Source organism: Psychrobacter frigidicola, assembly GCF_007997305.1.
Lineage (GTDB): Bacteria > Pseudomonadota > Gammaproteobacteria > Pseudomonadales > Moraxellaceae > Psychrobacter > Psychrobacter frigidicola.
This window is the reverse complement of record NZ_VORZ01000001.1, coordinates 1095757-1153427: the sequence shown is the minus strand read 5'-3', so window position 1 is coordinate 1153427 and position 57671 is coordinate 1095757. Positions and strand designations below refer to the sequence as shown.

Genomic DNA, 57671 nt, shown 5'->3' with positions numbered 1-57671 from the left:
AATGGCACGCCCAAACTTATCAAAGCTGATGACGATATTCAGCCTATTAATAATATTAAAGCAGCGCTTGATGACACTACGGTGCAATCGGTTGTTGATTTTACAGCGGCCTTACCACGCTTGCGCCAAATCGCCGTTGATGCTGCAAAAGCGGTCGGTTACTATGATATTACGTTACGCCTACGCCAAACTAGCAGCGATACTATTGATGTGATTATCGAAAAGCTCGGCGAGCCGGTACGCGTTGAGAGCCATATTGTCGATATTCGCGGTCAAGGCATTGAACAGGCTGAATTTAAAGCCCTTGAGAAAGAGTTACCGCCTAAAGAAGGCGATATTTTCAACCACCGTGTTTATAAGGATAGTAAGGCAGCACTTGAAGCTTTAAGTAGTACCTACGGTTACTTTGATCAATACTGGCTTAATAAATCAGTCGATATTATCTTACCGGATAACACGGCTGATGTATCGCTGGTGTATAACACTGGCGATCGCTATCAGTTCGATGAGGTGGTGTTTTTTACCTACGATAAAGAGTCAGGTACTTTGACTCAAGACCCCGATAAGCTGCCGGTTGAGCTGTCATTATTACGCCAGTTATATGAGTTCAAAGCGGGCGACCCTTTTTTCCGTCCTGATATCACTAAATTCAGTAATGACTTATCCGCGACCCGCTATTTTAATACCGTTAACGTTGAGACCATCGTACCACCTGACGAGCTCAGTGAAACCAGTACCTTAGCATTCGACAATGCGCCAACTACTGATGATAACAGCGGCATAGATAGCGACGTAAGTAGTGATGGTACGATTACTACGCCAAGCAGTAGTAGCAATACGGGTAATGAGAACGCTCGCGGTGGCAGTAATAGCCGTTCTGAGAATGACGGTAATGCCAATACGGATGCTGACAAAAATGACGATGGTCAAATTAATGCCAGCAGTGGGACTAGCGTTGATGAAGCAGATATTGCGCCTATTGAGTTTGAAGTGGATGAGGAAACTCACGAGAAGTTTTTGGCCATTAAACAAAAAGCAGAGCGTTTAAGTCGCCTGCCAACTGATCGCGTACTGGACGAAAAAACGCGTGAAACAGACAGCATATTGGGTAAAATCAGTGATTCTATCAGCAAGGTCGCTAAAAAAGTATTCCCAGATGAGGAAATGTTAATTGCCGATGAGACTTTTGTGCCACCAACCCTTGAAGGTCGTAAAACCCCAGAGCAAGTGCAAGCCAGAAAAAAAGTGCCACTCTATGTGTTTGTTTCTGCGGATAAGCCGCGTGATGCACAAGTGGGTATCGGTTATGGTACCGATACAGGTGTGCGGGCGACAGGGAAGGTTGACTATAATTTAATCAATCGCAAAGGCTATCAGGCAGGTGCGGAAGTTGCCGTATCGAGAATTAATAAAAATGCCACTATTTATGGTAGCAGGCCATGGAAACACCCACTTAACGATAAGTTAGAGGCGCGTCTAACTTATGAAGAAGAAACGATTGACCAAGGTAAAGGTAACTTTGATTTATCAACCAAAACCTTAAAAGCGGCACTGGCGCGTAATATCCATCGCGACAATGGCTGGGACCGCAGCTACTTTGTGCGTTATCGTTTAGATCAGCTGGAAACGGGTGTTGATGACGCTGAATTAGAGGATTTACCGGTACGCTTTGTTTCATCCAGCCCTAAGCAGCAAGCATTACTGTTAGGTTATGGGATAAGTAAAACCACCGTTGATAATGCGGCCAATCCGACGCGCGGATATCGTCAGTATTATGGCATTGAAGCCGGAGCAGATAAGGCGTTTAGTGACACTGATTTGGCAATTGTACGCGCTGGAGTGAGCGGTATTTATAGCTTTGGTGATAATAAGAAACATCAAGTACTTGGTAGTTTGAACACGGGTTATATTTGGGCGGATGATTTCTATGATGTGCCCTATAAATTGCGTTTCTTTGCTGGTGGTGACCAGAGCATTCGTGGTTACGACTACAACAGCTTATCGCCGATAGATAAAGGCTATCTGACAGGTGGGCAAATCCTTGCTGTTGGTAGTGCTGAATACAACTATGAATTTAAACCGGGTTTCCGCGGGGCAGTATTTAGCGATGTGGGCAATGCGTATGACAAAGACTTTAACGCTGATACTAAGGTTGGCGTCGGCGTCGGTATTCGCTGGGCGTCTCCGGTGGGCGTCGTGCGTGTTGATGTTGCGGCTGGCGTGACAGAAGAGGATATTCCAGTTAGACTGCACTTCTTTATTGGCTCGCCTTTATAAGTAACTTAATATAAGCAACTTAACTTTATAAGTAAATTAGTAAATGCTAAGCTCACAAAACTGTGAGCTTATTTGCTTATATATTGCATATTGCGCTGGTCGTAGTATTTTACTATTACTAGTATAGTAGTAAGATTAGTATTACCGTCTTAATCGTAAGGTACTATCGAACTTTTTTAACCCAATTGAGTGTCCTATTGAACAATCATACCCCGCCTTCTAATGAACCACCGGTCGAAGATCCGGCACAAAGAGATGCGCGTGCGGTACGGCGTTGGTATCCGCTGTCTTTTGTACTCAAATTATTAGTGTTAATTCTCATCGTACTAGCACTTATGTTTGCTGTGTTTTTTTATATGGCTGGTACGGATTCGGGTACTAAGTTCATATTAGATAAAATCGATGGCGAGACAGGGATTAAGCTTACCTATGGCTCAGGTAATCTGCGTGAAGGGCTGTGGGTCACTGATATAGATATCGAGGCTACTGACGATATAGAAGTCTTAGTCGATAAAGCCTATGTAAAAATAGGCTGGCGCGCTGTTTTTGCGAAAGAAGTTCATCTGCGTGATGCTGATATTCAACGTATCGAGATTATCAATAAAAAAGCGCCAACGGGTGAGCCTTATGATTATAAAACCCTTAAGCTTCCAGTCAATCTACGCTTCGACCAAGCAAAAATAAAGACCATCGTTTATAAACAAGTGACCAAAGCTCCGATTGTTATTCATGATATTACAGCGCGTGATTTAACGTGGGTAGACAGCAAAGTTACTATTGGTCGTGGTAATTTGCATTATGCCGATGTTGTCAAAGTTAGTGCCTTACAAGGTAATATTGATTTGCAAGGCGATTACCCTCTCGACCTAACTGCGATTGCTGAGGTGAGCGCCTTAGAAAAAGCCTATGTAGCGCCACTTGATATCGTTGCAACAGGCAGTCTAAAACGTACAGTGGGTAAAGTTCGTAGCCGTTACAACGAAGGTGACGTGCGCGGTGATATTGTCATACAAGGGTTGGATAAAGGCGCACCATTCCAAGCAAAATTGCAATGGGATGATATCCTCATTCCGTATGCCGACGCTCAAAATATCCACCTTAACAGCGGCACACTGACTGCCGATGGCGTCCTGTCAGAAATTCGTCTGCGTATTAATACTGAGCTTAGCGCGAAAGACATTCCTTCAGGGCATTATCAAGGTCGTGCAGTCATTGCGGACAAACAGTTACGTATTGATCAAATTAACGCCAATGTTCCCTCTGGACGCTTATTGCTGCAAGGGGTTTTAGACTGGAAATACAGCTTTGATGCGAAAGTAGTAGCAACGGGCACTAGCTTTGATATTCGCCGTGCGATTCCCAAAGAATATGCGGATTATAAAGTCTACGCGCCGCAAAACCTCAATGGTAAGTTGTCCGTACATTATCAACAAAAAAATACTACCGGTAACCTACAGCTCAATGCCGACTTACGCCAGCGTGACGGCGAACATGTGAATGCCAAAATTATACAAGGTAGAAAGCCAGTAAAATCCAAGCAAAAAGCGCCTTGGTATGTCGATGCGACTTGGCAGAACCTAGTACGTAAACAACTGCCCAATATCGGTAATGTTAATAGTCCGAGCGGAAAGGCCAGTGTTATTGTGCGTGGTTCAAACTTGTCGGTCGATGCTAACGCCTTGATTAATGAGCTCAATGTCGCACCCAAAGGCAACTATGACGTAAAAGTCCGCAAAGCAGGCAACGTCATTGATATCAATCGTCTGAATTACAAAGGGGTGGTAGGCGATTTAACGGGTAACGGACAGATTCAGCTGGCCACTAACAAGAGTCCGCTAACATGGCAGATTGATGCCCGTACCAACGGCTTGTTACCTAAACAGTATAATAGTGACTTGCCGATTGAAAGCATTAAAGGACGTATCAATGCGCGTGGTCGTATGCTGACTATCAGCAAAAACCGCATGAAAGGTCAGCGTCATATTATCACCTTTAATAATACTGATCTGCAAGCTAAGCTCGATGCTTCGCAAGACGGTCGTACTATTGGTATTACTGGTGGCGGTGATGCGAGCGTGGATATTCTCGGCGGCAAGCTGTCAGTATTCGATGCGCGCTTTGATGGCAATATTGACACCAAAGATGTACCGAAAGGTCGCCTCTCGATTGATGTGGCTGGCACACCTGAGCGTCTCAGTTTTCGCACATTAAATTATACGGGCGAGGCGGGCGCAGTTAAAGCCAAAGGCGTGCTCAACTTAGGCAACAATATCGGCTGGGATATTACTGGACGCTTTGATACCTTTAATGTGGGTTACTTTTTACCTAATAATCCAGCCATTCTCACCGGCGACTTGAGCACCAGCGGTACATGGCAACCTGCCGCCAAGAATAATCCCAACGCTAAAGGCAAGTTACAACAATTTGCAGTTGATTTTAGCGGAGTGTTAGACGCTGAGCAGCTTCCTGCCGGAAGGCTCAACATCAATGCCAGCGGTGACAATGACTTGATCCGTATCAAACGTTTTAGTCATGTAGGCGCGGCTGGGAGTATCGATGCCAAAGGTACCATCGATATGCGTCAAGGGATTGCGTGGGATATCAGCGGTGCGATGGATAAATTTAATGTGGGTTACTTCTTGCCTGACAGTCCAGCGATTATCAGTGGTGATTTGACCACCAATGGACAATGGCAATTTGCGCCAAAAAATCGTCCCTTTATAGAAGGCAGATTACAGCGTTTTGCCATTGATTTTGAGGGTGAATTGGATGGTAGTTTAAAGGGTACAGAGCTGCCTTCTGGTAAATTAACCGTCAATGCCAGTGGCGACAATAAGCTCATTCGTATTAAACGCTTTCGTCATGTGGGTACAGCAGGCAGTATTGATGCTAAAGGGACGGTGGACATACACCAAGGGATCGCATGGGATATTAGCGCGCAGATGGATAAGTTTAATCTGGGCTATTTCCTCAAAGACACCCCAAGTCTCATCACTGGTACCTTAAACAGTGATGGACGCTGGACAAAATCGCAGCAAATTATTAACTTAAACCAGCTCAATTTAACGGGTACTTTAAGAGGTCAGCCGTTAAGTGCTAAAGGCAGCTTAGCGGCTAAACTGCATTTACCTGAAGACTTGGCCAGCTACTTTAAACGTTTGCAGGCGCAAGACGCTGAAGCTCAGTATAAGCAAGTGAATGCTTTGATTGACAGTTTAAATGCTGATAATTTGGTACTGCGTTTGGGCGATAACTATATTACTGCTAATGGTAATGCTCAGCAGTTAGAGACAAAAATAAATATCACTAATCTCGATCAATTATCAGATAAGCTCAGTGGTAAAGTGACCGGCGGTGCTACCTTGTCGCAACCAGCAGGGCAAGCACTACCAACTATTTATATTGATTTAATCGGTGAGCGCATAGCGTTACCTGGATTTATTTTGCGCCAAGGTCGTATTAGCGGCAAGCTGGTCAATCTTGCCAATAGCCCAAGCCAGCTGATTGTCAGTGCTGAAGGCTTAGATGCCGCCGGACAAACCTTTAAAAATGTTAACGCTTCCTTTGATGGCACTGAACAAGACCATATCGTCAATATCGAGGTGGCCAACGAGCAACTTGATATTTTTGCAAAGCTTAAAGGCGGCTTTAACCGTCAAAAACTGAGCTGGTCAGGAGTCATCGGTAATGGTCAGGTGCAATCTCAATATGCCACCCTAAACCAATTACAACCGGCACAATTAATTGTCAATTTGCCAGATAACGGTAAGAGCGACTTAAAAGTACAGCTGGCCGCCCATTGTTGGCAAGCTGAAGACCAAACTGGCAAACTGTGTCTGCGTGAGAATCTCATCGCTTCGGCCGCTGGTGGACAAGTCAATCTTGCGTTACAAAAGCTGGATAGCTCCCTATTTGCGTCCTTCTTACCAAAAGACATCGATTGGCATGGCAAAATTAATGGGAGAGCGATTGTTGGATGGCAAAAAGGCAAGCCGCCAACTATTAATACCACCTTATACTCTGACGACGGTAAAGTTGGTCTGATTCAAGATGGTGATGCTGAACCCGTCACCTTACCGTACAAGCGGGTGTCGCTCATTGCGCTGTCCGTTCCTGAAGGCTTAAAACTGCGTACTGATATTAATACGGGCGGCGGGGCACGTGGTTATGCTGAAGTGATTGTTGACCCTTATAAAACTCCGAAACCGATTTCAGGAGCACTGGTACTTAATGAACTGAACTTAGCAATTTTTAAACCTTTCTTCCCAGGAATGCGAGTGCTTGAAGGGAATATAACGATGGCGGGCGGCTTGGGCGGCACGCTCGATAAACCGCAGTTCTATGGCGATGTTAAGCTAGCCGATGGGCGCATTGCGATGCTGGATCTACCAGTTAATTTGACTAATGTCAATGTAGCCGCCAAGATTCGGGGTACGGATGCGACCATTGACGGCAAGTTTAATAGTGGCACAGGTACAGGCGCGTTGACAGGCACAGTAGACTGGCAACAAAAGCTACAGGCTAAGCTCAGTATTATCGGTGAGCACCTCGTATTGACCCAGCCACCATTGTTATTGGCAGAAGTTAACCCTGATATCGACATTATCGTGCGCCCAGGTGACCGTTATGTGAATATTGAAGGCGCGATAAGTGTGCCATCAGCGACCATTCGTCCGCCAGAAGCCAGTGAAGATATCATTACTCAAACTGGAGATGCGGTGGTACTCGACAGACGTCTGATTGGTAATATTGATGAGGTACTGGCGATATCTAAGCCATGGTCAATTAATGCTGATATTGGTATTGATTTGGGTGATGATATTAATTTCCGTGGCTTCGGTGCGGTCATTCCATTGGCGGGCGCGTTAAATATCAATCAGAATGGCCAAGGTGTGATGCGTGCTAAAGGCGTTGTTCAAGTATCACGACGTACCAATGTCAACGTCTTTGGGCAAAGCTTAGAGCTCAATTATGGCCAAGTGCGCTTTAATGGCGATGTGATGAAGCCCAATCTAAGTATTGAAGCAGTCAAAACCATTAGTGGTAAAACAGTGGGTCTGCGAGTCAAAGGCAATACGGAGAATCCTAACATTGTGGTCTTTAACAATGCAGGACTTACGCAGCAGCAAGCGATGAATGCTTTGGTCACTGGCCGTATTAATAATACAGGCGCAACCCAAATCAGTGAGCAAGGCTTTAAGTCCGAGGTCACCAATAACTTAGCGGCAGCTGGTTTGAGCTTTGGTTTGAGTGGCACGCGAACCCTAACCAATCAAATTGGGCAAGCGCTTGGTTTGCAAAGCTTAACCGTTGATGCGTCGGGTAATAGTGAAGACACCAATGTCAACGTTACAGGTTATGTGACCCCTGATTTATATATTCGCTATGGTGTGGGCGTGTTTAATGCGCAAAACAGCTTATCTATTCGGTATCAGCTGACCCGCCGTATTTATGTCGAAGCCACCTCAGCTGCAGAAAATGCCGTTGATGTCGTTTACAGTTGGCAGTTCTAACAATAGTAGGCGTCTAAAAGGTGGTAAGAATTTTAGATAATAAAAAACGCCTTATTAAAGGCGTTTTTTATTATCATGCAAGACCTTAAACTATTTGGTCAAAATCAAGCGATTGTTGCGCGTGAGACGCAAGCGATATTCTTCGCCTTCATGCTCAATACGCACCTCTTTAGTCAGTGCAAATAAATGCTGTGATTGCAGAGTAGGAAGACGGTTTTCACGGCAGTTCAAGTAACGAGAGATAACAACGCTCATAATAAATTCCCTTAAATGGTTGGCTGGGTGTTGAATAATGATTTATCTAATCAGCGCCGGGCTAAACCGAACATGCACTGAATAAGTCAACTTAACGATAATGATTATCGTTTATAAATAATATAAATACAAGTAATTAATAAAATAAAACCCAATTATGATGTGAATTTATGTAAGTTGTTATCCACTGCAATTTTCCTATTTATTATTTTTTAAGTTAATCACTGCTTCATCTCTCATTTTAAAATCTCAGTGCACAGGACGCTTTCATGCCCATTCATTCAGCACAACTCCCTAGTTCTATCGTTAATGTCGCAGTAGCCGTTATTCATTATCAAGAGCAGTATTTACTAGGGTTCCGTAATACAGCGCAACATCAAGGCAATCGTTATGAGTTTGTAGGTGGCAAAATAGACCCTGATGAGGCAGCAATAGACGCGCTGATACGAGAGGTGGGGGAAGAAATAGGTATTAATATCAGTAATAATGTGGCGGTTAAACTTGGGCGACTCCATCATGACTATGGCGATAAGCAAGTGTGCCTACAGGTGTATAAAGTGGCTTTAACAGGCCTCCAGTTTGAACAGCATGGGCATCGCCAATATGGTCTTGAAGGGCAAGCATTATCATGGGTGTCTAAAAGCCAACTCCTAGCAGGTGATTATCCGTTACCTGCCGCTAATCAAACTATTTTGGCATGGTTGCAACTTCCAGAGCAGCTTATTATTACTTATCCGCTGGCACATTTTATTGAAAACCCAAATGCTAGCGAGGCATGGCTGACTTATCATCAGCAACACTTGCCTCAAGGCGCGTGGGTTTATGTGCGTACTAAAGCGAATGCGATAAAGGCAATAAGTCAGCAATTAGAAGTGCAGCTTGCAAAGCAACTGATGGATTTCCGTCCTGATATTGATTGTGTATTACCTAATAATATTGGGCAGACTCTAATAGCAAGTAAGCAAGATAAGCATCTCAGTTGTTATCAAGCTAACCAGCAACTAAAAGCCTGTCATTTAACCCATACCGAGTTAATGGACTGGTTCACTGGTGCTACAAATGGGCTCGAATGCAGTCAGAAAAATCCTGAATGTCTAAGCGCAGACCAACCACTACTCATAAGCTGTCATGATGCGGACAGCATCCATGCTGCTAACCAACTTGCAGCAGCTCGCCTACAGCAGCAGCAACCACCCGTCATTGGGATTTTTCTATCACCTGTGTTGGCAACACAAACGCATCCTAATGACGTACCATTGGGGTGGGATAAATGGTCATCACTAGCACAAATAGCTGATATGCCTGTCATTGCCTTAGGTGGGCTTTCACCAATGATGGTGCAACAGGCGACCCAGTATGGCGCAACAAGTATTGCAGGCATTCGTCAGTTTATGCAAAGCTAAAATTAAGCTAATAGCCTTATGATTTTATTGTACTCGAAGCTAATGTTGAGACACAATGTTTCTGTATAAATAGTTGTTTTCTATACACTTTACACAAGCGTTACACTGTATTAGATATAGCGAAGAAGAAGAGTATTACTTACAAACCGTTGCGTTTCCCTACATTGCTACACTGTATTAGCAGGGTCCATGCCTCTAATATAAAATATAAATTTTTAAAGCGTAAAATATCTTAGTAAGCATATAAAAGTTACTGTTAATAATGCCTCTTATGCATATAGTCTTTATTAACTAGATTCTATAAGTTAAAAAAGCAATGAGATGACGTTTTTCTTCAATAGTGCAAACCAGTCATTATTCAAAATAAGACAAATTACTAAGAATTTAAAACATACTGTAAGTTATCTATTTCAGAATTTTATATTTTATTATTCTAAACATTCAACCAACTACATAACAATTAATGGTATTACTATGAAAACCACTAAGTTACCTCAGTCAGCATGGAATGACGAACAGGCAGCCGGTTCTCAGTCGCAGTCGGCTAACCAGTCACATATTTATTATCTAACTCGCGATAAGAAAGAACAAATCGGCCGCGCCAGTAACGATGATATTTATAAAGACAAAAGTTACGATTATGAAGTCTCGAAACTCTCAGTAAATGATAAAGTCATGAGCAATAACAAGGCTTTTAGTAATTACGGTGAGGATATAGAAGCTAAATGTTCCGTAGACAGTGGTTATAAAAAGGCAGATAGTGGTTATAAAAAGGCGTCCCAAAAGTTTGAGAAATCATCAGCTATTATGCATCAAGGCGTTAAAAACCCATCGCAAGTGACTAGTAATGTTAAAGAAACGCACAGTAAAGACAACAATTTTGAGAAAGACAAAATTTTATTAGGTGTACCCTCTACCCCTGAAATTCCGGAACGCGTATTTATGAATGGTCTTATTAAGCATACCGCCATTGCTTTAGCAATAATCATCCCTTTAGCTGCTTTTTCCGCTTATGCAGCACCACAAAACCTGCCTATGAATACAGCGCCTACCAAAGACAATAATATGGCAACGATAGATATTGAGCCGTCATCAATTATACATAAGTCAGCAAGTACGCCAACTACCGTAGATACTGTCGACCTTGAGCAATATGCGGGGACTTGGTATGAAATAGGTCGTTTACCGATGTATTTTCAGCGTAAGTGCACTCGTGACGTAACGGCCACTTATACTGGCAAAGCTGATGGCTCAGGAATCACGGTACTGAATGAATGTGTTAAAGAAGACGGTACCGGAATTACTGCTGAAGGGCTTGCCAAACCTGCGGACGACTCAGGCAGCAAGCTCAAAGTAACTTTCTTGCCTTCATGGATTCGCTGGTTACCGGTAGGACGGGCTGATTATTGGGTATTAGCGCGCGATGCTGATTATAAAACAGCGTTAGTAGGCACGCCTAACCGCAAATATCTCTGGTTGCTTGCGCGTACGCCAAATATTAGCCAGCAAACTTATGCAAAATACCGTCAAATTGCGCAGCAACAAGGCTACGAGCTAAAAGAATTTAAATTGACGCCACAAACCAATCAGCACGTTAATCTTGTACCTTAACAGTGTATTTACATGAATCATTATTAGTTGATAAAGAGACAGCGCAATAAGCTGTCTTTTTTTATCTATGAATAGAGACTTTAAAAAATAAAAAGTTTAGACGTAATCTACATAATTGCGAGTAATAACGGTTATCACTGGCAAAATGCCCCATTTTAAGCTAAAATCTAAACGATTTAATCGCAAACAGGGCAACAAATATTTAAAATTACTGCCTTACTGTGGTACTCATATTCCAGTTTTTTCTAGAACTATCATTGTTATACATTATTTTTATCTCTTTATCCTACTTTATCTATTAAACTTACTCTTTACTAATTATAAGGATGTTTCTTGTGAGCAACGCTGATACCTTACGCCAACTACATCAAGACCATTTAAGCAAATATAATAATCAAGAACAACAAGCCATTGAATTGATTGGTTTATTAAATAAATTATACAACGAGCAAGATGTACAAGTTACTTTGTTTGGGGAAACACTCGATACCACGTCAGTGGGTCAAGTGCTGGCATTACATCAAAAAACGGCCATACGTGAGCAAGGTGGCAAGCCGGTCACTATCGCTGATACCTTAGCCATGGTTAAAGCTTTGGCTGCTAGCAGTGATATTCAAGCGACGCGTGTCGATGTCGGACAGTTAATTGCCAATGACAGCGATATACAAGAAGCGTTGCAAGCTATTAGCAAAGATAACAGCGCTATTAATGGTGCAACGGATGTAGTGTTATACGGATTCGGTCGTATCGGTCGTATCTTGACGCGTCTGTTATTATCACAAGCATCAAGCGCGAAGGGTATGCAATTAAAAGCGATTGTTGTGCGTCCTGCCGCTGCCGGTGACTTAGCCAAACGTATCTCTTTACTTGAGCGTGACTCAATTCATGGTCGGTTCTTAGGCGGCGTTAGTATTGACGATGACAATAATGGCATGATTATTAATGGCCGTTTCGTACAAGTTATTTATGCTAATGATCCAAGCGAGATTGACTATACTGCTTATGGTATCGACAACGCTTTGGTGATTGATAATACCGGTATATGGAAAGACGAAGCCGGCCTTGGCAAGCACCTACAAGCTAAGGGTGTAAAAAAAGTGTTACTAACAGCCCCTGCTGGTGGGGACATTAAGAACGTCGTTTATGGTGTTAATAATAACACGGTCGGCGATGACACTATCGTTAGTGCTGCTAGCTGTACGACCAACGCTATTACGCCCATGCTAAAAGTATTAAACGACGAGTATGGTATCAAAAACGGTCACGTTGAGACTATCCACTCTTTTACCAATGACCAAAACTTGATTGATAATTATCATAAAGCGGATCGTCGCGGTCGCAGTGCCGTACTGAACATGGTCATTACCAGCACAGGCGCGGCAAAAGCTGTCGGCAAAGCACTACCAGAGCTTAGTGGTAAATTAACGGGTAACGCGATTCGTGTACCGACGCCAAATGTCAGCTTAGCGATTTTAAACTTAAACCTAAAAACGGCACCGACTAGCGCTGATGCTTTAAATGAATTTATGCGCAATGTCTCTAATAGCAACCAGTGGCAATCGCAAATTGCTTATACCGATTCAACAGAGGCCGTATCCACTGACTTCGTTGGCGATACTCACGTTGGCGTTGTAGATGCTCAAGCAACTATCCTTACAGATAATCATGCCATTGTTTATATCTGGTATGATAATGAAGTGGGTTATAGCACGCAAGTACTACGTTTAGCGACACAAATGGCAGGCATTAGCTACGCTCAAATCCCAGCATAGTCGTTCAAGTATAAAAGATGGCTATGTTAAACCCTGCTATCTAAGTAGGGTTTGAACATAGTGCTTAAATGTTATACTGGCTATTATTGATATTAAATACAACACCCGATAGTCAGATTGGTTATCGGGTGTTGTTGCCATAATAATTGCTAATATTAGCTTGTAGAAAGGTTTCAGCCACCGTATAACTGCACCAGTGTGTGGAACGTGCTAATATAAAAACGAATATAAACACAGTTATTGACTGTAAACCAGATTGACAATTAAGGAACGTAACATGCGATTTATTGATGAAGCCATCGTAACCGTAAAAGCAGGTGATGGTGGTAACGGTATCGCCAGTTTTCGCCGAGAAAAATACGTCCCTCGTGGTGGCCCTGATGGTGGTGATGGGGGTACTGGTGGTGATGTTTATGTCATCGCTGTTGACAATACCAACACCCTAGTCGACTACCGTTACACCCGCCGCTATGATGCGATGCGTGGTGAAAATGGTCACAGTAGGAATTGTTCAGGCAAAGGTTCTGACGATATTTTCTTGTCCGTTCCAATTGGTACGACAATTATTGATACCGAAACTGATGAGGTTATCGGTGATTTAACCGAACTTGAGCAGACGCTATTGATCGCTAAAGGCGGTGATGGTGGTTTAGGTAATACCCATTTTAAGAGCTCCACGAACCAAGCACCGCGTAAAGCAACCTCGGGTTTTGAAGGGGAGCTAAAGGTACTTAAGTTTGAACTCAAAGTTGTGGCGGACGTAGGACTGATTGGCCTACCGAATGCGGGGAAATCAACCTTTATTCGTCAGGTTTCTGCTGCTACCCCAAAAGTTGCTGATTATCCGTTTACTACTTTAGTGCCAAACTTGGGCGTGGTCGATATCGGTCGCCATCGCTCCTTTGTTATGGCAGATATTCCAGGATTGATTGAAGGCGCATCAGAAGGTGCGGGCCTTGGTATCCGCTTCTTAAAGCATGTGGCACGGACGCGTCGTCTGCTACATATCGTTGATGTTCAGCCTATTGATGGCTCTGATCCAGTAGACAATGCCCGTATTATTTTCAATGAGCTTAAGCGTTTCTCTCCTGAGCTGGCTAATTTGCCACAGATTTTAATCTTAAATAAGATTGATCAAGTTATTGATGAAGACGAGTTGAATGAGCTTTGTACGCACATTGTTGCTGAGCTTAATTGGACAGGTGTCGTCTTTCGTACCTCAACTTTAATGGGTGAGGGTACTGATGCCGTAAAATATCATTTGATGAATGAGATTGAGCTTGAGCGCGAACGTGAAGAGGAAGATTCAGACTTTGCCGACGCCCAAAAAGCACGTTTTGAGCGTTTAGAAGTAGAAGTGCGCCTTAACACTGAGGCCCAACGCGAAGCGTACCGTGCTGCTCGTAGAGCGCAGCGTGAAGGTACTGATTTGCCTGATGACGATAGCTTTGATGATGAAGGCTTTGACGACGATGATGATGTCGAAGTGGTCTACGCCCCTTAATTTATACTTTGTAAAAGAAGATACTTATTAGTTTGCAGGGTCTTCCTTTATAAAATAATTATTTATTCTTAGTTTTTTAATTAATACCCGCAATATACAGGAGTTTTTATGGCAGGTGACATGGAACAAACGACCGAAGAAGCAAGGTTTATCAAGCAAACCCGCAACTTTGATATTCAGCGCGTTATTGTCAAGATTGGCTCATCGTTGTTAACCAATAATGGTCGAGGGCTGGATCGAACTGCCATTTACGAGTGGGCAAAGCAGATTGCAAAATTACATAATCAGGGCGTAGAAGTTTTGTTAGTATCCTCCGGTGCAGTTGCTGAAGGGGTGGTACGTATGAATCTTGATGAGCGGCCCAAAAAGCTTGCGGCATTACAAGCCTGTGCCTCTATTGGTCAGATGGGCTTGATTGAAACGTGGTGGTCGGCGCTGATTCAACATGGTATACAAAGCTCGCAGCTACTGTTGACTCATGATGATTTGTCTAACCGCAGCCGTTATTTGAATACCAGCAGCGCGCTCACGCAGTTATTAGAATGGCGTGTACTGCCAGTAATTAATGAAAATGATACGATTACTATTGATGAGATTAAATTTGGTGATAATGATACGCTAGGTGCGATGGCAGCGGCGATGGTCAATGCTGATCTATACATTATTTTGACCGATCAAGAAGGCGTCTTTACTGATAATCCGCGTAATAATCCAAATGCTAAAATGATTCGCCAAGAACGAGCAATGGCTGATTATTTATTTGATATTGCCGGCGATGGCGGTAAACTTGGGCGTGGCGGCATGTTAACTAAAATTCGCGCGGGTCGCTTAGCGGCGATGGGCGGCTGCCCGACCGTGATTGTCAGTGGTGCCATTGATAATGTTATTACTCGTGTCGTGTCAGGTGAGGCAGTAGGAACACTACTAACGACCAATGAACATGATAAAATCATCGCTCGCAAGCAGTGGATAGCAGCCCATTTACGGATGTCAGGTTCTTTAATTGTAGATGCTGGGGCGGCCAGAGCAGTGATTGAGCAAAATAGAAGCTTGTTGCCTGTTGGTGTGGTAGAAGTACGCGGCGACTTTGATGAAGGTGACGTGGTAGAAATTATTCATCAAGACAATGGTGCCCGCTTAGCGGTTGGACAAGTCAACTTTTCATCTACCGATGCGCGCCGTGTCGCCCGCGAACGTACTGGGCAGTTCGATAGAATCCTTGGCAATAATGAAGAGCGTGTGGTTATGGTACACCGTGATAATTTAGCGCTTTCTATGTAAGTCGATGCTCGGAATGAGTAAGCGGTTTATCTACAACAGATACATAGGTGGACTATGAAACTTGCTTATTGTTGGTTAAGCTCGATTGGTTAATTTTTGAATAAGTGAACAAGCTCAACCTAAAGCTAAGACCATAATATGAATTACGTTTTTGCGTAGAAATTTATTTCTTAATGGTTAGCAACGTGTGTATGTTTTAAAAAATTTGCTTTACCTCTTCTTTTTTATTTAACCTTGTATTTAACTTTGACAATAATAAATATTGTTCTATTTTGGAGATTGGTGCATGAGTCTTTCAGACAACAATAATTCAACTACTCAAAAATTTCCTACTTTGAAAAATGACAGATTACTGCGCGCGTTGCGTTTTGAGCCAGTAGATACCACACCGGTGTGGATGATGCGTCAAGCAGGGCGATATTTACCAGAATATAAAGCGACCCGTGCTGAAGCGGGCGATTTTATGAGTTTGTGTAAAGATACCGCTCGCGCCACCGAGGTTACACTACAGCCGTTACGCCGTTTTGATTTGGATGCGTCCATTTTGTTTAGTGATATTTTGACCATTCCTGATGCGATGGGACTTGGTTTATATTTTGAGACGGGTGAAGGTCCTAAGTTTAAATACCCTATCCGTCAACAGTCAGATCTTGACCGAATACCCACCCTTGATGTCAATGATTCATTAGATTACGTCATGCGCGCGGTAACCAGCATTCGTAAAGCGCTAAACGGACAAGTGCCTCTATTTGGCTTTTCAGGCAGTCCTTGGACACTGGCTACTTACATGATAGAAGGTGGTGGTTCAAAAGACTATCGTTATACCAAAGGGTTTTTGTATAGCAAACCGGAATTCTTACATCAATTGCTTGATAAGCTTGCGGTTGCAGTCATTGATTATCTCGATGCGCAAGTTATTGCTGGTGCGCAAGCAATACAGATATTTGACAGCTGGGGCGGGGCGCTTGGTCATCGTCAATTTGTTGAATTTTCGCATGCCTATAACAAGCGAATTGTTGCTGAGTTAAAAGTACGTCATCCTGATATTCCAGTCATTTTATTCACCAAAGGCGGTGGTCTCTGGTTGGACATTCAAGCCGATAGCGAAGCGGATGCTTTGGGATTAGATTGGACAATGCCGTTAGACCGCGCGCGCCAAGTTCTAATTGAGAGCCAACGCCAGTTAACGAAACAGAATAAGAAGGTACAGCGTAACAAAGCCATTCAAGGTAACTTAGATCCTGCGACGTTGTATGGCTCTCCTGAAACGATCCGCTCAGAAGTGAAATTAATGCTCGACAGTGCTTATGCTGGTGGAGAAAAAACTGGCTATGTGGCAAATTTGGGCCATGGTATTACACAGTGGGCCGATCCTGAGCGCGCCAAGGTGTTTATTGATGCAGTGCACGATTATCAAATATAATGACCAGAATTGTCTTTAATAAATGTTCATTCTGTAAAAAGGAGGTCTTATGATTTCAGCAGCTATCGTTGGTGGAACAGGCTATACCGGTATCGAGCTTATTCGTCTGCTATCGGCGCATACTGAAGTGTCCATCGACTTACTAACTTCACGTAGTGAAGCGGGTACGCGAGCTGATGAGATATTTCCAAGCTTACGCGGTGTCTCTGACCTTGTCTTTAGTGATTTAGATGATAAGACCTTATCAACGTTACAACAATGTGATGTAGTGTTTTTTGCCACGCCGCACGGAGTAGCTATGCGCCAAGCTGAAGCTTTAACCCAAGCTGGGGTTAAAGTTATTGATTTGGCCGCTGACTTTCGTTTGCAGTCTTTGTCAGATTTTGAGCATTGGTATCAGCAGCCACATACCTGTCCTGATCTACTAAAAACAGCCGTTTATGGCCTACCGGAGTTGAACCGTGATAAGCTCGCAAACGCCTCCGTTGTAGGTAATCCCGGTTGCTATCCGACTACTGCTATTTTGGGATTAAAGCCTATTATAGAATTGCAAAATCAGCAAGCAATACGTCTAATTGAACCACGTATTGTTATCGATGCTAAATCTGGCGTATCAGGAGCTGGTCGGCAAGCAAGCCTAGCGCTTAACTATGCTGAGACTACTGATAATTTCAAAGCTTATGGCGTAACAGGACATCGTCACCTACCAGAGATTGAGCAGGGTATTGCACAATTATTAAATAGTCAATTTACCCATCGCGTTCGTTTTTTACCGCATTTAATTCCTATGATTCGTGGCATGTTCAGCTCTATTCATATGGAGCTTACTGAAGCCGGCAAGGATATCGACTGGCAAAAAGAATTTGAGGCCAGTTATTTATCAGAGGCTTTTGTTGACGTAATGCCAAGCGGTATTTATCCTGATACCCGTAGTGTCCGTGCCAGCAATCGCTTGCGTATTGCTGTGCATCAAGACAACGAACGGGCCGAGTTGACAGCACTGGTTGTACAAGATAACTTAGTTAAAGGGGCAGCGGGACAGGCAGTTCAGAATATGAACATTATGTTTGGACTTAATGAGACCTTAGGGTTAAACTTTGCGCCTATTGTCCCTTAAATGCTCACTATCACCTATCGTCACTCAGTTACTGCCGTAGATAATCCCAAAAAGGCACTTTAACATGAGAGACGATTAATAATTAATGTTTAATTAATAACGTTTAAACGAGTATTTAATATAGAGTTCAATGTCCTTTTATCACAGAATTTTTACTGTGAAGTCAGCACGCTTACAGCGCTATGCTAGGTATTGACTCTGAATTCCGTTATAATATCTCGCTTTCCTGTTAAGAGATACTGTCTACATGCGTGTTAAGACTGCCCCCCGCTTGCGCTTGCAGCCAGCACGATTGTCGTGTCACGCGCCTGCTTCTATACTTAATGAGTCATCTCAACCCCTAACGTTGAGTGCCAACCAGTTGCGTCCTTTGGTAACTCCTCAAGGCATAATTAGCAGACAGCAGGGAGCAAGCACATTGGTGCTGGCATTGTTTGTAGTAGCTGTGCTGGTAACTGCTATAGTTGCGGTAGTATTTGGTCATAAGCTTGGCTACCAACGCGGCTACTATTCGCTGCAAAATGAAACCAAGCAATCGGCTGTCACTAGTGAACAAGCCGGTAAAGAACTCAAAGAGTTACGCATCAAAAACAAAATCTTAACCAATCAAATATCAACAGCTAAGCAAGAGTTGCTGATCAGTTTGACAAATTTAGATGAGTTACGCCAAACCCAGCAAGCTTTAAAGGTAGAAAGTAAACAAGTCTCTCAGCTTAGTGATTTATATGCAAAAGTGATTACTAAACAGGGCGGTATGCCTCTACAGATTCTTGGTGTTAAGATTGACCCTCTTCCTGAAAATGCTTTTGAGTTCGGTTTTGATGTAGGTATGCTTAGTGAAGATGGCCAAGCAAAGAATTTGGCGGTAACTCTGACTTTGCAGGATAAAGACAACTTTATAGAAGTACCTTTAGAACCAGCGAATTATGCGATTGAAGGTATTGTACGTATACGGGGTCGCTTTGTGATGCCAGCAGGATTTAAGCCGTTACAAGTTAAACTTAATTTAGAAGCCGGTGACCAGAAAGTAGAACAGTTTTACGACTGGAATCTTGGTGATATGGTAGACAATATGCCGCTATCACTTTTAGATTTGCCGGAAGTTGATAAAAGTCCTATTTCTAATGAGACTGCTGGTGCACAACCGAGTACTGCCAAAAAGCTCAAACCTTAATAAATAACTTTTAGCTATTTTATTTTTACTTGCCTAACGTTATTTTTGAATTTAATTTCCTTTGAAACTGTATGGTCATGATGAAACCTCTATTAACGCAAGTAATACCCACTGTTTTAGACTGGCACTTTCCAAGTATGCCAGTAGGTCACCAAGCACAAGACAGCGATCCTGAAGGCGATACGTCGCCACAAGCAGATGTTATGGTCGCAGAGCCGGAAGTTGCTAAGCCACCTATGTATGCGGTGGTTATGTACAATGATAATTACACGCCAATGGAGTTCGTAGTTTATATCTTACAATCAGAGTTTCGCCATAATGTCGATGCGGCGATTGAAATTATGATGACAATTCATAATAGTAGTAAGGGAATTGCGGGTATTTATCCTAAAGATATTGCCGAAACTAAAGCGAAAAAAGTCAATAGTTTAGCGCATCGTGAAGGTTATCCTTTACTAACCCAAATCGAACCACATCAAGGCGAATAGAGTGGAGTATCTACTTTAATTCGCTGCTGATTAATTCTTTACATAACAATTGTTATATAGCTTTTACTTCAAACTAATCTATTTTATTTTCAATTCGTTATGGCTATTTAATAGTGTCCTACTAGCTAATTCTCATTATACCTTCCTGTGCTATCCTCTTAATTCTGCTGCCGCTTTATCTTGCAACCAATTCCACCACCCTTGATTATCATCATAGATAACCTTATATAGATTCTATCGTAGATGGTTATCTATGTTGTCATTAATTCTGTTTGCTTCCTATTTACAATACTTTACCTCTGTATATTCTATGCTTTTCCTTCATTACTCACGTAAATTATGTGCTTATTAGTAGATATCTAGTTTTAGTAAGCGTCCATATAATTCAATAGGGCACGCCAGTTATTTTAGCCAGGTTGCATAGTGTGAGGCTTTTATAAGCTTTGATACATTTTAGTACGTGCTAATCGATTGACTATCAACCTCTATCATGTTGATATGAAGAAAAGCTGACGGTAATTACCAAGACGAATGCTTTTATAATTGTCTTCAATATTTTTGGTTGTATCCGTTAGTGAGTAATCATGCTAATAACTAGACATCACCCTTGAAGAATCTATCTACTGCCCTGATTTAGTAAACATGTGATTCATAAACTATCAAATTATAAAGATAGATATAACCGTAGGAATTCCTTATGTTAAGTCGTCATCTCGAAGTCTCTTTACGTTTAGCAATGACCCTTGCGCGCCAAAAGTCGCATGAGTATCTTACTGTTGAACACCTGTTATTAGCGTTACTAGAAAACACGCACGCTGCCAATACGCTAACTGCCTGCAATGCTAACGTATCAAGCTTACGCACCGAGTTGGAAGCTTATATTAATAAGCACACGCCAACTGTAGATGTAGATATGGAGGAGTCTCCACAGCCTACCCAAAGCTTTGATCGTATTTTACAACGGGCAATTTTCCATGTTCAGTCTATCGGTGGTGGCCGCTTGGTTGAAGGCTCAGATATATTGGTTTCTATGTTCTCAGAGCACGATACTTATGCTGTTTACTTGCTTAAAAAGCAAGGCATTAGCCGTTTAGAGCTGACCCAATACCTATCACATGGTCAGGATAAAGATGAGCCTGCTGAACCGCGTGCATCGATGACTGGTGAGCGCCGTGCGGCATCTGAGAAAACTAGTAAAGATCCTTTAGTGGAGTTTGCCAGTAACTTAAATCAGCGTGCTGCTGAAGGTAAAACAGATCCCTTGATTGGCCGAGGTCCTGAGATTGAACGCGCCGCTCAAGTATTGTGTCGCCGCCGGAAAAATAACCCGTTGTTGGTTGGTGAGCCAGGCGTTGGTAAAACCTCAATTGCTGAAGGTTTAGCTTGGTTGATTATCAATGACAAAGCGCCCAAACCATTGAGTGGCTGTGTCATTTATAGCCTTGATATCGGCTCTTTAATTGCGGGCACCAAGTATCGCGGCGACTTCGAAAAACGTATGAAGTCATTGCTCGATGCGCTTAAGAATAAACCCAATGCGATTCTTTTTATCGATGAGATTCATATGATTATTGGGGCAGGCTCGTCCATGAGTAGTAATATGGATGTGTCCAACCTTATTAAACCAGCTCTTGCTAATGGAGAGCTGCGCTGTGTTGGTTCAACCACTTATACTGAGTATCGTCAGGTGTTTGAAAAAGACCATGCCTTATCACGCCGTTTCCAAAAAATTGATGTGAAAGAACCCAGTGTTGACGAAAGTATCGATATCTTGCGCGGCTTAAAGCCACGTTATGAAGAATTCCATAATGTTGAATATACCGATGCCGCCTTAATCAGTGCGGTACAGCTCTCTTCTAAGCATATTCACGAGCGTTTTTTGCCGGATAAAGCAATTGACGTTATCGATGAAGCTGGCGCGTATAAGCGCTTGGGTGTTATCCCGGATGCCGATGATATCAATGCAGAAGACAGCTTAATTGCTGACTTAGAGCAATCGCTTAACGATGAAGACGTTGATAATAATGATGAAATGCAGGACGAAGCAGCGGCTGCTAAGACCAATGATAAGTCTAAAGCCGTTGATACAAATAAAGCTAAAAATAAAAAGCCCCCTATGAAAATCGATGTGGCTGATATTGAAGCAATCGTTGCGAAGTTAGCCCGTATTCCACCCAAATCTGTATCAAGTGATGACAAAGGTGTCCTTGAGCATCTAGATCGTGACTTGAAACGTTTGGTCTTTGGTCAAGATGAAGCGATTGCGACGCTTGCTGATGCGATTAAATTATCGCGTGCTGGTCTTAAAGAGCCAGAAAAGCCTATTGGATCCTTCATGTTTGCAGGTCCGACAGGGGTGGGTAAGACAGAGGTGTCGCGTCAGTTAGCAAATCTGTTAGGCGTTGAGCTGGTACGCTTTGATATGTCAGAATATATGGAAGCCCATACTGCCTCCCGCTTGATTGGTGCACCGCCAGGCTATGTGGGTTACGATCAAGGCGGCTTACTCACTGAGAAGATTAATCAACATCCGCATTGTGTATTATTATTTGACGAGATTGAAAAAGCGCATCCTGATGTCTTTAACTTGTTACTACAAGTGATGGATCACGGTACATTAACGGACAATAACGGTCGCGTTGCTAGCTTTAAACAAGTCATCGTTATTATGACTACTAACGTGGGCGCAGAGAGTATCAGCCGCTCATCTATGGGCTTTACTGAACAAGATCATAGCCGTGATAATAATGAGTCGCTCAAAAGAGTCTTTAGTCCTGAATTTCGTAACCGTTTAGACGCTATTATTCAGTTTAACCCGCTTGATACTTCGATAGTAGTGTCTGTTGTTGATAAGTTCTTGGTTGAGCTGCAGGTACAGCTTGATGATAAGCAAGTGACTTTAGAGATTGATGATGAGGTACGAGAATATTTAGCTGAGAAAGGTTATGATCGTCTGATGGGGGCACGTCCAATGCAGCGTCTGATTCAAGATGAGATCAAAAAACCGTTGGCTGGTATGATTTTATTTGGTGACTTGGTCAATGGTGGTGTGGTACATCTCACTTTAGAGACAGAGCAAACGGATGGCGAACAAGATACCGTTAGCCTCGATAAAAATAGCGATAAAGGTTCAGCAGATAGCCGTATCATTCTGACAGTAGTCGAAACCCATGAACCAAGCTCAGATTCTGAATCATTAGCCAGCTGAGCAAAGTTGTGTTTAACATAGAAAATATATTTTCAAGATAGAATAGGTTTTTAGATATACATCAAGTAAGTAAAAAACGGTTACTGTTATAGTAGCCGTTTTTTTATTAGCATTTATAATTAACTTCATGCGATGATTGATGTTAGTAGCTTGTCTTATAGTAAAACTCAATACAGTTTTTTGCTACTATTGCTATTATTATTTATATGACCGTCTACTATATGCTTAACTTTTTATAAGTAGATAATATACTTAGATAAAAGTAACCTGTTATGAACTGGTAGGTGATAAAACCACTAAAAATGAGGCTAAATTCTAATGCAGCTATTTGATGATGAACAACTGGATGATAAGGCAGCTAAAACTGCGGAACAAAAACAAGTGATTTTGGACAACGTACGCCTGCCAGAAGATTGGAAAACAGCGTTGGCAGATGAGTTAACTTCGGACAATATGGATAATTTACGTGAGTTTTTAAAGCAGGCTTATCAATCAGATACGAGCGTTTATCCACCCGCAAATTTAATGTTTAATGCTTTTAATCTAACACCTTTATCACAAGTTAAAGTAGTGATATTGGGCCAAGATCCTTATCATCGTCCGGGGCAAGCAATGGGATTATCGTTTTCTGTACCAAAAATAATTCCAAAACCACCGTCACTAAATAATGTACTTAAGGAGATGGCCACTGATATTGGTACTCATTATTCAGCACATGGAGATTTAACTTATTGGGCACAGCAAGGGGTATTGCTACTAAACAGCTCATTAACCGTCAGTGAAGGGGAACCGAACAGTCATCAAAATGCAGGCTGGGAGTCTTTTACCGATGCGGTGATCAATATCATTAATGAGCAAACAGAGCACACAGTATTTATTCTATGGGGTAGTAAAGCACAGAAAAAGGGTAGATATATTAATACTGACAAGCATTTAATTTTGACAGCGGTACATCCATCACCACTAGCAGCCAATCGTGGCGGTTTCTTTGGTTCTAAGCCGTTTTCTAAAACTAATGACTATTTGATTCAGTATGGCCAAACGCCCATAGACTGGCAATTGCCACAGTAAATGACATTAATTAGCAAAGTAAACAGCCATGAGTCTTAGTATGGATAACCGTCTATTACAGTCCCATAATATATCTGCAGATAGCATAAGTACGACTAAGTTTTGGAGCATCCAAGATGTCAAGTGGATGAATTATGCATTAGAATTAGCGCGATGTGGTGCTGGGCGTGGAGAAGTGCCTGTCGGTGCGGTTTTGGTACATGAACAGATAGCTATTGGCAAGGGTTTTAATGAGCCTATTGGTCGTCACGATGCGACTGCTCATGCTGAGATTGTGGCATTAAGGGATGCCTGTCAGCGTTTAAGTAACTATCGGTTACCGCTGGAAACCACCTTATATGTTACTTTAGAACCCTGTACTATGTGCGTTGGTGCGCTTATTCATGCCCGTGTTAATAAACTCGTCTACGCAGCCTTTGAGCCTCGGGCAGGCGTGGTTAGTAGCCAAATGAATTTACCAATGCAACCTTTCTATAACCATAGCATTCAAGTACACCAAGGCTTATGTGCTGAGCACAGCAGTGAGATGCTAAAAGCCTTCTTTCGTAAGCGTAGGCAGGCAAGTAAGAATAATAAAAAAGATTTGGTGAATAAATAAGATATCCACTGAAGTGCTAGTGATAGCATGGTTTATTTGGTATAATAACGCTCTATTTGGCTGCACTAATAGTGTCAGCTGGTAAGTTATTGATAAATAAGCAAGTATTGTTTTATAAGTGTTTACTATGACTGTTGTTACCTCGTTACCCAAATACACAATTATTGATGATGGAACGCAGTATTTGCGCTATCCTGTGATATGTATTGATGGACCGAGCGGGGCAGGTAAAGGCACCGTGGCATGGCGTTTAGCGCAAACACTAGGGTATCAGTTATTAGACTCTGGCGCGCTGTATCGCATAGTTGGTTTGAAAGCTTTTGAGGCTGGATTGCTTAGTGTGGATATACAACAGCTGATTGATGAAACAGTGTTATTAGAATTGACAAAGAGTTTGCAGATTGCTTTTGAGCCTAATAACGTTTCAGGACGCGTTGATATTATCGTTAATGGTCTTAGGGTGGGTGAGCAAGTCCGCAATGAAACCGTAGGCGGATATGCATCACGAATAGCAGTATTTCCACAAGTACGTCAGGCTTTGCTAAAATTACAGCAAGATATGGCAATGCGCTCAGGGCTAGTTGCGGATGGTCGTGATATGGGAACAGTGGTATTTCCTTATGCTGACGTTAAAATATTTTTGACTGCAAGTGCTGAAGCTCGTGCAGAGCGCCGAGTCACTCAGCTTGTGAATGCTGGACAAACAGCTGATTTTGATGCAATTTTAACAACCATTAAAGCCCGTGATGAACGTGATGAGAATCGTGCTATAGCACCTTCAAAACCTGCGGAAGACGCCTTACTTATTGACAGCTCAAGTCTTGACGCTGATACCGTTTATCAACGGATAAAAGAGCAATGTCAAACACAAGGCATTTGCTTTTAATGTTCATGTAAAAAAACAGTATTGATAGATCAGAAGTGGAGAATACAAAAAATCTATTTCATTTGTTCTTATTATAAAATCACACTTATTATTATTGTTTGTGCTTATGAAAATACATACTATAATTATAATGAAGACACGTGTTGCTAGCGAGTATCAATAAAGAGTCTGCTCATTAGCAACAAATGTTTTTTATATATGAGGATATAAGATATAAAACCAGTATCTCGTTTTATATCTTCATAAATTTGATCCGTACTGTGCTGGACAGGATGCGGCTATACAAAGGTAGACATAATGGAATCATTTGCTGAACTATTTGAAGCGAGCATCGAAGAAACAGGTCTGGATATCGAGCGTGGCTCGGTAATCAACGGTACTGTTGTGGCCATCGATAATGACTGGATTACTGTTGATACTGGTCTAAAATCTGAAGGTATTGTCGCTCGTGAAGAGTTTTTAAGCGAAGAAGGTGAACTTGAAGTTGAAGTTGGCGATACTGTAGACGTTGTGGTTGAAGCGGTTGATAACGGTATGGGTCAAACCTTACTGTCACGCGAAAAAGCCAAACGCGTCGAAACATGGAATATCCTTGAAAAAATCTATGACAACAATGAGATTGTAAAAGGCATTATTTCTAGCAAAGTAAAAGGTGGCTTCACGGTAGACATTGGTACTGTGCGCGCTTTCCTACCGGGTTCACTGGTAGATGTTCGTCCTATCCGTGATACGACGCACCTAGAAGGTAAAGAGCTAGAGTTTAAAGTCATCAAGCTTGATCAAAAACGTAACAACGTTGTGGTCAGTCGCCGCGCGGTTATGGAAGCTGAAAACTCAGCTGAGCGCGAAGAGCTATTGAACAAGCTCGAAGAAGGTATCGAGATCGAAGGTATCGTTAAGAACCTTACTGATTATGGTGCATTCGTTGATCTTGGCGGTATCGATGGTCTGTTGCACATCACTGATATGGCATGGCGCCGCATCAAGCACCCATCTGAAGTGGTTGAAGTGGGTCAAGACCTTAAAGTCAAAGTACTTAAGTTTGATCGTGAACGCAACCGCGTTAGTCTAGGTCTAAAACAATTAGGTACTGATCCTTGGGATAACGTTGGCGGAACTTACCCAGTGGGTAGTGTGGTTAAAGCTCGCGTAACCAATCTAACAGATTATGGTTGTTTTGCTGAAATCTCTGAAGGTGTCGAAGGTCTAGTACACGTGTCAGAAATGGATCACACCAACAAAAATATTCATCCATCAAAAGTAGTACAAGTTGGTGACGATATTGATGTGATGATTCTTGATATTGACGAAGAACGTCGTCGTATCAGCTTAGGTATCAAACAGACTCTAGCCAATCCATGGGACGAGTTTGATAAGAAACATGAGCGCGGTGATAAAATCACTGGTACGATTAAATCAATCACTGACTTCGGTATCTTTATCGGTTTAGATGGTGGTATTGATGGTTTAGTGCATTTATCTGATATTTCATGGAACGAAACTGGCGAAGATGCTATCCGTAACTACAATAAAGGTGACACCGTAGAAGCTATGGTATTGTCTGTAGATTCAGAAGCAAATCGTATTAGCTTAGGCGTGAAACAATTAACATCAGATCCATTCAACGAATACCTAGTCAATAATGACCGCGGTGCTATCGTTAATGGTAAAGTGAAAGAAGTTGACGCCAAAGGTGCAACGATTGAACTTGCTGATGAAGTTGAGGCATACCTACGCGCCTCTGAAATTCAGCGTGATCGCGTTGAAGATGCCACTAAGCATCTGACTGTTGGTGATGACGTTGAAGCTAAAATCATCAGTGTTGATCGCAAAACACGTAACATTAGCTTGTCAATCAAAGCTAAAGACGAAGCTGAAGAACGTCAAGCGATTAAAGACTTGGGTAGCAGCTCTGCTCCGCAAGCCGCATCATCTGATGCACAACCAAAAACTATTGGTGACTTAATTAAAGAGCAAATGCAATAAGCTTATTTTATTAATAACTAATAGTATTTTTAGTACATAGCAATACAATGAAAAAGCGACTTCGGTCGCTTTTTTGTGTCTGGATTTTATTTTCATAAAAAATTGATAATATTAGACTAAGCTTTTCATTAATGTAACTAAAACTTCACTACGAGGCGTTTTAGTTGCGACTATCATTTGCAAGGTTGAGTAACAAAATGTAAAATACAGCTAAGTGTTTGAAACGCTGCAAACTTTTATTTATTAGTATTAAGATACGTTAACTAGGATGATCAATCAGATTGATTGCTGTTGTTTGATAAATTCTAGATATACACTACTTACTATGAGCTTTACCCCCCAATTTATAATAACCATTAATCAAAGAGGCAAGCAAAATAATGCAACAAGCTATCAATAAGTCTGATTTTATTAATAATTTGAGTGCTAATTGTGACACTATAACTGATATGGTTATTGATGACGCTGTGCGCGAGATTATAAACCTAATGATAGAAACTTTGGCAAATGATGGACGAGTAGAAGTTCGCGGTTTTGGTAGTTTTTGTTTACATCATCGTCTTGCTCGCACAGGACGCAACCCTAAAACAGGCGAGAATGTACTAGTTCCTGCTAAAGCTATTCCCCACTTTAAGCCGGGTAAAGCACTGCGTGAAGCTGTAAATGATAAAGTAACCTTGACATAAAGCGTTATAAGCAACTAGGATACTAACTCACGACAGCTACATTTTCAGCTACGTCCTATCCATAATAAGTTATTGCTATTTCAAACAAGGTATATAGATTATGCGTCTTTTACTGTTTGTATTATTATTTTTAAGCTTTGCATATGCGCTTGGCTTGGTATTAGCAAATAATACCGAAGTAGGGGTGAATTTACTATTTTCACAGGCCCCTGCTATGAATTTAGGGCTACTGTTGATACTTTGTCTTATACTAGGCATCGTCATTGGTATGCTACTTGCTCTATTGATGTTCCGCGTCTTACAAAATAAGTGGGAGATATCGCGCTTACAAAAGCTTAATAATAATTTACAAGAGCAAGTTACTCAGGCGAATACTGTTATCGACCGTCAAGCCAATGCGCCTACCGTAGAAGATGCTGTTTATGGCGCGACTACTGTGCGTATAGAAGATGATAACTCGCGTTTAAATAATCGCTCAAATAACGTTTATCCTACTGACTCTGCAGTACTAACGAAACGTAAGCGTGACTAAAGATAAGCAAATGCAATAGTGCTGTCAGCTTATAATTGTTTGATGAATTCAACATTAAATTTTGCTATAAAATGGTAGGTCCATGACTAACAATACATCCATCACTAATACAGTTATCCCTAACCCAGTAATGTCTCCAGTTATCGTGGCTTTAGACACTCCAACGATGGATGCGGCGTTAGCACTAGCAGATAAACTAGACCCAGCCCTATGCCGGTTAAAAGTGGGAAAAGAGCTGTTTACGCGTTCTGGACCTGCAATTGTGCAAGCATTACAACAACGCCAGTTTGAAGTATTTTTAGATTTGAAATTTCATGATATTCCTAATACGACTGCGCAAGCGGTATTGGCTGCGGCTGACTTGGGTGTTTGGATGGTTAACGTTCATGCCAGCGCTGGCTATGATGCGATGTCATTGGCAAAGCAGCGTTTAGTTGATGGTAATTATGATACATTGCTGATTGCCGTCACGGTATTAACCTCTATGAGTAGTGATATATTGCCACAGATTGGTGTTACTGGTAATTTAAATACTCAAGTTAGCCGCTTAGCAAAGCTGACTCAACAAGCCGGTCTTGATGGGGTGGTATGCTCAGCACAAGAAGCAAAAATACTGAAAGCACTCTGTGGTACTGACTTTAAATTGATAACACCAGGTATCCGTTTGCCAGAAGACAACCCTGATGATCAGCATCGTATCTGCACGCCTAAGCAGGCCTTAAATGATGGGGCTGATTACTTAGTTATTGGACGCTCAATTACTGAAGCAGATGACCCAGCCGCTAAATTAAAGAAAATATTACAAAGTATTTTATAAGAAGCTGTTTTTTAGAAGTGTCTGTTAAAGATAAGCTATTATAAGCAAACCGTCATTCTCAAATATGAAGTAAAAAAGACAACGTAGCGGTTGTCTTTTTTACTTTTTAATATCGGCTATATAAATGCTAAACTAACTGACTAATTTATATTTTATTATTATTAATATTGGATCGTATGAAATTACAAATTGTAAGTGATCTACATATCGACAGCTATGTTAGACAGTCATATTCGATGGGTCATATTCCTAAAACGGATGCGGATGTGGTTTTGGTAGCAGGGGACACCGCAAACAGCGATAGTGGGATGCCATGGCTACAAGAACAAGCTGAACGTTTACAAGTCCCAGTGATTACTGTCGCTGGAAACCATGAATATTTTAGTGAAGATGTACTGCATTTTGATAAGAAGCTGGCGATGTGGGACAACTATAGTGCAACAGCGAATACAGGCGTACGTGTCCTTCAATGTCAGCACATTGATATTGGGGAAGTACGCATACTTGGTTGTACGTTATGGACTGATTATCAGTATCAAGCGGATGAAAACACGATGGCGATTGCTAAGCGCTTTATGCGTGACTATAAGCAAATTTACGCAGGTCGTGACTTGTTCTCACCTGAGGTGTCAATACGTTTACATAACGAGCAGCGTCAATGGTTACAACAGGCTTTGATAAAATCAAAGGAGCTAGGTAAAAAAACGGTGGTGATGTGCCATCATAGTATCAGTCCATTATCAGTCTCTGAGAAATATGCCAGCTTGCCAAGTAATGCGGCCTTTGTCAGCGACTTTTCAGCATGGATGCATAAACCCTGGGCACCAATGCTGTGGGTACATGGACATACGCATGAGGCTTTTGATTATCGAATCGATAAAACTCGAGTGGTTGTTAATCCGCGTGCCTATCCGAACGAAGTAAGTAGTACCGCAATAGAATTTGCGTGGGATAAAGTTGTTGATATTGGTTAAGGTTGTTGAATTCTATGGACTAGCTAGTTTTTATAACACAAAAATCTGCCATCAATGATTTTATTAATACTAAATTCATATTTTGTTCATTCTGAACAAGAAATCTGCTACGCTAGCTACCATGAGTAAACATCCTGATTCTTTTGGTCCCAATCCGAAAGCCAAACCAATAAGAGCACATAATCCAAGCGTGCCCGCGCCTGCGCATTTACCGGATAGTATGGTATCTTCAGTCAGCCTATTGCCTACAGATAAGCGTCTAATATTATTTACTCGGCATTCACTGCGTGAGCGCTCAGATGGTAACGGTTTTGCCAGCTATCAGCTGCCACTGACACCCAAAGGCCGCGTATTGGCCAAGTCTTGGGGGCATTGGCTATCAGGTAATCTACCGTATTCTCTCGATGTTGACAGCATCTCAAGCCCGATTGGTCGCTGTATTGATACCGCACAGCTGATGCAAGAAGGTGCGGGTCTACAACGCCATATTGTCCATCAATCTTTATTGGTTGAGCCTGGGAGCTTGGTTACTGAGCCTGACATTGCTAATGCGGTATTTAAAGAGATTGGAGTCCTTAACTTCATCAATCGCTTTTTGCAGGGTAGTCTTGAGGGTACAAAAAATGCCTATCAGGGCGGGCTTGATATTTTATCATTATTTTATCAGCATCAACCGCAGCAAGGGCAATTAATGCTGGCAGTCAGTCATGACACGTTATTGTCTGCCTTTTTAGCAGTGATGCTTGATGTGGCGGAGATTGATTGGAACGATTGGCCAAAGATGATGGAAGGGGTGTTCTTATGGTTTGATGATAAACCTTTTAGGGAAACCAATGCCTATTTTGTCTGGCGGGGTGAAGTTTATATTCGTCCGGTCAGTACCTTGTTAGAAGGTTATTTTGCCGCAGGATTTCATTCTAGTAAACTACTGCTACCACCAGAGGTAAAGTGGAATTAGTTTACTTCACGTATCGCTTACTTAATGTATAGCTCCCTTGTCTTAATACAATGACGTTGCTAGTATTTTTAGAGTTATATTTTTGATGATTATTTTAACTATTTCTTAAAGTTATAGACAGATATAAAAAAACCTTGCCGCTAGGACAAGGTTTTTTTATGCGTATGGTCTAAACTAAACAAATCTTAAGCTTGTAAGCCTTTGATCGTTTTGTTCAGGCGGCTCTTACGACGAGCTGCTTTATTCTTATGAATAATACCTTTGTCAGCCATACGGTCAAGAACTGGTACCGCTTTTTTATAAGCTTCAGTTGCCGCATCATAATCTTTAGCAGCGATTGCCGCATCAACACGTTTCAAATAAGTGCGAACCATTGAGCGTTGTGATGCAGAGTTTTGACGACGTTTGGTGTTTTGACGGGCGCGTTTACGAGCTTGTGCAGTATTAGCCACGCGTATCTCCTTTATGAAAGACAGGTAAAAATAGAAAGTTGATTGCAATAAATAATGGATTGTACAATCATCGGTGACGAGCAGCCGTCTCGTCAAATATGATATCGATGCCCGATATAAATAAGTCATCGCTTGCGCCAACACTGTTTGGAATAATTAAACAGCTTCGACGTGTAAAGCCGGATATCTTAGCAAATTATTGCACTAAGGACAATATATTTGATGACCGATGCTCAAAGAAGTTAAGCTTATGACAGTAAAGATGGGCAATCTGATAAGATATCTTACAATATATTATGAATAATAGCTTTAGTTATAGCGTACCTTATATATGATATCAAATATAAAATAACTTATACGAAGACGCTTGGTTATTTTTATGACATTCTATGACTACGAAAATATGGATGGAATATGCAGCAAAAAGCAATTGTAATTGGCGCAACAGGATTGGTAGGGCAACATCTTATCAAGCAGCTAAGTGCACTTTATGATACTTTAATTGTGATTGCTCGGCGTCCGCCGCGCTATATTAATGCCAGTATGCGCTTTTATCAAGTGAACGATTTTGAGAATTTAACAGAAGTGTTTGCTAGTGTGGGCGCTGATCGGTCAACGGACGCTTTTAGTTGCCTTGGCACGACTAAAAAGCAGGCTGGTAGCGATGAAGCTTTTCGCAAAGTAGATCATGACTATAATGTTACTTTTGCAACGCTATGCCGAGATAAAGGCGTCGAGAACTTCTTTTTATTATCGTCTATGAACGCAGATATCGACAGTAGATTCTTGTATAACCGCGTAAAGGCAGAGACTGAACAGTCTATTAAGTTACTGGATTTTGTACAGTTAGTTATTTTTCGCCCGTCATTGCTATTAGGCAAGCATAAAGGTCGTCCGCTTGAGAGCATCAGCCAAAAAGCTTTTCAGCTCATATCTCCCTTAGTTTCAGAGTCGCTACCGCTGCATCCTATTTCTGCTAAGCGTGTGGCAATTGCCATGGCGATGGCCGCTCAAGATGGCTATGAGCGCCGCAAATATCATTCTGAGCCTATGCCTGCTAAAACGACTGTTATTGAAAATAAGCAGATGCTTGCGATGACGCGCGCGAAATAGTAAGATTATTTTCGATAAATAAACCGAATTATTATTAATAATAAATAAGGAGCGTCACCATGTCAGAAGCGACTACGATAAATAAAGAGAACTTTGTTACCTGTGATTTATTAGATGCCAATCCTGAGTCACAAGTTTGTCTGCCAAATATTGAAGGCAAGTCATTCTATAGCTTTGGCGGCAAAGACAGGTTTTTCGGTGAAATAGTGACCGTAAAATGTTTTGAAGACAATAGCCGCGTTAAAGAGCTGTTAAATAGTGATGGCAAAGATAAAGAGGGCAACGGTAAGGTATTGGTCGTTGATGGTGGCGGCTCGATGCGTTGTGCGCTGCTCGGTGATATGATTGCAGAGGCAGCTATTGATAACAACTGGGCTGGTGTAGTGATTTATGGTTGCGTCCGTGACGTTGATGATATGGCGCAGATGGAGCTTGGCGTCATGGCTCTTGGCTGTATCCCGCGCAAATCTAATCGCCGCGATGAAGGCCAAACTGACATTGAGATTAGCTTTGGTGATTTGACCTTGAACTCAGGTATGTTTATTTATGCCGATAATAACGGTATGATTGCAAGCGATAAGCTTCTTATATAGTAGAACGCTTAATAAGCCGGATGATTGTTGCTGAATATAAAAGTTATCTTTATAAAAAATATAATCAACCTCAGTGTATAAGCTGGGGTTTTTATATTTCATGAGATGATCAGCACTTTGGTTTTTTACTTTTCAACAGAAGTATGTCGTTGAATAAAGCGGTCACAAACCGTTACGGCATAAATTTTGGTCAATGCTCAAAATGTTCGTATAATAGCCCTCTGACTCTTAACCTTGACTCTATCTTCTATGCCTATCTCTGCTTTAACTGACGCCTTTGCCCCTATTAATCAGCAGCTATTTCCTATTCAAGACACGCAGCGACGTTGGCTTGCGCCTGTGCATGGCGCTGTAAGCAGTTTATGGCTGGCAAGTTTAGTCAATGCACCCATTTGGGATGTGGCCAATCGGCTAAAAGTTGTCGTTGCGCACGATCAAAACCAGCTCAATCAAATGGAAACCGAATTGGCATTCTGCGGGGTCGATGCTTATGTGTTTCCTGATTGGGAAACGTTAACTTATGATGAGCTATCGCCGCATCAGGATATTGTTAGTGAGCGCATTAACTTGCTCACTGATATGCCAACTTCAGGTGTCTTGCTAATTTCAGTTCAAGCCTTGATGCACCGCGTTGCGCCGCCCAGTTGGCTGATAGGTCAGCACTTTGATTTAAGTGTCGGGGATAGGTTTGATATCAACACTCAGCGTGAGCTATTGGCAAAGGCTGGTTATCGTGCTGTTGACAATGTATTTGAGCCGGGTGAGTTTGCGGTACGCGGTAGTATTGTAGACATTTTTGCGGTGGGACAGCCGTTTCCACTGCGTTTAGACTTATTCGATGATGAAATTGAGACCATCCGCTTTTTTCACCCGCAGACTCAGCGTACGTTGACCGAAGACGACCTTAAAAACATGCTGTCAGGCAATGACACTAGCATGGGCAAAGAGCCGTTATCGCTACTACATAAGCTGCCAGATATCTCTAAGCCTATTCAACAGTTTCAGATATTACCTGCCAAAGAGTTCCCATTAGAAGAAGGCAAAGAGACTTTTAGGATGAACTTTGCTGCTATGTTCCCACATACCAGTAGCCGTAAATTTGAGTTGTATAAAGATGTTATGGCTGGGATTGCCAGTAGCGGTCTTGAATATTATCAGCCGCTATTTTTTGACTCAGAGGCTTGGGTGCAGGACAGTAGTCTGTTTGCTTATTTTCCTAGTGATGCATTATTCATCACTGATGAGCTGATTAGCGAGCGCCAAGCTGATTATTGGTCACAAATTCAGCGCCGTTATGAAGAGCGCCGACACGATGTTGATAAGCCTATCGTCGCGCCTGAATTGTTGTACTTATTATCCAATACTTTAAACGAGCATCTAAATAACTATCCGAGAGTCATTTTAAGTGATCGTAATGAGATGGCCTTAGCAACCAGTCAGACGCAAGGTTTAGTGACTTTAAGTGCGCAAGTGCCACCGCAGCTGTCGGTTAACCATCAAAAAGCGGAGCCATTAGCAGAGCTATTGGAGTTTTTACTACTGCAAGCGCAAACGGGCACGCCAGTATTGATCGTCGCTGAAACCGCTGGTCGGCGTGAGATTTTAATTGAGCTGTTCAAAGGCAAGATTGATATTAAGGCTTATGCCAGCTTCAAAGAGTTTCTGGCAGCAGATAAGAGTAGCGTTACGCAGAATGGTCGTCCGCATGTCGGGCTGACTGTCGCTGCTATCGAGCGCGGGGTTTATATCCCTGAACGTTTGGTGATGATTAGTGAGACTCAGCTGTTTGGTCGGCAAGTGCTACAAACGCGCCGGCGGCGGCAGAGTGGGGTCTCAGAAGAGTTTCTAGTTAAGAGTGTTACTGAGATTACCGAGGGCAGTCCAGTCGTCCATATTGAGCATGGTATTGGTCGCTATAATGGGTTAATTATCTTAGATGTGGGTGATGGTGAGCAGGAATTTATTCATCTCAAATATGCCGATGATGCCAGTATTTATGTGCCCGTTGCTAATCTGCAAATGATTAGCCGCTATAGTGGCGGCGATCCGGCATTGGCACCGCTACATAAAATCGGTAGCGGTAAGTGGGACAAAGCCAAACAAAAAGCTATGGAACAAATCCATGACGTTGCTGCTGAGCTGCTTAATATCCAAGCACGACGCGCTGCAAAAGTGGGTATCCATTTCAAAATTGATATCCCTCAATATGAGCTGTTTGCCAGTCAGTTTGAATTTGAGGAAACGCCAGATCAGGCCAATGCTATTCATGCCGTGATGCATGATATGAAGCAAAATCAGCCGATGGATCGCCTGATTTGCGGTGATGTGGGTTTTGGTAAGACTGAAGTTGCGATGCGCGCCGCCTTTATTGCGGTAAATGCGGGCTATCAAGTCGCCATCTTAGTGCCGACCACTTTGCTGGCAGGACAGCATGAAGATAATTTCTTAGACCGTTTTGCAGATTGGCCGATACGGGTTGAAACCTTATCGCGCTTTGGCGGTAAAAAGCATCAGCAAATGGTGTTGACTGATCTTGCAGACGGCAAAGTTGATATTGTTATCGGCACTCATAAACTGCTACAACCGGATGTTAAGTTTGCCAATTTAGGCTTGATGATTGTCGATGAAGAGCACCGTTTTGGCGTTCGTCATAAAGAGCGCATCAAAGCCATTCAGACTGATGTCGATAGCATGTCAATGACGGCGACGCCTATTCCGCGCACCCTTAATATGGCATTATCGGGTATGCGCGATATGTCTATTATCGCAACCCCGCCAGCTCGTCGTCTATCAATTAAAACTTTCGTGATGCAAAAAACAGATGCCTTGATGAAAGAAGCTATTTTGCGTGAATTATTACGCGGTGGGCAAGTGTATCTGCTACATAATGATGTTGCCAGTATTGAGCGTATGGCGGAAACTATCCGCGAACTAGTGCCCGAAGCACGAGTTGGGGTGGCACATGGACAGATGCAGGAGCGCCAGCTTGAACAAGTGATGCAGCAGTATTATCATAAAAAATTCAACGTGCTGATTTGTTCGACCATTATTGAAACTGGTATTGATGTACCTAATGCCAATACTATTATTATTGAGCGTGCAGATAAGTTTGGATTGGCGCAATTACATCAGCTGCGTGGTCGGGTAGGGCGCAGTCATCATCAAGCTTATTGCTACTTGCTAGTACCATCGATTAAAGGTTTAAAAGGTGATGCAAAGCGCCGTCTACATGCCATTGAGCGCGCTAATACTTTAGGTGCGGGCTTTATGCTGGCCAGTGAAGATTTAGAGATTCGCGGTGCTGGCGAGTTATTGGGTAAGCAGCAAAGTGGTAATATGCAAGCGATTGGCTTTAGCTTATATATGGATCTGCTAGAGCGCGCTACCAAGGCAATTAAAGCCGGTAAAGAGCCTGATCTTAACACGCCACTATCACTCACGAGTGAGATCAACTTACATAGCTCGGCGCTTATTCCTGAAGAGTATGTGCATGACGTTCATCAGCGCTTATTATTTTATAAGCGTATCGGTAATGCTAACGATCGAGAGATGCTGATTGATATCCGTACTGAGATGATAGATCGCTTTGGGATACTGCCTGCTCAAACCAAGCAGCTGTTTGCCGTTCATGAGCTACGTCTACAAGCTGAACCTTTGAAGATTAATAAAATCGATGCCGGTACCAGCAGCATGACGTTAGAGTTTGCCCCTGATACGCCCGTTGATGCTTTAGCGATTATTAAATTGATTCAATCAGATGGTCAGCGTTATCGTATGAACGGTGCGTCTGGCATTCGCTATAGCGACGCTGATAAGCTGATGACTGCCCAGCAACGAGTCACTGCCGTGCAAGAGCTGTTACGCTATTTTAGTCAGCATCTGATTATAGAGGCAGCATAGCTCATCGTGGTTTAACTGTTCAAATAGCTCGCCATATCTATCCATTACCTAAAAAGAGATGGCGCTATTTTATCATGTGGATACCTGATAAAATAACGCCAGCATCTATTTTATATACGTCTGACTTAACTTTATTAAAGCCCTATAACAAGAGAAACCGTCATTATGTTCCAATTGCATCCTAAGCTTGCCGCTGATAGTTTTTTGGTGGGTGATTTTCCATTATCAACCTGCCGCCTCATTAATGATTGTCAGTTTCCTTGGTTGATTTTAGTGCCGCGCGTCTCCGGTATTAAAGAGTTATATGAGCTATCTGAGTCTGATCAAGCGCAGTTCTTACGGGAATCAAGCTGGTTATCAAGCCAACTTGCTAAGACTTTTCAGGCGGATAAAATGAACGTTGCCGCGCTGGGCAACCAAGTATCACAGCTACATTTCCATCATATTGTCCGCTATCAAAATGATATGCAGTGGCCAAATCCAGTATGGGGTGTCCCAGCTTTGCCTTATAGCCAAGAAATATTGGCACAAATGCAGCAAACGCTAATGATGGCATTACGCGGTCATCATCAAATGCCCTTTGATTGGCAGATGTAGTTGAGAGCAACTGTCCGTACTAATTATAAGCAACTATAGCTGGGTATTCAGCTATCTCTACTTTTTAAATATATAACATCACTTAACTGTGTCATTATTAAAAATGAGCGCTAGGTGGTGTTTTTTAGTTATCAGTGTGTATGTTCTGAGTTCTGAAGTGTTGAGTTTTTAGAATATTTTTCAGCGCAGTACTCTTCAAGTAACTGCAGGGTTACTATCAAAGAATGCTCATTAATATATCACTACTGTGCGGTACTCAATCGCGCCAACCTTCTTTTTTCTCTCTTGTCTAAGCGGACGCCTAGAATGCCTTTTTTACACAAATTAACAGCCTTAACGAAATCAAAGGATGGTGGCATCGGTCGCTTCGATTACCCTGAAGCCTTTGTAATTCTTTCTGCTGTTGCATTAGTCGTCTTGCACTTTGAGTTTAGTCCAGCGTCTATGGCGCTATGGGCTATCGTTAGTCTGCCAAGTGTGATGATTATAGGTTATAACTATTATCGGCAGCCAAGCTTCTGGACATCAAATATCATAGTGATTTTGTTGTCCAGCGTTATTGGCGCTTTACAGTTTTGTGCGGTAATAGCACTCAGTTTGGCATTGTTGATTGGCATTCGAATCATTGTTAGTGCTTCTGAAAACCGTATTAAGCTTGTCATGGTATCTGTCGTTACTATGGCGATGTTCTATTTTGTCAGTGTCACTTTAAACGGCGCAAATATGAGCTGTAATGAAGGCTTTTTACCACTGGCGATAATGCTGGCAAGTATCTTGGCCGTTCTGTGGCAGTTTTGGAATATGTATCATCAGTATCTCAGCTATGATAAAGCGACTAAGCAAGCGTCAGGACGGCTAAATACAATGGTGTCAGTCATTAATAAATTAACCCGTTTTGTGCCGCTGCAAGTTTGGCAACCGATTGTAAAGACAGATAGTGCCGTGATTGTGTCCAATAAGCGTGCAAAGCTGACTATTATGTTCTCAGACATTGTTGGCTTTACGGAGCTGTCTGATAGCTTAAGCGCGGATAATCTTGCTGATATTCTCAATACTTATATGCACGATATGACTTTGATTGCTAATAAACACGGTGCGGTACTTGATAAGTTTATTGGTGACGGTATGGTATGCTTTTTTGGCGAGCCTAACAGTCGTGGTATGCGTCAAGATGCGCTTGACTGCGTGGCAATGGCGATTGATATGCGCCGTGAAATGCGTACGCTACGGCAAAAATGGCGACTGATGGGCTTTGAAGGATTGTATGTGCGTATCGGTATTACTACGGGCTACTGTCATGTCGGTAACTTTGGCAGCAATAATCGTCTTAGCTACACGCTTATTGGCAAAGAGGCTAATTTAGCTGCTCGGCTTGAGGGCGTTGCTGGTAAAGGTGAGATACTCATCAGTCAGAGGACTTATGATTATATTTCTCATGATTACGAATGTGAGTATGCTGGTACTTTTACGTTAAAAGGATTTGAGAATAAAATTACTGCATGGCAAGTACTTGATCCTGATGCTAATAAGGGACAGCTGTCTAAATGGGTTGATCATACCTTGCCAGGCTTTAATCTGCATTTAAACTTTAAAGATATGAAAAACTACGATTATCAAGAGATTAAAAGTCGCTTGAACTTTGCGCTTGAGCGTCTTGAAAAAGAAGAGAAACTTGAGACGGTGCCAAATGTGCAGCAGAATAATAGTAGCATCGATAATAAGTTGTAGTGGGGTGTATTGAGTTATAGTAAGTCAGTGTAAAATATACAAACAAAAAAGCCCGTCACAATAATGAGGGGCTTTTTGATATTAGGTCGAAAACCAATAGTTAAGAGTTTATAAACAGTCGTTATTAATGATTTTCTTTCGCATGGTTCAAAGTGTATTTAGGTATCTCGATGGTTAAATCTTCATCTGCTACCATAACTTGACATGATAACCGTGAGTCAACCTCAAGGCCCCAAGCGCGATCTAGTAAATCTGCTTCTATATCGTCCATTTCCTCTAAACCGTTGAAGCCTTTACGCACCACCACATGACAGGTGGTACAGGCTTTTGACATCTCGCAGGCATGTTCAATTTTTATACCTTTTTCTACTAGGGCTTTACATAAGTTGCTACCAGCTTCTAGCTCAACTACAGCGCCTTCAGGGCAGATTTCGTGATGGGGTAGTACAGTAATCTTTGCCATGGTGAATTCATCCAGTGCTAATCAGTTCAAAAAGTTTAATATCTAAAAGATATAAGAGGTCTTCTATTTAGCAGTTACGCTATTATTCTTAATGGTTACCAGTCTTGAGCGCTAGTGCCTGCCATACTGGTTTTGACACTTTGATCCATAATGCGTGCAGCAAAGGCATCACTAGATGGCTTGAGCTTGGCCTTCTGAGCGTCAATAACCGTTAGGTTATTAGAGCTTATAGCAACTTGCATCTGCTCCATTTCTGTAGTTAACCTCTGCTGTTCACCTGCGGTCAATAAGGCTGAAAAATCAACAAGGGCAGACTTTAATGCGAGTAATTCGCGCTCAACCTCTACTTTAGTTTCAATCAAAGATCGGGTATTCTTATCTTCTTCAGCGTGCTGGAATCCCGCGATAAGTAGTTGCTCTTTTTGTTCATCGGATAACCCATAAGCAGGCTTAATCTCAATTTGACTTTCAGTACCCGTCGTCGTTTCTTGCGCACTAACCGTCAGTTGGCCATTGGCATCAATACTAAACGTCACTTCAATTCGGCCAAACCCAGCTTTCATAGGCGGAATACCATACAGCTCAAAGCGTCCTAGCGAGCGGCAGTTATCCACTGTTTCACGCTCACCTTGTACCACGTGAATAACCATACCAGTTTGACCGTCTTGATAAGTGGTAAATACTTGGCGCTTTTTAACTGGAATAGGGGTGTTACGGGCAATGAGTACTTCAACCAAGCCGCCCATGGTTTCAAGTCCAAGTGAGAGCGGTGTTACATCAAGCAACAGCAGATTATTATTGCTATCACCATTGACCAATTGATGTGCCGTTTGCGCCGCACCTAAGGCCACTACTTCATCAGGATTTAGGCTACATAAAGGCTGTTTGGCAAAAAATTCTGTTACTACTTGCTGAACAGCAGGCATTCTGGTTGAACCCCCGACTAAGATAACCTCATCCAAATCTTGGGTCGTTAATTTAGCGTCACGTAATACTTGTTCGCAGACACTAAGCGTGCGGCGACTGACTGGATCAGCGATTTTAAGCAAGTCTTCGCGGCTTAATAGACCTTGGAAAGACTGCTCATTAACAACAATATCAATATTAACCTGTTCGACATCCGTTAGAGCTTGCTTGTAGCTTTTGGCTTGCTGCGCCAATACTGATTTGTCATGTAAACTGACGTCAGATGGTGCAATATCGAGCTGCTTTATCAGCCAATTGGTTAGTAATCGGTCAATATCATCACCGCCCAACGCACTGTTACCACCCGTTGCTAGTACTTCAAACACACCATCGGTGAGCTTTAAGATTGATACATCAAACGTGCCGCCGCCCAAATCATAAATAAGATAATAGCTTTGTGCTTGATCGCTATCTTTTTGCTGACTGGTTTCTTTATTAGATTTATCTAAACCATAAGCGACTGCGGCAGCAGTTGGCTCATTAAGTAAGCGTAATACCTTAATGCCAGCAGCTTCGGCAGCATCTTTGGTCGCTTGACGTTGTGCTTCATCAAAATAAGCCGGCACGGTAATGACTGCACCTTCAATGCTGTCTTGAGGCAGAGCACTTATTGCTCGCTGCTTGAGCGCCGCTAGAATACGCGCTGATACTTCAACCGGTGATACGTCACCTTGCGCTGTTACAAAGGCGGGCATTGCATCAGCCTCACCACTTAACTCATAAGGATGAGAGAATTTAATATCACTTTGGCTGCGGCCCATAAAGCGTTTGGCAGAGATAATGGTATTTTTTGGGTCATCAGATAAATGAGCTAAAGCTTCAGAACCAACAAGCGGCGTGCCTGAGCTGGGATAATAGACTACTGATGGCAATAAAGTATCTGTATTTGTGTCTGCCTCTAAGACCTGCGATTTGCCTGACCTTACTACCGCTACCAACGAGCGTGTCGTACCGAGGTCGATACCAATACCGAAACGATGCTGGTGAGGCTGGGTACTTTGATTGGGTTCAGCAATTTGCAATAAAGACATAGGACAACTCAGAGATAAAATGAATAAGAAGTATTTAACAAAGATAGAGGGACGCACAAATATTAATAAACGCAACAGCCAATAAGTTAATAGCTCATCCAAGCTATTAACTTATTAATATAATAAGTTAATAGCGATATAAGTAAGCTTTTATTATCTGCGTCTACAGTGATAGATTATACGATATTGTGATTATCATTTTAACCCTCATTATTAGTCTAATTATTAGTATTGGCTTAACTTAACACCTAGCCGACACTAGACATATAGGTCATCATCATCGGACTGTTCAATATTCGCAACATCATCAAGCCCAGTAGTAATGTCAGCATCAAGTTTGACTAAGAACTTTAGTTTTTGCGTCGCATCAATAGCGGTTTCCCATTCTTTATTTTGATAGGCAGTTATAAAGCGCGTAGATTGAATGGTTAGACGCTCAATAATCTTTGGATGCATCTGCTGTAGGGTGGGACGCTCTTTATCGTTAATAGCTTCGTCTAAGTCAATGCGCATTTGCATTGCATCTTCTAAAAAGTCTAAATCAGCGATTGATTGTTCGACATTTTGTGCTTGTCCTGCCATATCAAGTAGGTAGCTTGCACGGCTATCGGGAGCGCTTAGAGTCTGGTAACCCTGATTAATAAGGGCAGATGCTTGTTCTGAATGCTGTTGGGCTTTAGCAGTATCAGTAAGGTTTTTTGCGACATTATCAGGATGATAGCGTTTTTGCAAAACCCGCAGACGTTGATCGAGACTGTCTTGCAGCAGCTCGAATTGCACAGGTTGCTCAAACAAAGTAAAGAAGTTGTCAAACTGCGCCTCTGGGGTGCTATCAATCATATTATCTGTCATAGCATACGCCTTACATTCTGATTTTTATTGTTATTAATGGTTTGAGAGTGTTGATTGACAAGCCAACGTTATCGGTAAGCTATGAGTATAATCGGTTCTAGCCTACTTTACTTATAAAGAAATAGTGTCACTATCAAAGGTTTTGGAGTTGTAAAAATACTTATACGGTAAAAGATTCACCGCAACCACATTCGCCTTTTTGGTTTGGATTAGTAAACTTAAAGCCTTCGTTTAAGCCTTCTTTTTCGTAGTCCATTAATAAGCCGTCTAAATAAACCAAGCTTTTAGGATCTATAAAGATACTCACGTCACGACTGTCGTAGCGGGTATCATTTTCATCAGGCACATCGACAAACTCTAAAACATAGGCTAAGCCTGAACAGCCTGCTGTCCGTATACCTACACGAATTCCTGCCCCTTTGCCACGATTGTCCAAAAAGTCTCGGACATGCTTAGCGGCGCGTTCTGTCATTTCAATCATGCCAACTCCTATTGATTGTTAATTAGCTGTCAAATATAAGCACTAGCAAAACTGGAAAATAAAAGGTGACAATTGCATAAGCGTTATTGTCACCTCCGTTTTGCTAAATAGTATTAAGCATTTTTAACACTTGGTATTGTTTAAAAAACGACGCCTGTGTTAAGCAACTTAACTGGTTGCTACTTCTGCAGTTGCAGCGGTGGTCTTGCCACGATAGTCGCTAATAGCGGCTTTAATGGCGTCTTCTGCCAATACAGAGCAATGTACTTTTACTGGAGGTAACGCAAGCTCCTCAGCAATATCACTATTTTTAATTTCGCCAGCTTGATCCAAACTTTTGCCTTTGAGCCACTCAGTTACTAGTGAGCTTGAAGCAATCGCTGAACCACAACCGTAAGTTTTAAAGCGTGCATCTTCAATGATACCATTATCATCAACTTGAATTTGCAAACGCATCACATCACCACACGCTGGGGCACCGACCATACCGGTACCAACGTTTTTGGCATTTTTATCAAGGTTGCCAACGTTGCGTGGGTTTTCGTAATGATCGATAACTTGGTCACTATAGGCCATGAGTCTTCTCCTAGTTAGGATGATGAGTGCTTGTTCTATACTCATCGATAATTGGGGTCAAACACTTAAGGTATAATTGTCTGATTGATAATATAATTGTTATATCGTACTTTAAGCGGTTATAATTTTTGCTATTTTATTTTAGAACTAAGTCTTTAACAAAATAGCTTTTAACTTTAATACTAGTTAGTCTAAATATTGGCACTCAAGTTTTAGTGCTCAGCCCATTCTACTGAATCTAAATCAACGCCGTCTTGATACATATCCCAAAGTGGCGATAGGGCGCGCAATTTGTCAACGGCTTCGTGCATTTGTTTGATGACAGTATTGATATCTTCTTCAGTGGTATAACGACCGAAGCTGAAGCGAATTGAGCTGTGTGCCAATTCATCTGGGCGACCAATAGCGCGTAGCACATATGATGGCTCAAGAGTGGCTGACGTACAGGCTGAACCTGATGATACAGCTAAGTCCTTTAGCGACATCATTAGCGACTCACCTTCGACGAAGTTGAAGCTAATGTTTACGATATTAGGAACACTATGCTCAAGATCACCGTTTAGATAAATTTCTTCGATATCTTGCAGACCGTCCCATAGCTTTTGACGTAATTTTGCAGCATGGGCATTGTCTTGCTCGTAGCTGTCATTTGCGAGCTTAAATGCAGCACCTAGACCAACAATTTGATGAGTCGGTAAGGTGCCTGAGCGCATACCACGCTCGTGTCCACCGCCATGTTGCTCGGCTTTTAGACGGATACGAGGCTTACGGCGTACGAATAGTGCACCAATACCTTTAGGACCATAAGCTTTATGGCCTGAAAAACTCATTAAATCAACTTTAGTCTTTTCGATGTCAATCTCAATTTTACCAACTGCTTGTGCCGCGTCAACGTGGAATATAACACCAGCTGTGCGAGTAATCTCACCAATAGCATCGATATCTGTCAAAGTACCCAGCTCATTATTGACGACCATCAGTGATACTAAAATAGTATCTTCACGCAAGGCATCTTTTACTTGTTCTGGTAAAATTAGACCGGTGCTAGCTTGTGGCTGCAGATAGGTAATCTCAAAGCCTTCTTGCTCAAGCTCGCGGCAAGTATCAAGTACGGCTTTATGTTCAATTTGACTGGTGATAATGTGTTTACCACGGGTCTGGTAAAAATGCGCTGCGCCTTTAATAGCTAAGTTGTCAGACTCTGTGGCACCAGACGTAAAAACAATTTCACGTGGATCGGCGTTAATCACATCAGCAACTTGCTCGCGTGCAGTCTCAACCGCTTCTTCAGCCTGCCAACCGTAGCCATGAGAGCGTGATGCTGGGTTACCAAAGATGCCATCTACTGTCAAATATTCACTCATCTTGGCAGCGACCGACTTGGCAACTGGGGTAGTGGCGGCATAATCTAAGTATATAAGGTTGTTATGTTGACTCATGCTGGGTTTGCCTCGCTGGTCGATAAAGTAATAGTAGTGATTTCTTTTATTGAAGGAAGGTGCTGGCGCTCTGATATGAACTGCACATTTTCCATATTTAATAATTGTGCTAGTGTAATGTTTTTCAAGTACTGTTCGATATGATTGGACAGCGCACACCATAAATCATGTGTTAGGCACATTGTGCCACCTTGGCAGTCACCGCGTCCTTCACATTGCATAGCCTCAATCGACTCATCAACTGCTGAGATGATACTCATCACATCAATTTGATCCAGTGGCTTTGCTAGACGATAACCACCTGCTGCACCACGAATACTGGTTACGAGCCCCCGCTTACGCAGTTTTGAGAACAATTGCTCGAGATAAGATATTGAAATAGATTGTCGTTTAGCAATATCGGATAGAGAGACGGCGCTGTCGTGTTGGCTGGTTTGCAAAGCTAAATCTAGCAATGCAGTCACTGCATATCTGCCTCGAGTGGTTAAGCGCATAAAATGTCTCCAAACTGATTAGTGATAAACCAAGAATAAGAAAAATATTCAGTAAATATTTAAATTGGTATGTGCTGTGATAAAGTCATTATACTCAATCCCGACTAAATTAGTCAAGATTGAAATGATGTTAAATGGTTAATCTACTTGAATACCATTATTGATAAAAACAATCACGCAAAGTTAGGTTAAAACAAATCTATTTAAAGTCAAAAATAAATGCTGCTTAGTGTTAAAAGTTGAGGCGTCTATAGCTATTAAATTACAGCTATTAATTCATAAGCAAGGCAATGATAGCGCCAATTGCAATAACAGTCGTAATGATAGCTGTAATCATAAACACCTTTTGCTTACTATGTAACTCTTTGACAGTCGTTTCAAGCTCGCGGTTCTTAATAGTTAGGGTGTTAATCTGTGTTTGCTGCTCAGTAATACGTAATTTGTAATTGTTCTTTTTTTCTTCTGTTTCTGTCTCATCAGATTTGGACTTATTTTTCCCGCCTTTAAACTTTTTAACAACGCTTTGGATTAAGCTACCTATGCCCATTTGCATAATGAACTGCTTAACCAGTTGTACTTGAATGACATCTCCACGCATTTGCAATTTCTCAGTGGATTCAGTGTCATGAGTAGTAATGGCATTTAATACCTGAATACTATAAGCATTGATAATGACATCAGGCTCACTACGACCAGCAGGTAAGTTAGCGTCTAAAAGTACCCCTTTATAACTGAAAGTTGCATAAACTTGCACATGCGGCATATACATTCTTATGCAAACGACAGTACCTTGTTTGGCAAGCGGATAAGCCGCTTTGCGTAGCTCTGGGTCTAGGCGTAGCAGCAGCGTTAATGCTGACTCAATGAACACCAGAATGATATTGAGAAGAGAGTGAGACAACGTAGAACGCTTCATGTAGATAATCCGTTTTTATTAGGCAGATGTAAGTTAAGTGAAAAAGAACTCAAAAATGATTCCTAGCAGTGAAAAATGTCAGTGTGACAAGGTTTTAGATATAACTATTACCGTTTTGAGTATAGCAATTGTGTAGAGTAGCTATAATACCCCTATCATAAAAAGTAACGCTTGCATCTGTCAGTTAGCAAATTGTTGCGCTGACAAAAATGCGTACTGAGTACAGTTAATAATATTGGCAGCCACATCTCAATAAAATAGGCAAATGCCAAAATAAAAGCGAGTTGCAGGGGTTTTGCGTAATGTTAAGTGTCAAATACGTAGTATAGACCACGTAAAAGTGTAAAATCGCTTGCACTCCTTATGTAGCCTTGATATAAAGGCGTTAATAATGTGTGACTCGCAGATATATGCGTCAAAAGTTAGATGCAGGCGTCGAAAGTTGTTTTTATTGCTTAAATTATATGAGAGCGATACAATACTTGGCGTTAGCGTCTATTATAGCCCTTAAACTTGAAGGATTTTTTATGAATAAGTCAGAATTAATTGATAGCATCGCAGAAAAAAGCGGTTTAAACAAAACCCAAGCTGGTGATTCTCTAAATGCCGTTATGGAAAGCATTGGCGAAGCTCTAGAAGCTGGCGAAAGTATCTCATTAGTTGGTTTTGGTACTTTTAGCGTAAAAGACCGTAAAGCACGTACTGGCCGCAACCCTAAAACAGGTGAAGAGCTTGACATTCCAGCCAGTAAAGTTCCAAGCTTTAAAGCAGGTAAAAACTTAAAAGAACGTTTAAACTAAACTACTATTTGCTTGTTAGTGATTAAAGTAGTGAAAAAAGCACCTTAATATTGGGTGCTTTTTTTTACATAAAATTTATTCAGTAGATAGTGTGAATATTTTGAGTCTCAACTAGAATTCACGTATCATAGGGCGCGTACGGTTATCTTGCTAAAACAAGCCGTGTCCGACTTTTACAAAAAACTGACGTCCCCACCTTGCCATTGTCCACCCTGAGAGCAGTCATCGCTATTAGTCTCTATTACTAAAAGCTTCTAGTGCTAATAGTATTGCAATGGTTTTTTATCAATATAGGTTAATAAAGCAGAAATAATTATGGATAAATTGCGCGATTTTTTAAAAAGCTGGCCTGGTCGCATTTTATTGATCTTATGCCTATCGCCGCTTGCGCTACTTGGTATTGAGAGCTACTTCCAAAGTGGTATCGATCCCAACCGAATCGCTCAGGTAGGTGAGGCAAGCGTGGGATTGTCAGAGTATCAAACGGCAGTCAACAGTCGGCGCGCGGAAATCTTAGATCAACTCGATGATGCTAGCTTATTGAATGAAGATGTCCTGCATGAGCAAGTATTAAAAGGTTTAATTGATCGAACCTTGCTTGAACAGCAAGCTGGCAAGCTTGGCATGACGGTATCGGACGATACCATTAATCGTCTACTGCGCCAAGAAGATATCTTTAAAGATGAGAACGGTGGTTTTTCTAACGAACAGTTTGCCAACTTCTTGCGCCAGCGTGGGATGAATAAAGAGCAGCTGTTTGCAGAATTTCGCAATCAGTTAAGTCTTGATCAACTTAATGCCAGTATCGTTAGTACCGCGATTTATCCGATGAAATCAGTCAATCAGCTGATCGACTTACAGCTAGAGTCGCGCAAAGTTTGGTTGCATCGCTTTAATTGGCAGGACTATCAACAACAAGTAAAATTGACCAATACTGATTTAAAAACTTACTATGATGCCAATAAAGAGACGCTAAAAAGTGAGGCTATGGTTGATTTAGCTTATATTGAGCTGAATCCTGCGACTATTAAAGTCGATGCAGTCACTACTGAGGACATACAGCAGCAGTATGAAGGCTTCAAGCAAGGCCTCGCTGTCGTCGATGAGCGCAAGATCAGCCAAATCCTATTGACCGGTAAAGATGCCAAAATACAAGCGGATAAAATAAAAGCACGCTTAACTAAAGGGGAGTCTTTTGCCGCCATTGCTAAAAAAGAATCGGACGATCCTTCAGGCACCAGTGGCGGTGCGATTGGTACCTTTAACCCGTCCGTATTTGGTAATGACGCTACCGCAGTTGAAAAAGCATTAAACGGTCTGAAGGTTGGTGACGTTACTGCACCGATTAAAACCAGCTTTGGTTATCAGATATTCACCGTGACTGAAGATAATGGCAGTAAAGTGCCTAGTCTAGAGAGCATGCGTGCGGAGCTTACGGCAAAAGCGAAAGAGTATAAGCGTCAATCCGTTTATGCTGATAAAGTCACTGCGATTAATGACTTAGCGGCCGATGGCTTTAGTATTGCAGATATTGCTCAGCAAGAGAGCTTACCGCTAAAACGTCTGAAAGATTATCGTAAAGAAAATAATACCTCAGTCCTTGCGCAACCAGCAGTGATTAAGCAAGCTTTTGATGAATTCACCATTCAAGATCAAGCGGTCACTACCGGTATTGAGATTGGCGAGGGTATGGCTTGGGTACAACCCAGTAATTATCGTCCTACTAAAACTTTGACCTTAGCAGCTGCTACGCCACTAATTACCCAGACCTTACGTCAGCAAAAAGCCAGTGCCTTAGCGCTGAAAGATGCTAAGAAAGTGGCTGCCAGTATCAAAACGGCTGCTGATATTGGTAAGCAAGCAGTAAGCTTTCAAGCTTTGGGTGAGGTCAATCGCCAAACGCCACTATTAAGCGATAAAGAGCGTAGCTTGGCATTTAGTAAGCAAGCAGCAGCTAATGGTATTGTAGCGCTGGCTAGTCAAAGTGAGATGGGCGCGACCGTAATAGTCGGCGATACAATCAAAACTCAGCAGCAGTCACAACTGTCTGCCTTAGAAAAATCGCAAACGGCAGCCATTATCCGTGATAACTTAGGCCAAGATCAGCTACAAGATTATTTAGATTATCTACGTCTGCTGTATAAAGTTGAGATTAATGAGGCTAATATGGCAGGGGCACGCGGTCGTTAATCTTTGCTAAAGTTGAATAAAATGACATTAAAAAAGCCACTATTATCAATAGTGGCTTTTTTAATGTACAATTCTAGAACATAGCTTTCATAAACAGTTTTGAGTAATTATTTATGGTTTAAACTATCATAAATATTAATGGCGGAAATGACGCATACCAGTGAATACCATAGCGATACCATGCTCATTAGCAGCAGCAATCGTCTCATCATCACGCATTGAGCCACCCGGTTGAATAATTGCAGAAATGCCAACTTCTGCAGCATTATCAATACCATCACGGAATGGGAAGAAGGCGTCAGATGCCATTACCGCACCTTCAGTGATCAGACCAGCATGTTCGGCTTTAATAGCAGCAATACGTGCTGAATTTACGCGGCTCATTTGACCGGCACCCACGCCAATAGTGCGCTGATTTTTACCATAGACAATCGCATTAGATTTGACGTACTTAGCCACTGCCCAGGTGAATAATAGGTCAGCAATCTGTGCTTCTGTAGGCTGAATATCAGTGACGATTTTTAAGTCACTGGCACCAATAATACCCACATCTTGCTCTTGTACTAATAGACCACCATTAACGCGTTTATAGTCTAGCTGAGTCAAGCGATCGGTAGGTGCTGGCAGCTCACCGCAAATTAAGACCCGTACGTTTTTCTTACTGGCCGTCGCTTCTAATACACCATCTTCTAAACTTGGCGCAATAATAACTTCTACAAACTGATTCTCGATAATAGCTTTGGCAGCAGCGACGGTCAGTTGACGGTTAAAGGCAATAATACCGCCAAATGAGGACTCAGGATCGGTACTAAAAGCCGTACGGTAAGCCGCAACTTGGTCATTATCAATAGCAACGCCGCATGGATTGGCATGTTTTACAATCACGCAAGCGGGCGCGCTAAAGGCTTTCACACATTCAAGTGCGGCATCAGTATCAGCAATATTGTTATAAGATAAGGCTTTACCTTGTAGCTGCTCAGCCGTCGCAATAGACGCTTGCTCGGCTTGTTTAAAGTGACTTTCAATATAAAAAGCGGCTTTTTGATGCGGGTTTTCGCCGTAACGCAAGTCTTGTACTTTATCGAGCTGTAAGTTCAAGGTGCGTGAAAAGTCTTCTGGTTGCTGGGTCTCATTTACACGGCTACCTAAGAAATTAGCAATCATACCGTCATATTGCGCGGTATGCTCAAATGCTTTAACGGCCAAGTCATAACGCAAAGATGAGCTGAGCTCAGTGCCGTCACCTAAGGCCGTTAAGACACGCTCGTAATCGGCAGGGTTGGTAACAATACCGACATGGGCATGGTTTTTGGCCGCTGCTCGCACCATAGTAGGGCCACCGATATCAATATTTTCAATCGCGTCATTCATCGTGACGTCAGCGCGCGCGATAGTCTCAGCAAACGGATATAGGTTAACCACTACTAAATCAATGCGCTCAATAGCATGGTCGCTCATGACGGCATCATCAGTACCACGGCGTCCCAAAATACCGCCATGAATTTTAGGATGCAGGGTCTTAACGCGGCCATCCATCATCTCTGGAAAGCCGGTGTAATCTGATACTTCAGTGACTGCAACGTCATGTTCTTTGAGCAGACGATAAGTCCCGCCGGTAGACAATAAGCCAAATCCTGAAACAATTAAGCCTTGAGCAAATTCAACAATACCTGATTTATCTGAGACTGAAAGCAGTGCAAGTGGTGTGGTACCCATAAAATCTATTCCATAAAAAAGCCCAACGTAAGCGTCTGGCAAAATAGTAATGACAATTATAATCATGATACTGTGTCGTCATGAATTGCCGCGCACAATTTAAATTATAAGCATAAGCATAAGCATAATAAGGATTGGGAACCGCCATCATAAAACATTTGACCATTTTACACAAAATTCTACGCCGCTTTATAACAAATAACACTAGGACATTAAATTATAAGTCTTAAGCTTTTTGCGCAAGGTGCCACGATTGAGGCCTAGTATTTGTGCGCATTTGGTCTGATTGCCACGGGTTTGCTCAAGAATGACCGTTAGTAGCGGTAATTCAACCTCTTTTAAAATTAGGGCATATAAGTCCGTAGGTAACTCATCACCTAACGCAGCAAAATACTCTCGTACCACGCGCTCAACGTGCATCCGCAGCGGTTCTTGAGAATTGTCCACTGGAATAGAGTGCACGCTATTGTCGCCAATCTCAGTAGTCTGATCTAGTAATGGGATTGTCGATTGTTGAAATTCTGAGTGATGAAAATGCTCGGCATTGCCGCGATTATTTTTGAGGTCAGAGCTGTGGGCAAAACGGTTGGCAGGAAGTCTGGTCTGGTGTGCCATAAGGTGATGTCCTTAAAAGTTACGGCTGAAAGTAATGCTTATAACTATTGTATGATTATAAATAAATGAGAGTGACATGAATGAAATAACTCAATGCGATAACTTTTTGCTTTAGAGTGATTAGTTAACTATTAATAAATAGGAATAATCTGCACGTCACTAATCTGATTGGTAGCCACAGGGATAGTAAACATTACAGACTTACTACGCTCAGCGGCGAGCTGGTTTTCGGTACTTAGCAGATAATCTGCAGGTTGCGCAATAAACTCACCAATGATGGCGTTGCTACCATAAATGCTCACTTTAAGATTGGGGAGTAGTTGCGACTGCGGGCTTTCATTAATTAAATCAGCTTGAACATCACTAAAGGTAGCTGCCGACTTTACTTTACTTGGTCTGTAAGCAAGTTTTTTGATATTAAGCGCAGTAATATCGGCATGCGGTAAACTACAAGCGGCGCTAGAACAGATAGTTTGCAGTCGTGCCGCAACTGTAGGGTTTTTAACTAGATTATCTAGATTAAAAATAACATATTGTGCTATTAATAACAGGGCTAGTACCAAGCAGCCAGCAGCCCATAATCCGGTTGCTATAGAGTTCTGAGTAGAAGTTGGCGATAATTGCACTCGGGCCTTAATGTTGTTATCACGTACTTGGTCGGTGTTTTCTTCCTCGTCAGGACCTACTCCCAAATCGGTGAGTAGCTGCGACAAATCAGTATCGTCTTGTTCACTTACGGCCGAGCTATCTAAGCCGTTCTGTTCTTTTAAGAGCGTTTCAAGCCAAGCATTTTCGTTGATATCACTACCGTCACTAGCCGCGACCCTAGCATGAATATCATTGGCAATAGCTGAACTTATTGATTTTTCAGCAGTCCGTTGGTGGTTATTAGCATTGGGAGTGCTTGAACGTTCGGCATTCGCATTTGATCTAAGTGAAGTAACTGTCGGTATTATGGGCTGTAAATGTGTTGTATTGATATCTGCAAGTGAATCGGCGTTATTGTCTGAGCTGGTTGATTCAGTAGTATTGTAGTTATTCAAAGATGAGGCATCCACTTGGGTTAGCCAAGCGTCCATCTCATCAAGCGAGTCATACTCTGTAAGAGCCTCAGAAGGTTCATCAATTTCCATATCATCATGAATAAGGATATTAGCGTCTAAGTTTACATCTTTTTCTTTAGAGCTGGTTGAGGGTTGAGCGTTACTGTTTATTGCACTTTTTTTACTAAGAAAGATTTTTTTCTCATTCTCTTTCTGCGTAACATCATGTGCCTGCTTGTTCGCATGCGTTATTTTATTAGGCGTTAATGCTTGGTTTTCGGCTGAGACCAGCAGGTGTTCATTCACTAAGAATATATGCTGACAACGATTACAGCGCCCTTTGGTATCAGCTCGATTTAATTGCGCGCGCGGCAGCTTAAAAGAAGCCTGACAATGTGGGCACTGCGTTTTTATAACCGTGGTCATAGATTGACATCCAAAAATACTCGGCAGTTAAGCCACTCTTCTACTGATTAACATGTGCCTGTTGCGCTAGCATCTCAAATACTCTCATTTAAAACTGAGGATATATACACAGTTGAGCAGCAGGAGCAAAATTACAAACTAATGCCAAGAGCTTATCGTAACAGATGTAATTGAATGTTGCTATCCTGTAAATGTACCTGATAGCCGCTGCCAATGCTGGTCTTCTTGGGCCGTAAAGGTATGTTTAGGATCCAGTGCAAAGTAAGGTTTATACGCATCGCTGACTTGCTCAGTCTGCGATTCAATCAAACCTGCCAATACAATACGACCTTTTAAGGTAATTAATGTTGCAAAATAAGGCGCAAGACTAATAAGAGGTTTGGCTAGAATATTAGCTACAATTACATCAACGGGAGCAACAGCGTGTTGAGCCCAAAACTGGTTAAAGTCTTCGGGTAAGAAAGCTTGTAGTTGTCCCTCAACATGATTGCGCGCCGCATTTTGATTGGTGGCCAGTACCGCTTGCGGGTCAATATCAACCGCGTAGACATGCCGCGCCCCTAATAATAATGCAGCAACTCCCAAAATTCCGGAGCCGCACCCATAATCAATAACAGTCTTTCCAGCTAAGTCTTGCTCAGTTAACCAGTCAAGGCATAAGCGCGTCGTAGCATGATAGCCCGTTCCAAAGGCAAGACCAGGGTCCATAATGATATTAGTGGCATCAGGGTTAGGTGGTTTTAACCAGTTTGGTACTACCCACAGATCATTAGCGCATTCAATAGGATGGTAGTGCGTCATCCATTCGCGCTCCCAATCTTTGTCTTCGACTGCGCTCAGCCAAACACGGCTGGCATGTACTTGAGCGGCGATATCGTGACTTAATTGCTCAACGGCTTGCCTGCTGCCGACATCGGTAGACGCATCAAACAGCCCAGTCAAGATAACCTCATCCCATAGCGGCGACTCACCCGGCAGCGGTTCAAATAACGGCTGGTCACCGGCATCATCTAAGGCAATGGAGAGCGCGCCTGCCTCTAATAAAAGTGCTTCTGCCAAATCAACGTTTGCTTTTTCGCACTGTAGGTGCAGTTGTTGCCATGCCATAACGGTAGCCTTAGATTGAATTAAAAAATGAATAAAAGTGAAATATGGATAAAGAGAAGCAATAAAGAGTAAGTAGCTACTCTACTGATAACCTATGTATTCATAGTCTAAATTTGATTGCTTACTACAAGATATTCAAAATCTGAATGCTTAGCGTAATGCCTGCTGCGCCTCTTTAATCACGCGCGGATTATTTTGCATTTGCCCCGAGCGCAAGATAATTTGCCACAAGGAGTGATGGTGGTTGGCATCTGTTGAAACGCTAAGACCGCGCCGCGCCATTGCCTCAGCCTTACGTGGTTGGTTCTTTTTAAGAGCCACTTGTGACAAGTAAAAATAAGGCTCCACTGATTTTGGTGCAAGACGTTGAGCGCGAGTAAAACTACTTTCGGCTGCTGTTAGGTTCCCCGATTTTAGCTGCTTAATACCCGTTTGCATTAAATTTTTAAAGGCTGGTAAATTACTGTTGTTTACTGTAGACGGACGACTTCGTTGTTGTGAGTTTTGTCGCGCGCGCTCTAAGAGCTCATTACGTGATGGCGGTGTTGGCAATTGTATTTTGGCGTCATCACGAGAGGGGATGGTAGTGGTAGGTCTTGGATACTGGACAGACGCTTGTTCCACTACGGTGTCTGGTGCAGTGGACTGTTTAGGCGGAACATAAGGTTCAATAGGGTGGTCATTTGCAGAACCATCATTAATAGAGTTGTCATCGTTAATAACGGGCATCTGACTTACAGATGTTGAGGTGGGCTTTGTCGTCATCGACGTAGGTGCATGCACTGGCACGCTCTGACAAGCACTTATGCTGAGCATGCTAATAATTGCGCTGGTGACCAACGCAGTTCTAGTTAAGAGCATCTGATTTCTAGACCTTTTTTGCGTAGATAGTACCGATTGTTGTATAAAACACGCCATACTAAGACCCTTTCCCAAAGATTATGAACGATACTGACACCCTAGAACCACTCAAGGGCGCGTTCGACTAGTTTGCGTACTTTAGGTCCATCGATAATAATGCCCTCTTGTTGTCCGTCATTATTTTGATTGTTTTGCTCATCAATGGCTTCACCATTTGGAATATCTAAACCTTCACGGCGGCGCTGCTGGTTGATATTGCCCTGCTGACTTTGCCACTGCATTTGTTCACGAGCACGGTCTTGTTCGTATAATTCAATCGCACAGCTACTGGCTTCCTCTGGTAAATAGGCTGACATTACTGGCAGGTAGCGTGCATTGGCGCAGCGCTCATTAGACAACTTACCAGAATTGTTCTCAAGCCATAACCATTCAATGCCTTCAGGTTCTGGCATCGATACTGGTGTCAATTTAAGACGATTCATATAATCGACCCAAACTGGCAGCGCTCCGGTACCACCGCTTAGACCAATAGGCTTATTATCATCACGGCCAACCCAAACCACACTCACATAGTTGCCGCTATAACCTGCAAACCATGCATCGCGGTAGTCATTGGTTGTTCCAGTTTTGCCGGCCAGATTAAGGTTGCTACCGAGCGATTCAATACGTCTGGCTGTGCCACTTTTGACCACTTGTTGCAGTGCATAATTGGTCAAATAATTGGTCTCAGGGGCGATGCTACGCTGAGTATTTAACCCTGTCCGTTGGAGAATACGGCCACGGTCATCGATAACGGTGCGAATACTGTGAATAGGCGTACGAAAGCCGCCGGTAGCAAATACTTGATAGACGCCGAGCATATCCATCGGACTTAAGTTAACGGCACCCAATAATACTGACGGGTAGTCAGGAACTTTTGCTTCAACACCTAAACGGCGTAATTGCTTAGCAAAGGTATCAATCCCAAACTCCATCCCTAAGCGCACGGCAGCTTGGTTATAGGACTGCGCAATTGCGGTAGTTAATGGGACGTAACCATGATCGCGACCATCGTAGTTTTTAGGATTCCAGTCTCCACCATCTCTCAGATTAACAGTGATAGGCGTATCATCCACTGAGCTTGCTAAGTTGTAACGGCCGCTCTCTAACGCTGTCATATAAATAATAGGTTTTAATAACGAGCCTACTGGCCGCTTGGCATCAACGGCGCGATTAAAGCCTGTAAATTCGCTACCACTGCCCACAACAGCGACTAGCTCACCTGTTTCAGGGTTGGCACTCACTAACGCGCCTTGTAAGTTTTTAGTCTTAGTGCCATTTCGGCGCAGCTCCCCAAGCTTTTTACTGACTGCTTTATCAGCGGCCATTTGGGTAATGGGGTCGAGGGTACTAATAATAATCAACCCTTCATTTTTAAGGTCATCGGAATAATAAACATCATTAAGCTCACGTTTGACAATATCCAAAAAGTCCGGAAAACGGCTTTTGCCGTCAACGGGCTTGTCAATCACACCCAGTGGTTTTTCAAGCGCCTTGTCATATTCTTCTCGTGAGAGCGTCCCGATAGTCAGCATGTTATTCAGTACCGTATCACGGCGTGCTTTTGAGTCATTGGGATGGCGACGCGGATTATAGACGCTAGGCCCTTTTGCCATACCGACCAATAAAGCCTGCTGATCAATACTCAGTTCACTAAGGGGCTGGTCGAAATAAAACTCCGATGCCAAGCCAAAGCCATTAATTGAGCGATTGCCATTTTGTCCCAAGTAAATCTCGTT

Annotated in this window: 44 protein-coding genes (2 of these 44 only partly in view); 28 read left to right on the top strand and 16 right to left on the bottom strand. The window is 42.3% G+C overall.

Annotated features, from left to right (window positions below; translation table 11 throughout):
• Both ES754_RS04680 and ES754_RS04675 read left to right on the top strand, forming a co-directional pair.
• Nucleotides 1-2277, top strand: partial view of an autotransporter assembly complex protein TamA gene (locus ES754_RS04680; protein WP_147222494.1) — the 3' portion only. The gene continues 1104 nt to the left of window position 1, outside the view; only the last 2277 of its 3381 coding nucleotides appear in the window; its start codon lies off the left edge, out of view; its stop codon occupies nucleotides 2275-2277.
• A 197-nt stretch (nucleotides 2278-2474) separates the two neighbouring features.
• On the top strand, nucleotides 2475-7790 hold the full coding sequence (locus ES754_RS04675) for a translocation/assembly module TamB domain-containing protein (RefSeq protein ID WP_227677683.1): 5316 nt from the start codon (nucleotides 2475-2477) through the stop codon (nucleotides 7788-7790).
• A 90-nt stretch (nucleotides 7791-7880) separates the two neighbouring features.
• On the opposite strand, the gene hemP is transcribed toward ES754_RS04675, so the two are convergent.
• Nucleotides 7881-8045 (bottom strand): hemin uptake protein HemP, encoded by a 165-nt coding sequence (gene hemP / locus ES754_RS04670; RefSeq protein WP_147222490.1) that lies wholly within the window; start codon nucleotides 8043-8045, stop codon nucleotides 7881-7883.
• Nucleotides 8046-8314: 269 nt separating this feature from the next.
• On the opposite strand from hemP, the gene ES754_RS04665 reads away from it, so the two are divergent.
• The 19 genes from ES754_RS04665 (at nucleotide 8315) to ES754_RS04575 (ending at nucleotide 31534) form a co-directional block, all read left to right on the top strand.
• Nucleotides 8315-9448 carry an NUDIX domain-containing protein gene (locus ES754_RS04665; protein ID WP_147222487.1) on the top strand — a complete coding sequence of 378 codons (1134 nt, stop codon included), beginning with the start codon at nucleotides 8315-8317 and terminating at the stop codon, nucleotides 9446-9448.
• 474 nt (nucleotides 9449-9922) lie between these two features.
• Nucleotides 9923-11059: a lipocalin family protein gene (locus ES754_RS04660; RefSeq protein WP_147222485.1), complete on the top strand. Its 1137-nt coding sequence runs from the start codon at nucleotides 9923-9925 to the stop codon at nucleotides 11057-11059.
• Between the two features lie 326 nt (nucleotides 11060-11385).
• Nucleotides 11386-12831, top strand: a complete 1446-nt coding sequence (locus ES754_RS04655; protein WP_147222482.1) for a glyceraldehyde-3-phosphate dehydrogenase — start codon at nucleotides 11386-11388, stop codon at nucleotides 12829-12831.
• Nucleotides 12832-13108: 277 nt separating this feature from the next.
• On the top strand, nucleotides 13109-14335 hold the full coding sequence (gene cgtA / locus ES754_RS04650; protein ID WP_147222480.1) for an Obg family GTPase CgtA: 1227 nt from the start codon (nucleotides 13109-13111) through the stop codon (nucleotides 14333-14335).
• A gap of 108 nt (nucleotides 14336-14443) precedes the next feature.
• Nucleotides 14444-15616 carry a glutamate 5-kinase gene (gene proB, locus ES754_RS04645; protein WP_147222477.1) on the top strand — a complete coding sequence of 391 codons (1173 nt, stop codon included), beginning with the start codon at nucleotides 14444-14446 and terminating at the stop codon, nucleotides 15614-15616.
• Between the two features lie 286 nt (nucleotides 15617-15902).
• Nucleotides 15903-17039, top strand: a complete 1137-nt coding sequence (gene hemE / locus ES754_RS04640) for a uroporphyrinogen decarboxylase (RefSeq protein ID WP_147222475.1) — start codon at nucleotides 15903-15905, stop codon at nucleotides 17037-17039.
• A 49-nt stretch (nucleotides 17040-17088) separates the two neighbouring features.
• The gene (gene argC, locus ES754_RS04635) at nucleotides 17089-18156 is read left to right on the top strand and encodes an N-acetyl-gamma-glutamyl-phosphate reductase (RefSeq protein ID WP_147222473.1); all 1068 of its coding nucleotides are present in this window, start codon (nucleotides 17089-17091) and stop codon (nucleotides 18154-18156) included.
• A 247-nt stretch (nucleotides 18157-18403) separates the two neighbouring features.
• Nucleotides 18404-19330 carry a hypothetical protein gene (locus ES754_RS04630; RefSeq protein ID WP_147222471.1) on the top strand — a complete coding sequence of 309 codons (927 nt, stop codon included), beginning with the start codon at nucleotides 18404-18406 and terminating at the stop codon, nucleotides 19328-19330.
• Between the two features lie 77 nt (nucleotides 19331-19407).
• Complete coding sequence (locus tag ES754_RS04625; RefSeq protein WP_147222469.1) at nucleotides 19408-19818, top strand: ATP-dependent Clp protease adaptor ClpS; 411 nt, start codon at nucleotides 19408-19410, stop codon at nucleotides 19816-19818.
• Nucleotides 19819-20515: 697 nt separating this feature from the next.
• Nucleotides 20516-23026 (top strand): ATP-dependent Clp protease ATP-binding subunit ClpA, encoded by a 2511-nt coding sequence (clpA, locus tag ES754_RS04620; protein WP_147222465.1) that lies wholly within the window; start codon nucleotides 20516-20518, stop codon nucleotides 23024-23026.
• A 318-nt stretch (nucleotides 23027-23344) separates the two neighbouring features.
• Entirely contained in the window at nucleotides 23345-24097 is a 753-nt protein-coding gene (locus tag ES754_RS04615) for a uracil-DNA glycosylase (protein ID WP_147222463.1), read from the top strand.
• A gap of 28 nt (nucleotides 24098-24125) precedes the next feature.
• Nucleotides 24126-24695: a tRNA adenosine(34) deaminase TadA gene (gene tadA / locus ES754_RS04610; protein WP_420849924.1), complete on the top strand. Its 570-nt coding sequence runs from the start codon at nucleotides 24126-24128 to the stop codon at nucleotides 24693-24695.
• 127 nt (nucleotides 24696-24822) lie between these two features.
• Nucleotides 24823-25581 carry a (d)CMP kinase gene (gene cmk / locus ES754_RS04605; RefSeq protein WP_147222459.1) on the top strand — a complete coding sequence of 253 codons (759 nt, stop codon included), beginning with the start codon at nucleotides 24823-24825 and terminating at the stop codon, nucleotides 25579-25581.
• 294 nt (nucleotides 25582-25875) lie between these two features.
• Nucleotides 25876-27567: a 30S ribosomal protein S1 gene (gene rpsA / locus ES754_RS04600; RefSeq protein WP_170231088.1), complete on the top strand. Its 1692-nt coding sequence runs from the start codon at nucleotides 25876-25878 to the stop codon at nucleotides 27565-27567.
• A 380-nt stretch (nucleotides 27568-27947) separates the two neighbouring features.
• Complete coding sequence (locus ES754_RS04595; RefSeq protein WP_147222456.1) at nucleotides 27948-28253, top strand: HU family DNA-binding protein; 306 nt, start codon at nucleotides 27948-27950, stop codon at nucleotides 28251-28253.
• Nucleotides 28254-28353: 100 nt separating this feature from the next.
• Nucleotides 28354-28785 (top strand): lipopolysaccharide assembly protein LapA domain-containing protein, encoded by a 432-nt coding sequence (locus ES754_RS04590; protein ID WP_147222454.1) that lies wholly within the window; start codon nucleotides 28354-28356, stop codon nucleotides 28783-28785.
• 82 nt (nucleotides 28786-28867) lie between these two features.
• Nucleotides 28868-29602 (top strand): orotidine-5'-phosphate decarboxylase, encoded by a 735-nt coding sequence (gene pyrF, locus ES754_RS04585; RefSeq protein WP_420825326.1) that lies wholly within the window; start codon nucleotides 28868-28870, stop codon nucleotides 29600-29602.
• Between the two features lie 176 nt (nucleotides 29603-29778).
• Complete coding sequence (locus tag ES754_RS04580; protein ID WP_147222452.1) at nucleotides 29779-30576, top strand: metallophosphoesterase; 798 nt, start codon at nucleotides 29779-29781, stop codon at nucleotides 30574-30576.
• Nucleotides 30577-30697: 121 nt separating this feature from the next.
• Nucleotides 30698-31534: a histidine phosphatase family protein gene (locus ES754_RS04575; protein WP_147222450.1), complete on the top strand. Its 837-nt coding sequence runs from the start codon at nucleotides 30698-30700 to the stop codon at nucleotides 31532-31534.
• A gap of 185 nt (nucleotides 31535-31719) precedes the next feature.
• Here ES754_RS04575 and rpsT read toward each other — a convergent pair whose 3' ends face one another.
• The gene (gene rpsT / locus ES754_RS04570; protein ID WP_010200097.1) at nucleotides 31720-31986 is read right to left on the bottom strand and encodes a 30S ribosomal protein S20; all 267 of its coding nucleotides are present in this window, start codon (nucleotides 31984-31986) and stop codon (nucleotides 31720-31722) included.
• A 414-nt stretch (nucleotides 31987-32400) separates the two neighbouring features.
• Between rpsT and ES754_RS04565 the strand changes: the two genes are divergently transcribed.
• The 5 genes from ES754_RS04565 to ES754_RS04545 all read left to right on the top strand — a co-directional run bounded on the left by ES754_RS04565 (nucleotide 32401) and on the right by ES754_RS04545 (nucleotide 39917).
• On the top strand, nucleotides 32401-33099 hold the full coding sequence (locus ES754_RS04565) for an NAD-dependent epimerase/dehydratase family protein (protein ID WP_147222448.1): 699 nt from the start codon (nucleotides 32401-32403) through the stop codon (nucleotides 33097-33099).
• A 59-nt stretch (nucleotides 33100-33158) separates the two neighbouring features.
• Complete coding sequence (rraA, locus tag ES754_RS04560) at nucleotides 33159-33692, top strand: ribonuclease E activity regulator RraA (protein WP_147222446.1); 534 nt, start codon at nucleotides 33159-33161, stop codon at nucleotides 33690-33692.
• A gap of 249 nt (nucleotides 33693-33941) precedes the next feature.
• Nucleotides 33942-37592: a transcription-repair coupling factor gene (mfd, locus tag ES754_RS04555; protein ID WP_147222444.1), complete on the top strand. Its 3651-nt coding sequence runs from the start codon at nucleotides 33942-33944 to the stop codon at nucleotides 37590-37592.
• Nucleotides 37593-37757: 165 nt separating this feature from the next.
• A complete protein-coding gene (locus tag ES754_RS04550; protein ID WP_147222442.1) occupies nucleotides 37758-38189 on the top strand; it encodes an HIT domain-containing protein in 432 nt (143 codons plus the stop codon).
• 306 nt (nucleotides 38190-38495) lie between these two features.
• Nucleotides 38496-39917, top strand: coding sequence for an adenylate/guanylate cyclase domain-containing protein (locus ES754_RS04545; protein ID WP_201538783.1), 1422 nt, complete (start codon nucleotides 38496-38498; stop codon nucleotides 39915-39917).
• A gap of 124 nt (nucleotides 39918-40041) precedes the next feature.
• On the opposite strand, the gene fdx is transcribed toward ES754_RS04545, so the two are convergent.
• From fdx to ES754_RS04505, 8 genes are all read right to left on the bottom strand, one after another.
• On the bottom strand, nucleotides 40042-40380 hold the full coding sequence (gene fdx, locus ES754_RS04540) for an ISC system 2Fe-2S type ferredoxin (RefSeq protein WP_147222440.1): 339 nt from the start codon (nucleotides 40378-40380) through the stop codon (nucleotides 40042-40044).
• A gap of 95 nt (nucleotides 40381-40475) precedes the next feature.
• A complete protein-coding gene (hscA, locus tag ES754_RS04535) occupies nucleotides 40476-42377 on the bottom strand; it encodes a Fe-S protein assembly chaperone HscA (protein ID WP_147222439.1) in 1902 nt (633 codons plus the stop codon).
• 258 nt (nucleotides 42378-42635) lie between these two features.
• Nucleotides 42636-43229 carry a Fe-S protein assembly co-chaperone HscB gene (gene hscB, locus ES754_RS04530; protein WP_147222437.1) on the bottom strand — a complete coding sequence of 198 codons (594 nt, stop codon included), beginning with the start codon at nucleotides 43227-43229 and terminating at the stop codon, nucleotides 42636-42638.
• A gap of 160 nt (nucleotides 43230-43389) precedes the next feature.
• A complete protein-coding gene (gene iscA, locus ES754_RS04525) occupies nucleotides 43390-43710 on the bottom strand; it encodes an iron-sulfur cluster assembly protein IscA (RefSeq protein ID WP_147222435.1) in 321 nt (106 codons plus the stop codon).
• Between the two features lie 168 nt (nucleotides 43711-43878).
• Complete coding sequence (iscU, locus tag ES754_RS04520; RefSeq protein WP_147222433.1) at nucleotides 43879-44286, bottom strand: Fe-S cluster assembly scaffold IscU; 408 nt, start codon at nucleotides 44284-44286, stop codon at nucleotides 43879-43881.
• A gap of 212 nt (nucleotides 44287-44498) precedes the next feature.
• Nucleotides 44499-45725: an IscS subfamily cysteine desulfurase gene (locus tag ES754_RS04515; RefSeq protein WP_147222431.1), complete on the bottom strand. Its 1227-nt coding sequence runs from the start codon at nucleotides 45723-45725 to the stop codon at nucleotides 44499-44501.
• The gene (locus tag ES754_RS04510; protein WP_147222429.1) at nucleotides 45722-46219 is read right to left on the bottom strand and encodes an Rrf2 family transcriptional regulator; all 498 of its coding nucleotides are present in this window, start codon (nucleotides 46217-46219) and stop codon (nucleotides 45722-45724) included. The genes ES754_RS04515 and ES754_RS04510 overlap by 4 nt, the downstream gene beginning before the upstream one ends.
• A gap of 271 nt (nucleotides 46220-46490) precedes the next feature.
• Complete coding sequence (locus tag ES754_RS04505; protein WP_147222427.1) at nucleotides 46491-47135, bottom strand: hypothetical protein; 645 nt, start codon at nucleotides 47133-47135, stop codon at nucleotides 46491-46493.
• A 527-nt stretch (nucleotides 47136-47662) separates the two neighbouring features.
• Here ES754_RS04505 and ES754_RS04500 point away from each other — a divergent pair.
• Nucleotides 47663-47935 carry an HU family DNA-binding protein gene (locus ES754_RS04500; protein WP_147222425.1) on the top strand — a complete coding sequence of 91 codons (273 nt, stop codon included), beginning with the start codon at nucleotides 47663-47665 and terminating at the stop codon, nucleotides 47933-47935.
• Between the two features lie 315 nt (nucleotides 47936-48250).
• Nucleotides 48251-50125: a SurA N-terminal domain-containing protein gene (locus ES754_RS04495; protein WP_147222423.1), complete on the top strand. Its 1875-nt coding sequence runs from the start codon at nucleotides 48251-48253 to the stop codon at nucleotides 50123-50125.
• Nucleotides 50126-50260: 135 nt separating this feature from the next.
• On the opposite strand, the gene purH is transcribed toward ES754_RS04495, so the two are convergent.
• The 6 genes from purH to mrcB all read right to left on the bottom strand — a co-directional run.
• On the bottom strand, nucleotides 50261-51841 hold the full coding sequence (gene purH / locus ES754_RS04490; RefSeq protein WP_147222421.1) for a bifunctional phosphoribosylaminoimidazolecarboxamide formyltransferase/IMP cyclohydrolase: 1581 nt from the start codon (nucleotides 51839-51841) through the stop codon (nucleotides 50261-50263).
• Between the two features lie 204 nt (nucleotides 51842-52045).
• Entirely contained in the window at nucleotides 52046-52261 is a 216-nt protein-coding gene (locus tag ES754_RS04485; RefSeq protein ID WP_147223293.1) for a helix-turn-helix domain-containing protein, read from the bottom strand.
• Nucleotides 52262-52587: 326 nt separating this feature from the next.
• On the bottom strand, nucleotides 52588-53925 hold the full coding sequence (locus ES754_RS04480; RefSeq protein WP_147222419.1) for a zinc-ribbon and DUF3426 domain-containing protein: 1338 nt from the start codon (nucleotides 53923-53925) through the stop codon (nucleotides 52588-52590).
• Nucleotides 53926-54105: 180 nt separating this feature from the next.
• Entirely contained in the window at nucleotides 54106-55032 is a 927-nt protein-coding gene (gene prmA / locus ES754_RS04475; protein WP_147222418.1) for a 50S ribosomal protein L11 methyltransferase, read from the bottom strand.
• Between the two features lie 150 nt (nucleotides 55033-55182).
• Complete coding sequence (locus ES754_RS04470; RefSeq protein ID WP_227677685.1) at nucleotides 55183-55797, bottom strand: tetratricopeptide repeat protein; 615 nt, start codon at nucleotides 55795-55797, stop codon at nucleotides 55183-55185.
• A 194-nt stretch (nucleotides 55798-55991) separates the two neighbouring features.
• On the bottom strand, nucleotides 55992-57671 hold the 3' portion of the coding sequence (mrcB, locus tag ES754_RS04465) for a penicillin-binding protein 1B (RefSeq protein WP_420825339.1). 741 nt of this gene lie beyond the right edge of the window; the window shows 1680 of its 2421 coding nt (coding positions 742-2421); its start codon lies off the right edge, out of view; it ends in the stop codon at nucleotides 55992-55994.

Bases quoted from the DNA above. Each gene is read 5' to 3' on its own strand.
- hemP (WP_147222490.1), bottom strand. From the start codon at position 8,045: ATGAGCGTTGTTATCTCTCGTTACTTGAACTGCCGTGAAAACCGTCTT.
- ES754_RS04665 (WP_147222487.1), top strand. From the start codon at position 8,315: ATGCCCATTCATTCAGCACAACTCCCTAGTTCTATCGTTAATGTCGCA.
- ES754_RS04660 (WP_147222485.1), top strand. From the start codon at position 9,923: ATGAAAACCACTAAGTTACCTCAGTCAGCATGGAATGACGAACAGGCA.
- ES754_RS04655 (WP_147222482.1), top strand. From the start codon at position 11,386: ATGTTTCTTGTGAGCAACGCTGATACCTTACGCCAACTACATCAAGAC.
- cgtA (WP_147222480.1), top strand. From the start codon at position 13,109: ATGCGATTTATTGATGAAGCCATCGTAACCGTAAAAGCAGGTGATGGT.
- proB (WP_147222477.1), top strand. From the start codon at position 14,444: ATGGCAGGTGACATGGAACAAACGACCGAAGAAGCAAGGTTTATCAAG.
- hemE (WP_147222475.1), top strand. From the start codon at position 15,903: ATGAGTCTTTCAGACAACAATAATTCAACTACTCAAAAATTTCCTACT.
- argC (WP_147222473.1), top strand. From the start codon at position 17,089: ATGATTTCAGCAGCTATCGTTGGTGGAACAGGCTATACCGGTATCGAG.
- ES754_RS04630 (WP_147222471.1), top strand. From the start codon at position 18,404: ATGCGTGTTAAGACTGCCCCCCGCTTGCGCTTGCAGCCAGCACGATTG.
- ES754_RS04625 (WP_147222469.1), top strand. From the start codon at position 19,408: ATGATGAAACCTCTATTAACGCAAGTAATACCCACTGTTTTAGACTGG.
- clpA (WP_147222465.1), top strand. From the start codon at position 20,516: ATGTTAAGTCGTCATCTCGAAGTCTCTTTACGTTTAGCAATGACCCTT.
- ES754_RS04615 (WP_147222463.1), top strand. From the start codon at position 23,345: ATGCAGCTATTTGATGATGAACAACTGGATGATAAGGCAGCTAAAACT.
- tadA (WP_420849924.1), top strand. From the start codon at position 24,126: ATGAGTCTTAGTATGGATAACCGTCTATTACAGTCCCATAATATATCT.
- cmk (WP_147222459.1), top strand. From the start codon at position 24,823: ATGACTGTTGTTACCTCGTTACCCAAATACACAATTATTGATGATGGA.
- ES754_RS04595 (WP_147222456.1), top strand. From the start codon at position 27,948: ATGCAACAAGCTATCAATAAGTCTGATTTTATTAATAATTTGAGTGCT.
- ES754_RS04590 (WP_147222454.1), top strand. From the start codon at position 28,354: ATGCGTCTTTTACTGTTTGTATTATTATTTTTAAGCTTTGCATATGCG.
- pyrF (WP_420825326.1), top strand. From the start codon at position 28,868: ATGACTAACAATACATCCATCACTAATACAGTTATCCCTAACCCAGTA.
- ES754_RS04580 (WP_147222452.1), top strand. From the start codon at position 29,779: ATGAAATTACAAATTGTAAGTGATCTACATATCGACAGCTATGTTAGA.
- ES754_RS04575 (WP_147222450.1), top strand. From the start codon at position 30,698: ATGAGTAAACATCCTGATTCTTTTGGTCCCAATCCGAAAGCCAAACCA.
- ES754_RS04565 (WP_147222448.1), top strand. From the start codon at position 32,401: ATGCAGCAAAAAGCAATTGTAATTGGCGCAACAGGATTGGTAGGGCAA.
- rraA (WP_147222446.1), top strand. From the start codon at position 33,159: ATGTCAGAAGCGACTACGATAAATAAAGAGAACTTTGTTACCTGTGAT.
- mfd (WP_147222444.1), top strand. From the start codon at position 33,942: ATGCCTATCTCTGCTTTAACTGACGCCTTTGCCCCTATTAATCAGCAG.
- ES754_RS04550 (WP_147222442.1), top strand. From the start codon at position 37,758: ATGTTCCAATTGCATCCTAAGCTTGCCGCTGATAGTTTTTTGGTGGGT.
- ES754_RS04545 (WP_201538783.1), top strand. From the start codon at position 38,496: ATGCCTTTTTTACACAAATTAACAGCCTTAACGAAATCAAAGGATGGT.
- fdx (WP_147222440.1), bottom strand. From the start codon at position 40,380: ATGGCAAAGATTACTGTACTACCCCATCACGAAATCTGCCCTGAAGGC.
- hscA (WP_147222439.1), bottom strand. From the start codon at position 42,377: ATGTCTTTATTGCAAATTGCTGAACCCAATCAAAGTACCCAGCCTCAC.
- hscB (WP_147222437.1), bottom strand. From the start codon at position 43,229: ATGACAGATAATATGATTGATAGCACCCCAGAGGCGCAGTTTGACAAC.
- iscA (WP_147222435.1), bottom strand. From the start codon at position 43,710: ATGATTGAAATGACAGAACGCGCCGCTAAGCATGTCCGAGACTTTTTG.
- iscU (WP_147222433.1), bottom strand. From the start codon at position 44,286: ATGGCCTATAGTGACCAAGTTATCGATCATTACGAAAACCCACGCAAC.
- ES754_RS04515 (WP_147222431.1), bottom strand. From the start codon at position 45,725: ATGAGTCAACATAACAACCTTATATACTTAGATTATGCCGCCACTACC.
- ES754_RS04510 (WP_147222429.1), bottom strand. From the start codon at position 46,219: ATGCGCTTAACCACTCGAGGCAGATATGCAGTGACTGCATTGCTAGAT.
- ES754_RS04505 (WP_147222427.1), bottom strand. From the start codon at position 47,135: ATGAAGCGTTCTACGTTGTCTCACTCTCTTCTCAATATCATTCTGGTG.
- ES754_RS04500 (WP_147222425.1), top strand. From the start codon at position 47,663: ATGAATAAGTCAGAATTAATTGATAGCATCGCAGAAAAAAGCGGTTTA.
- ES754_RS04495 (WP_147222423.1), top strand. From the start codon at position 48,251: ATGGATAAATTGCGCGATTTTTTAAAAAGCTGGCCTGGTCGCATTTTA.
- purH (WP_147222421.1), bottom strand. From the start codon at position 51,841: ATGGGTACCACACCACTTGCACTGCTTTCAGTCTCAGATAAATCAGGT.
- ES754_RS04485 (WP_147223293.1), bottom strand. From the start codon at position 52,261: ATGCACGTTGAGCGCGTGGTACGAGAGTATTTTGCTGCGTTAGGTGAT.
- ES754_RS04480 (WP_147222419.1), bottom strand. From the start codon at position 53,925: ATGACCACGGTTATAAAAACGCAGTGCCCACATTGTCAGGCTTCTTTT.
- prmA (WP_147222418.1), bottom strand. From the start codon at position 55,032: ATGGCATGGCAACAACTGCACCTACAGTGCGAAAAAGCAAACGTTGAT.
- ES754_RS04470 (WP_227677685.1), bottom strand. From the start codon at position 55,797: ATGACGACAAAGCCCACCTCAACATCTGTAAGTCAGATGCCCGTTATT.